General features: G+C 69.4%; 30 protein-coding genes. 19 read left to right on the forward strand and 11 right to left on the reverse strand.

The annotated features are described in order from the left end of the window. Positions 1-110: 110 nt before the first annotated feature. Complete coding sequence (locus FBZ90_RS26055) at positions 111-1832, reverse strand: ABC transporter substrate-binding protein (protein WP_246130886.1); 1722 nt, start codon at positions 1830-1832, stop codon at positions 111-113. Between the two features lie 361 nt (positions 1833-2193). Here FBZ90_RS26055 and FBZ90_RS28735 point away from each other — a divergent pair, with 361 nt between their 5' ends. From FBZ90_RS28735 to FBZ90_RS26090, 7 genes are all read left to right on the forward strand, one after another. Next, positions 2194-3747, forward strand: a complete 1554-nt coding sequence (locus tag FBZ90_RS28735; RefSeq protein WP_145736347.1) for a hypothetical protein — start codon at positions 2194-2196, stop codon at positions 3745-3747. A 273-nt stretch (positions 3748-4020) separates the two neighbouring features. Then, positions 4021-6666 carry a TonB-dependent receptor gene (locus tag FBZ90_RS26065; protein WP_211102336.1) on the forward strand — a complete coding sequence of 882 codons (2646 nt, stop codon included), beginning with the start codon at positions 4021-4023 and terminating at the stop codon, positions 6664-6666. A gap of 285 nt (positions 6667-6951) precedes the next feature. Next, complete coding sequence (gene ptsP, locus FBZ90_RS26070) at positions 6952-9612, forward strand: phosphoenolpyruvate--protein phosphotransferase (protein ID WP_145736349.1); 2661 nt, start codon at positions 6952-6954, stop codon at positions 9610-9612. Next, the gene (gene nagE / locus FBZ90_RS26075) at positions 9612-11342 is read left to right on the forward strand and encodes an N-acetylglucosamine-specific PTS transporter subunit IIBC (protein ID WP_145736351.1); all 1731 of its coding nucleotides are present in this window, start codon (positions 9612-9614) and stop codon (positions 11340-11342) included. The genes ptsP and nagE overlap by 1 nt, the downstream gene beginning before the upstream one ends. Before the next feature lie 52 nt (positions 11343-11394). Beyond that, a complete protein-coding gene (locus FBZ90_RS26080) occupies positions 11395-13452 on the forward strand; it encodes a beta-N-acetylhexosaminidase (RefSeq protein ID WP_145736353.1) in 2058 nt (685 codons plus the stop codon). Positions 13453-13728: 276 nt separating this feature from the next. Further along, positions 13729-14994 carry an ABC transporter substrate-binding protein gene (locus FBZ90_RS26085; RefSeq protein WP_246130887.1) on the forward strand — a complete coding sequence of 422 codons (1266 nt, stop codon included), beginning with the start codon at positions 13729-13731 and terminating at the stop codon, positions 14992-14994. Positions 14995-15132: 138 nt separating this feature from the next. After that, entirely contained in the window at positions 15133-17115 is a 1983-nt protein-coding gene (locus FBZ90_RS26090) for a potassium transporter Kup (RefSeq protein WP_211102338.1), read from the forward strand. A 129-nt stretch (positions 17116-17244) separates the two neighbouring features. Here FBZ90_RS26090 and FBZ90_RS26095 read toward each other — a convergent pair whose 3' ends face one another. After that, complete coding sequence (locus FBZ90_RS26095; RefSeq protein WP_145736355.1) at positions 17245-18150, reverse strand: LysR family transcriptional regulator; 906 nt, start codon at positions 18148-18150, stop codon at positions 17245-17247. A 128-nt stretch (positions 18151-18278) separates the two neighbouring features. On the opposite strand from FBZ90_RS26095, the gene FBZ90_RS26100 reads away from it, so the two are divergent. The 5 genes from FBZ90_RS26100 to FBZ90_RS26120 all read left to right on the forward strand — a co-directional run bounded on the left by FBZ90_RS26100 (position 18279) and on the right by FBZ90_RS26120 (position 24261). Next, entirely contained in the window at positions 18279-19739 is a 1461-nt protein-coding gene (locus tag FBZ90_RS26100; RefSeq protein WP_145736358.1) for an MFS transporter, read from the forward strand. 349 nt (positions 19740-20088) lie between these two features. After that, the gene (locus tag FBZ90_RS26105; RefSeq protein ID WP_145736362.1) at positions 20089-21537 is read left to right on the forward strand and encodes a methyl-accepting chemotaxis protein; all 1449 of its coding nucleotides are present in this window, start codon (positions 20089-20091) and stop codon (positions 21535-21537) included. A 129-nt stretch (positions 21538-21666) separates the two neighbouring features. Beyond that, on the forward strand, positions 21667-21945 hold the full coding sequence (locus tag FBZ90_RS26110; protein ID WP_145736364.1) for a hypothetical protein: 279 nt from the start codon (positions 21667-21669) through the stop codon (positions 21943-21945). Next, entirely contained in the window at positions 21942-22595 is a 654-nt protein-coding gene (locus FBZ90_RS26115) for a DUF1826 domain-containing protein (protein ID WP_145736366.1), read from the forward strand. The genes FBZ90_RS26110 and FBZ90_RS26115 overlap by 4 nt, the downstream gene beginning before the upstream one ends. Before the next feature lie 181 nt (positions 22596-22776). Continuing rightward, positions 22777-24261 carry a methyl-accepting chemotaxis protein gene (locus tag FBZ90_RS26120; protein ID WP_145736368.1) on the forward strand — a complete coding sequence of 495 codons (1485 nt, stop codon included), beginning with the start codon at positions 22777-22779 and terminating at the stop codon, positions 24259-24261. Between the two features lie 21 nt (positions 24262-24282). On the opposite strand, the gene FBZ90_RS26125 is transcribed toward FBZ90_RS26120, so the two are convergent. From FBZ90_RS26125 to FBZ90_RS26150, 6 genes are all read right to left on the reverse strand, one after another. Next, positions 24283-25593 (reverse strand): DUF1501 domain-containing protein, encoded by a 1311-nt coding sequence (locus FBZ90_RS26125; protein WP_145736370.1) that lies wholly within the window; start codon positions 25591-25593, stop codon positions 24283-24285. Positions 25594-25613: 20 nt separating this feature from the next. Further along, a complete protein-coding gene (locus tag FBZ90_RS26130) occupies positions 25614-27206 on the reverse strand; it encodes a DUF1800 domain-containing protein (RefSeq protein WP_145736372.1) in 1593 nt (530 codons plus the stop codon). A 171-nt stretch (positions 27207-27377) separates the two neighbouring features. After that, the gene (locus tag FBZ90_RS26135; RefSeq protein ID WP_145736374.1) at positions 27378-29405 is read right to left on the reverse strand and encodes an OPT family oligopeptide transporter; all 2028 of its coding nucleotides are present in this window, start codon (positions 29403-29405) and stop codon (positions 27378-27380) included. A gap of 387 nt (positions 29406-29792) precedes the next feature. Further along, positions 29793-31031, reverse strand: coding sequence for a tetratricopeptide repeat protein (locus tag FBZ90_RS26140; RefSeq protein ID WP_145736376.1), 1239 nt, complete (start codon positions 31029-31031; stop codon positions 29793-29795). 276 nt (positions 31032-31307) lie between these two features. Then, a complete protein-coding gene (locus FBZ90_RS26145; RefSeq protein WP_186456054.1) occupies positions 31308-32597 on the reverse strand; it encodes a DUF445 domain-containing protein in 1290 nt (429 codons plus the stop codon). A 176-nt stretch (positions 32598-32773) separates the two neighbouring features. Then, the gene (locus FBZ90_RS26150) at positions 32774-33232 is read right to left on the reverse strand and encodes a hypothetical protein (protein WP_145736379.1); all 459 of its coding nucleotides are present in this window, start codon (positions 33230-33232) and stop codon (positions 32774-32776) included. 260 nt (positions 33233-33492) lie between these two features. Between FBZ90_RS26150 and FBZ90_RS26155 the strand changes: the two genes are divergently transcribed. Then, on the forward strand, positions 33493-34107 hold the full coding sequence (locus FBZ90_RS26155) for a carbonic anhydrase (protein ID WP_145736381.1): 615 nt from the start codon (positions 33493-33495) through the stop codon (positions 34105-34107). Positions 34108-34171: 64 nt separating this feature from the next. Here the strand turns inward: FBZ90_RS26155 and FBZ90_RS26160 are convergent, their stop codons facing one another. Then, positions 34172-38113, reverse strand: coding sequence for a Pls/PosA family non-ribosomal peptide synthetase (locus FBZ90_RS26160; protein ID WP_145736383.1), 3942 nt, complete (start codon positions 38111-38113; stop codon positions 34172-34174). Positions 38114-38742: 629 nt separating this feature from the next. On the opposite strand from FBZ90_RS26160, the gene FBZ90_RS26165 reads away from it, so the two are divergent. Both FBZ90_RS26165 and FBZ90_RS26170 read left to right on the forward strand, forming a co-directional pair. Continuing rightward, positions 38743-39990: an efflux RND transporter periplasmic adaptor subunit gene (locus tag FBZ90_RS26165; RefSeq protein ID WP_145736385.1), complete on the forward strand. Its 1248-nt coding sequence runs from the start codon at positions 38743-38745 to the stop codon at positions 39988-39990. A 21-nt stretch (positions 39991-40011) separates the two neighbouring features. Then, positions 40012-43137, forward strand: a complete 3126-nt coding sequence (locus tag FBZ90_RS26170; RefSeq protein WP_246130888.1) for an efflux RND transporter permease subunit — start codon at positions 40012-40014, stop codon at positions 43135-43137. Positions 43138-43210: 73 nt separating this feature from the next. On the opposite strand, the gene FBZ90_RS26175 is transcribed toward FBZ90_RS26170, so the two are convergent. Further along, the gene (locus FBZ90_RS26175; protein WP_145736387.1) at positions 43211-43855 is read right to left on the reverse strand and encodes a DUF1345 domain-containing protein; all 645 of its coding nucleotides are present in this window, start codon (positions 43853-43855) and stop codon (positions 43211-43213) included. A gap of 381 nt (positions 43856-44236) precedes the next feature. On the opposite strand from FBZ90_RS26175, the gene FBZ90_RS26180 reads away from it, so the two are divergent. After that, positions 44237-49273 carry an alpha-2-macroglobulin family protein gene (locus tag FBZ90_RS26180; protein WP_145736389.1) on the forward strand — a complete coding sequence of 1679 codons (5037 nt, stop codon included), beginning with the start codon at positions 44237-44239 and terminating at the stop codon, positions 49271-49273. Between the two features lie 78 nt (positions 49274-49351). On the opposite strand, the gene FBZ90_RS28740 is transcribed toward FBZ90_RS26180, so the two are convergent. Then, on the reverse strand, positions 49352-49879 hold the full coding sequence (locus FBZ90_RS28740) for a cold-shock protein (protein ID WP_145736391.1): 528 nt from the start codon (positions 49877-49879) through the stop codon (positions 49352-49354). A gap of 586 nt (positions 49880-50465) precedes the next feature. Here FBZ90_RS28740 and FBZ90_RS26190 point away from each other — a divergent pair. The 3 genes from FBZ90_RS26190 to FBZ90_RS26200 all read left to right on the forward strand — a co-directional run bounded on the left by FBZ90_RS26190 (position 50466) and on the right by FBZ90_RS26200 (position 55018). Then, positions 50466-52184, forward strand: a complete 1719-nt coding sequence (locus tag FBZ90_RS26190; protein WP_145736393.1) for a long-chain-fatty-acid--CoA ligase — start codon at positions 50466-50468, stop codon at positions 52182-52184. A gap of 93 nt (positions 52185-52277) precedes the next feature. Further along, complete coding sequence (locus tag FBZ90_RS26195; RefSeq protein WP_145736395.1) at positions 52278-53204, forward strand: ribokinase; 927 nt, start codon at positions 52278-52280, stop codon at positions 53202-53204. A 191-nt stretch (positions 53205-53395) separates the two neighbouring features. Continuing rightward, positions 53396-55018 carry a tetratricopeptide repeat protein gene (locus FBZ90_RS26200; RefSeq protein ID WP_186456055.1) on the forward strand — a complete coding sequence of 541 codons (1623 nt, stop codon included), beginning with the start codon at positions 53396-53398 and terminating at the stop codon, positions 55016-55018. Positions 55019-55229: the final 211 nt, after the last annotated feature.

Here is a 55229-nt window from a genome sequence, read left to right on the forward strand (position 1 = left end):
GCGGAACAGCGGTGCCGTGCGGGCGATCTGCCGGGCCGCGGCGGCGCCGGACTCGGCCGCCTCCAGGGCCATCAGCGGAACCGTCGGGGACGCGGGGGGCGATGCGGGGATCATGGTGTTCCTGTGTCGTGGGGCGGGGATGACGCCGCCTTGCCCTTCACCGGCGCCAGCGCCAGCAGGTGCAACAGGCGTTCGGGCGTGCCGTCGAAGACGTCGGGCCGGGCCACCGGGTTGTCGGCGTTGAACCAGCCCGTGAAGCGGCGGGTGTTGTATTCGTACCAGGTGGGGTTGCTGAACAGCGGCACGTAGGGCGTGTTGGCCGCCACGATCATCTGCACCTTGTCCATGGCGCGGCGCTGTTCCGTGGGGTCGATGGTGGCGACGAAGGCGTCCAGGGCGCCGTCCAGATCCGGTTCGGTGAAGCGGGTGGGGGCGAAGCGTGTCTTGCCGCTGTAGCGGGAATGGAAGCCGGTGTCGAAACTGCGATAGGGCGTTTCGCCCGGGAACAGGCCGTTGATGGCCATGTCATAATCGCCGCTGATCAGCCGCTGCGCCCAGGACGCCGGGTCCACGGTGGAAACACGCACGTTGAGGCCCAGCGCGTTCAAGCTCTCCGCCACCAACTGGGTGGCATTGACCCAGTCGGTCCAGCCGGCGGGTGCCAGGATGTCGAAGGCGATGGGGCTGCCGTCGGCGTTGTCGACATAGCCGTCGCCGTTCACGTCGCGGAAGCCGCTTTCGGCCAGCAGGGCCTGGGCTCCGCCCTTGTCGAAATGGGCGTAGCGGCCATACTGGCGCTCCGCTTCCGCGTTCACCCAGTCCTGATAGGCGCGGCCGATGCCGCTGGCATACTCGTTGACCTCGGGATAGCCATAGCCCGCGATATCGACGATGGCCCGCCGGTCCACCGCCATGCTGACGGCGCGGCGGAAATTGACGTTGCGGAAGGCGGCGCGGTTGCCCCGGCTGGGGCTGGTCAGGTTGATGTCGATGGCGACGGTGCCGCCCGGCGGGAACCAATAGCGGTGATGCCGGGGATCGGCCGCGACATAGGTGCGCTCGATATCCGGCAGGAAGGCGCCGAACCAGTCCAGCCGCCCCTCCGCCGCCGCCGCCAGCAGCTGTTCGTTGGTGCTGACCTGGGGGAAGCGCAGGCAGTCGACCTTGAGGTCGGCGGCGTCCCAGTAGTCGGGGTTGCGGCACTGGACATAGACCTGGGGGGTGAAACGCGCCACCTCCGTCATCGGGCCGGTGCCCACCGGCGTGTCGTTGGTGAAGGCCACCGGGTCCGCGACCTTGGACCAGACATGGCGCGGCACGATGGGCACGCGCACGATCTCGAACACGATGCTGGTGTTCACCTTCTTCAGGGTGAACACCACGGTATGGGCGTCCACCGCCGTCACGCCGGCGACGCGGTTGGCCATGTCCAGGGTGTCCAGCGCCTTGAAGCGGCGCAGCAGGTCGAAGGTGTAGGCGACGTCGGCCGCGCTGAAGGGCTGGCCGTCCGACCACAGCACCCCGTCGCGCAGCTTGAAGGTCAGCTTCAAGAGGTCGGGCGAAAAGGCGTAGTCGGTGGCCAGGCGGTATTCCGGCCGGCCGCCGTACATGGAGTTGAAGACCACCAGCGGCTCGTAAATGAACTCGCGCACGCTGGGCAGCCGGCTGGTCTCGTTGAACGGGTTGAAGTTGCGGACCCAGCCGTTGGACATGGCGGCCACCACCGTCAGCGTCGCCGGCTCGGGCTGGCCGTCGACGGACGCGCGCGCGCCCGCTGCCGTGGTGGCGATGGCCAGGACGAGGATCACGATGGAAACGACGCGCCGGATCAAGAACATCCCCCGCTGTTGAAGGCCCCGTGACGGGCGGGTTGGGGACTCTAACCGCTATCGGCGGCATCCCACATCCCCCGGCCCAACCCCGCCGGCCCACTCCCACTGTCGCCAGCCTCGGGTGCCGAGGCCAGGGCGCAAACTCGTCACTTTCGTCATGGGCGCGGACCCGTCCGGGGTGGCGAGACCCCAGGAAATCCAAGCCGCGCCGCGCCCAGAGGACGACGGCGGCAGTCAAGGGCCGCTTTGCGGATTGACGAAATTGACGGTATGCTTGCGGTCCTGCGCCGGTAAAGCCGATTTAAAAACAGGGATCTCCGCACATTTGGATGTATTCCTGTCCGCATCAAGAAGACGGGGGGTGATCGGGGTGGTCGGGTTCAAGGGGTGGGCTATCAGGGCGCCGGCCGGCCTCGCCACGATCGCGGTGCTGCTTTGCCTGTCGCTGCTGACGGCGCTGTACGCCGTCATGGATAGGGCGGACACGGCCGTCGCCACCGCCCGCGACATGGCGGCCCACGACCTGGGCATCCTCTACGACTCCGCGCGTGACCAGAGCGCCGCCTTTTCCAGCACCAGCTTCATCGGCTACAGCGTCGGCCGCTATTACGGCTTCGCCTCCGCCTTCGCGCAGATCTCGCCCAATCCCGAGCGGGCCGCCGCCCTGCTGCGCACGGCGTTCGCGGGCGGCGACGCGCCGCAGCCGGGCGCCTCCTCGGCGCTGGCCCCCTATATGGCGGTGCATGACCGTTTCCACGCCAGCTTCGTGGACATGATCGGCGCCTCGGTCTTCGACGACCTTTACCTCATCGACCGCCTGGGGCGCGTGGTCTACAGCCTGCGCAAGGATGGCGCGTTCGGCCTGGATTTGAACGACGCCCGTGCCCGCGACACGCCCCTGGGCCAGGCGTTCCGTGAGATCATGGCCCGGTTGCAACAGGTGGACGACCCCAATCAGGTCCTGGTGGTGACGCGCCCGCAGGCCCTGGACGGCGCCACCACCCCCGATCACCCGGACGGGGTGGGGATGCTGGTGGCCCGGCCGGTGGTGCGCCACGGCGCGGTCGAGGGCGTGGTGGCCTTCCGCCTGCCCCTGGCCACGGTCGACCGGCGCCTGGGCGCGCTGGCGCGGCCCCTGGCGCGGCGCGGCATCGGTTTCGCCCTGATCGATGCCGGCGGGCGCCCGGCCGATGCGCCGGCCGCGGCCCGGGGGCTGGCGCCGTCGGGCATCTATCCGGTGCCGGGCACGCCGTGGGAATTCCAGGTGCTGGCCAGCCGCTGGGCCTTATCGGGGTGGCTGGGCTGGTGGACCTGGTGCTTGGCGCTGGCCAGCGTCACCGGCGGCGCCTGGGGCTGGCGCCAGGCGCGCCGGTCCTGCGCAGGCCTGGCGGCGGAGACCGATACGCCGCATGCCGCCCCTGCGCCCCTGGCCGCGATCATGCCGGCGTCGCCACCCGAAGCGGTGCCGTCCCAAGGAGCGCCGCCCCCGCCGGTGCCGGCCGAATCTTCGCCGCCGCCTGTCCCGGTTTCCGCCCTTGGGCCCGCCCCGGGGGGCGTGGCGGAGAGGGAGCCGGCCAACGACCTGGACGCCAACGAGGAATTCCGCCGCTGCATCGTCGATGTCATGACCCTGGCGCTGGACTTCTGGCACCACGCCAAGCGCAAGGGGAAGATCGAGCTGGCGGAGGAAAGCGGGCTGTGGCGCGTCTATATGGACCGCAGTTCCCTGCAGACGCGCACCCTGGACAAGTACCTGCTGGTCGAAACCCTGCCCCGCAATCCCCGCTGGCGCGACGTGGTGCGCACAGCGGAATTCGTGCTGCGGCACTGCCCCGACGCCGGCGCGGAGCGGGAAGGGGTGCGCGAGGCCCTGGGCCGCCTGAAACAGCACCTGCGCCATGCGGAGCGCATTTAGCACCTCAACGCTGGCGCCCCAGGGTGAAAGCCGCGGCCGGCGCAGTCAAAATCCCCGGTTTTGCCGTCATTTTCGACATTCTGCCGGAACCAGCCTTTCGCCATCCCGCCCCCCTCGGCTCTCCTCTGCCGGAACGCAAGGGCACGCCCCGCTCGCCCCCCGGCTGAGATGAGGGCGGTGTCCGGTTCAGGCGCGGGGCCGCCAGGTTGGGTCCGGCGGACCGCCAAACACAAAAGATGGGCACAGGAGGGTTTGATGGGTTTTGGGAGAACGATGCTGCGCGGTTCCGCCAGCGTGGCGGTGATGCTGGCCATGATGGCCACGGCGCACGCGGCCGACGCGCCGGCGGCGGACGACAGCCTGAACGAAATCGTGGTGACGGGCTTCCGCAAGTCCATCCAGGACAGCATCGACGTCAAGCGGGCGCAGAACGCGGTGGTCGATGTCGTCAGCGCCGAGGATATTGGCAAGCTGCCCGACAAGAACGTGGCCGATGCGCTGCAGCGCCTGCCCGGCGTCATGATCCAGTCCGCCGCGTCCGGCGAGGGCGGCTTCGATGAGGCTGACCGCGTCAGCATCCGGGGCTCCAGCCCGTCGCTGACCCAGACCACCATCAACGGCCACGGCGTCGCCACCGGCGACTGGTTCCTGCTGGACCAGTTCCAGACCGTGGGCCGTTCGGTCAGCTTCTCGCTGCTGCCGTCGGAAATCGTGTCCAAGACCCTGGTGTACAAAAGCCAGCAGGCGGACCTGGTGGAGGGCGGCGTCGCCGGCTCCATCGACATCCAGACCCGCAAGCCGCTGGAGTTCAAGGACAGCCTGACGCTGCAGGCCTCGGCGGAGGCGGCCTACGGCGACCTGTCCGGCAAGACGGCGCCGCAGTTCAACGGCCTGGCCGCCTGGAAGAACCCGGCCAACACCTTCGGCGTCGTGGCCCAGGCGTTTTATGAGGAACGCAACGTCCGCCGCGACGGCCAGGAGGTGCTGGGCTATTCGCAGTTCGCCCCCACCGACCAGGCGGTCGTCGCCCACCCCGACCTGAACGGCGTCTATTATCCCACCTTGATCGGTTCCGCCCTGTTCCAGCAAAAGCGCAAGCGCATGGGCGGGGACGTGGATGTGGAGTTCACGCCGACCGACAAGCTGACGATCGACGTCAACGGCTTCTACTCCCACATGGACGCGGACAATTCGAACCGCAACTTCATGCTGTGGGGGGCCAAGATTTTCGGCGGTACCGCCGGCGGCAACGACGGCATCGTGCCCACCAGCTACACCGTCCGCAACGGCACGCTGGTGTCGGCCACGGCGCCGCTGGCCACCAACGCCATCGTCTATGACCAGATCAGCCGCCCGGGTGCGGCGGCCGAAACCTCGTACATCGACACCGACATCAAATACCAGGCGACCGACCGGCTGAGCGTCAGCGCCAAGGCCGGCTACACCTACGGCCTGGGCGACACCCCCAGCCAGCCGGCGTACGAGGCGGTGGCCAACGCCGGCACCAGCTTCGCCCTGAACGGCCTGTCCGCCCCGGCCAGCGCCGCCTTCACCATCCCCACCGGCGCCCAGAACGGCAACTATTCCACCGGCTGGGCCTGGACCGACGTCGTCACCGCCCAGGACCAGGAATATTACGGCCAACTGGATACCCAGTACGACATCAAATCCGGCATCTGGGATTCGGTGAAGGCCGGCGTCCGCTATGCCGCGCACCAGCGCAACACCCAGTTCAAGGTCAACGGCGGCTGCTGCCTGAACGGCGGGTGGGGGGCGGCCACCCCGACGGCGTCGGGCACCTATCCCAGCGACTTCGGCGCCAACCTGGGCGGCCCCATCCTGAAGGACATCTGGACCCTGTCGGAGCCCCAGATCGCCGCCTTCTTCGCCGCCTACGGTAACGCCGATCCGGTCAGCCGCTATTACTGGCCCGGCTCCTTCAAGGTGACGGAGGACGACAGCGCCGCCTATGTCATGGCCAATGTCGGCGGGGCCGGCTGGTCGGGCAATTTCGGCGTGCGGTTCGTCGACACCAATGTCCACAGCCTGGTCTATGTCGGCGCCACCGCCACGACGCCGGGCGCCATCACCAGCTCGGCCTTCGGCCCCTATGTGCCGACGACGATCAGCCACGATTACGTGAACGTGCTGCCCAGCGCCAACCTGAAGGTCGAGGTCACCGACGACCTGATCGGCCACCTGGCGGTCGCCAAGACCATGGCGCGGCCGGATTACAGCGCGCTGGGCGGGTCGGTCAGCCTGAACGACGTGGCCTCCTCCGGCTCGGGCGGCAACCCCAACCTGAAGCCCATCGAGTCCACCAACTACGACGCGTCCATCGAGTGGTACTACGGCCCGCAGTCGCTGCTGTCGTTCGCCGTGTTCTACAACGACATGAATTCCTACGTGACCTTCGGCACGGCGCCGCAGACCTACTACTCCGACTATTACAAGGCCAACCACACCTACATCGTCACCACGCCCACCAACACCTCGGCCCGGAACCGGGGCTTCGAGCTGGCGGTGCAGCAGCCGATCTACGCTGGCTTCGGCGTGCAGGCCAACTACACCTACGCCTACGGCACCGAGGAAAACGGCAGCCCCATGATCGGCAATTCCCGTCACACCTACAACCTGACGGGCTATTACGAGAACGCGTGGATCAGCGCCCACCTGTCCTACACCTTCCGCTCCCACTTCCTGGTGGGGCTGGATCGCAGCTCGGCGGAGAACCAGGACGACTATGGAACCCTGGACGCCTCGGTCAACGTGCCGGTGGGTGATTACGTGACGTTGTCCTTCTCCGCGCTGAACATCACCGACAGCCAGCTGAAGTACTACGCCAACAACACCGACCAGCCGCGCGCCATCTACGACAACGGCCGCCAGTTCTATTTCGGCGCCCGGTTCAAGTACTGACGCGCCCTGCGGGTGTGTGGTGGCCCGGGGCTGTGTCGCACCGGGCCATCGCCAGTGCCCCGCCGGCCGCTTCCGTGACGGTCGGCGGGTTCTTTCCTGAAGGCGACGTCCTTGGACGGGCGCTTTCGGTCTCCCCAAACTGGACAGGGGCCCGGCACCGTCCGGGCCCCCTTTTCCCGGGTGGGTGCAAGATGATGGCGGCGATTTCAGGCATCGCGGCCGGGTCTATGGGATATGGCGGCGCGTCGGCGCCGGGAAAAATGAGGGTCAGGCGTGGGCGGTTCGATGGTGGGAAATGATCCCGGTAAGGGCACGGTCACCGGCGGCGTGACGCGGCTCAGCCTGCTGGCGCCGCTGGATGGGTGGGCCGCCCCGCTGGAAGAGGTGCCGGACCCCGTCTTCGCCCAGCGCATGATGGGGGACGGCTTGGCCATCGATCCCACCGGCGGCACGCTGCGCGCGCCCTGCGACGGCGTCGTCATCGCCATCCACCGCGCCCGCCATGCCGTCACCCTGCGCGCCGAGTGCGGCGTGGAAATCCTGATGCACATCGGGCTGGAAACCGTGGCCCTGGGCGGCCGTGGCTTCACGATCCACACCACCGAAGGGGCGGCCGTGCGCGCCGGCGACGCCCTGATCGAGTTCGACATGGACCTGCTGGCGCGGGAGGCCAAAAGCCTGCTGACGCCCCTGGTCATCGCCGGGGGTCCATCCGCGACCGTGGTGGAGGCCAAGACGGGTGTCGCGGTGCGCGCGGGCGCGGTGCTGCTGACCCTGTTGGTCCAGGGGAATGGGTCAGCCCCTGCCGAGGGCGCTGGGGTGGCCGGGGGGACGGCCGCCAGTGGGTCAGCGGCAGGGGCCGAGCGCTCGCTGGTGCTGCCCCTGGTGCATGGGCTGCACGCCCGCCCGGCCGCCATGCTGGCCACCGCCGCCAAGCCCTTCGCCGCCACCGTCCATCTGGTTGCCCAGGGGCGCCGCGCCAACGCCAAGAGCGCGGTGGCCGCCATGTCGATGGGCCTGCGCCACGGCGATGCTCTGACCGTGGTGGGCGAGGGGGCTGACGCTGCCGCCGCCGTGGCCGCCGTCGCCGACGCCATCGCCGCCGGCCTGGGGGAGACGCCGGTGCCGCCCCCGGCGGCGCTGCCTGTGCCGTCGCTGCCCACCGCCGCCGTGCCCCCCCCGGACGAGCCGCCCGCGCTGGAGGTCCAGCCACCCTTCGCGCCGGGGGAGACGGCGGTCATCCGCGCTGTCACCGCCGCCCCCGGGCTGGCCCTGGGCCGCGCCTTCCGCCTGGAGGATGAGGAGGTGGAGGTGCCGGCCAGCGGTCGGGGTGCGGAGGCGGAACGGACTTTGCTGGCCGCCGCGTTGAAGCGGGTGCGTGCCCGCCTGGGCGCCGCCGTCGCGCAGGCGGAGACCGCCGGCCAGGCCCAGCGCCGCGACATCTTCCGGGCGCACCTGGCCATCCTGGACGATCCCGAGCTGTTGGACGAAGCGCTGGCCGCGATCAGCGGCGGCGAGGCCGCGGGCGTCGCGTGGCGCGCCGCCACCGACCGCCGCGCCACCGCCTTGCGCGCCCTGGGCAATCCCCGCATGGCCGAGCGCGCGGCCGACCTGATCGACCTGCGCCGCCAAGTCATGCTGGCGCTGGCCGGCCGGGAGCCTCAGCCGGTGATCCTGCCCCAGGGCGCCATCCTGGTGGCGGAGGAGCTGATGCCCAGCCAGCTCAGCAACCTGGATGCCGGACGCCTGGCCGGCTTCTGCACGGCGCGCGGCGGCCCCACCAGCCATGTCGCCATCCTCGCCGCCTCCATGGGCGTGCCGGCGCTGGTGGCGGGGGGCGCCGCCGTGCTGCGCATCCCCGACGACGCGCCGCTGATCCTGGATGCCGACCGGGGCCTGCTGCATGTCCAGCCGCCGGCCGAGGATCTGGCCAGGCTGGAACGGGAGACGGGGCAGCGCCAGGCGCGGATGGAGGCCAACCTCCGGGCCGCGACCGCCGATTGCGTCATGGCCGACGGCACCCGCATCGAGGTCTACGCCAATGTCGGCAAGGTGGCCGACGCGGTGAAGGGGGTGGCCAAGGGGGCGGAGGGCTGCGGCCTCTTGCGCACCGAATTCCTGTTCCTGGACCGCCAGACGGCCCCGGACGAGGATGAGCAGGCGGCTCAATACCAGGCGGTGGCGACGGCCTTGGCCGGACGGCCGCTGATCATCCGCACCCTGGACGTGGGCGGGGACAAGCCCTTGCCCTACCTGCCCCTGCCACGGGAGGAAAACCCCATCCTGGGTCTGCGCGGGGTGCGCATCGGCCTGCGCCGCCCGGAGATCCTGCGCACCCAGTTGCGCGCCATCCTGCGCGTCCGCCCGGTGGGCCAGTGCCGCATCATGGTGCCCATGGTGGCGACCCTGGATGAGGTGCGGGCCGTGCGCGACATGCTGGACCAGGAGCGCGAGGCCCTGGGCCACGCCCCGCCGGTGCAGCTGGGCGTCATGGTGGAAACGCCGGCGGCGGCGGTGACGGCCGACCAGTTGGCGACCGAGGCCGATTTCCTGTCCATCGGCACCAATGACCTGACCCAGTATGTGCTGGCCATGGACCGGGGCAATCCCGATCTGGCCGCGCGCCTGGACGCCCTGCACCCCGCCGTGCTGCGCCTCATCCGCCAGACGGCGGAGGGGGCGGCCCGGCATGGGCGCTGGGTGGGGGTGTGCGGCGCGCTGGCGTCCGATCCCGCGGCGGCCCCCCTGCTGGTGGGCCTGGGCGTGACGGAGCTTTCGGCCACGCCGCCGGCCATCCCCGACATCAAGGCGGCGCTGCGCCCGCTGGACAAGGCGGCCTGCGCCGCCCTGGCGCGTGAGGCGCTGGCCCAGGAATCCGCCGCCGCCGTCCGCAGCCTGCTGGCCCGGGCCGGCATGGCGGCGTCTGTCATGGAAGGAGCCGCCTGATGCGCGACCGTTTCAGCCTGTTCGAGCGACTGGGCGTGCAGCAGCTGGGCCGCGCCCTGATGTTGCCCATCGCCGTCCTGCCGGTGGCCGGCCTGTTGCTGCGCCTGGGCCAGCCCGACCTGCTGGGCGTCCCGTTCATCGCGGCCGCCGGCGAGGCCATTTTCACCAACTTGGGGCTGATCTTCGCCATCGGCGTCGCCGTGGGCCTGGCGCGGGAAAACAACGGTGCCGCCGGCCTGGCCGGCGTCGTCGGTTTCCTGGTGGCCACGCAAGGGGCGCAGGCGCTGGTGCGGGTTCCGCCCGAGGTGATCGCCGGCCTGACCGGCAGCGCGCTGGAGGCGGCGTCCACCAGCTACAAGATCAAGGCGGTGGCCAAGATCGGCGTGCCGGCCGGCATCCTGTCCGGCCTGCTGTCCGGCGGACTCTATAACCGCTACAGCGACCTGAAGCTGCCGGAATTCCTGTCCTTCTTCGGCGGCCGGCGCTTCGTGCCCATCGCCGCCGGCATCGCGGGGCTGGGCCTGGCGCTGATCTTCGGCCTGGGCTGGCCCGTGCTGGAGGCTGGCCTGGACGGGCTCAGCCGCGCCGTGCTGTCCTCGGGCGAGGCGGGGCTGTTCCTGTACGGCCTGTTGAACCGGGTGCTGATCATCACTGGCCTGCACCACATCCTGAACAACGTGGCCTGGTTCATCCTGGGCGACTATCACGGCGCCACCGGCGACCTGAAGCGCTTCTTCGCCGGCGATCCCACGGCCGGCGGTTTCATGGCGGGCTATTTCCCGGTCATGATGTTCGGCCTGCCGGCCGCCTGCCTGGCCCTGTACCGCGCGGCCCGACCGGACCGGCGGGCCGCCGTGGGCGGCATGCTGCTGTCCATGGCGCTGACCGCCTTCCTCACCGGCGTGACCGAGCCCATCGAGTTCACCTTCATGTTCGCGGCGCCGGCGCTTTACGCCCTGCACGCCGTGCTGACCGGCCTGGCCATGGTGGTCATGGACCTGCTGGGGGTGAAGCTGGGCTTCACCTTCTCCGCCGGCCTGGTCGACTATATCGTCAATTTCGGCAAGGCGACGCGGCCGCTGCTGCTGCTACCGGTGGGGGCGGCCTATTTCGCCCTTTATTACACCGTCTTCGTCGTGGTCATCCGGCGCTTCGACCTGAGCATCCTGGGGCGGGAGGCGGTGCCGGTGGCGGTCGTCTCCGCCCAGGCGGTGGCGGCCGGCGGCCGGGGCGGCGGCTTCGTCGCGGCCCTGGGCGGCGCCGGCAACATCCGTACGGTGGACGCCTGCACCACCCGCCTTCGCATGGTGCTGGCCGACAATCGCGCGGTGGATGAGGCGGCGCTGACCGGCCTGGGGTCACGCGGCGTGGTACGCCCCAATGCCACGGCTCTGCAGGTGGTATTGGGTCCGGTGGCCGACCAGGTGGCGGGCGAGATCCGCCAGGCCCTGAGCCGCCCGGCAGCGGCCCAGCCCATGGCTGCCGCCGGGCCCGATGCCGGCGCCGTGCTGGCTGCCCTGGGCGGTGCCGGCAACCTTCAGGCGGTGGAGGCGCGGGCCAATCGCCTGCTGCTGGGGGTCACCGACCCGGCCCGCGTGGACGATGGCACCCTGCTGGCCCTGGGCCTGCGCGGTGTCGCCCGGCCGGCGGCCGGCCGCCTTCACCTGCTGCTGGGCGGGCCCGCCGCGCCGCTGGGCGACGCCCTGACCCTCGCCCGTGCCGGCGGCTAATTACCGTCGTCCCCCGTCCCCACGGTTCCGCTTTTTCCAAGGGTGCCTTCCCATGCGTCTGTCGACCTTGCTTGTCTGCGGTGTGGCCGTGCTGGCCGCCGGCCTCGCCCAGGCCCAATCGGTTCCCGCCCCCGCTCCCGGGATGCCGTCGCCGGCCCTGATGCCCCTGCCGGCGTCGATGACGGCGGGGCAGGGCCGGTTGGCGGTGGATGGCGGGTTCACCGTGGCGCTGGCGGGGCCGGCGGACCCGCACCTGGAGGCCGCGGCCCGCACGCTGATCCAGCGCCTGTCAGCCAAGACCGGGCAGTTCCTGGCCGGCGCGCCGGTGATGACGGGAAGCGCGCCAGGGAAGGGGGCCACCCTGACCCTGATGGTGACGGGCGTCAGCGCTGATATCCCGGCGCCTAAGGAGGATGAGTCCTACACCCTGACGGTGACGCCCGGCGGCGCCAGCATCACGGCCGCCACATCCATCGGTATCAACCGGGGTGTCGCCACCTTCGCCCAACTGGTGGCCAACGGCCCGCAGGGATGGGCGGTGCCGGCGGTGACCATCCATGACCAGCCGCGCTTCCCCTGGCGCGGCCTGCTGCTGGACGTGTCGCGCCACTTCATGCCCATCGCCACGGTGGAGCGCACCATCGACCTGATGCAGGCGGTGAAACTGAACGTCCTGCACTGGCATCTCAGCGACAACCAGGGCTTCCGCGTGGAAAGCAAGGTCTTCCCCAGGCTGCACCAGTTGGGGTCGGACGGCGATTTCTACACCCAGGATCAGGTGCGCCAGGTCATCCGCTACGCCGCCGACCGCGGCATCCGCGTGGTGCCCGAATTCGACATGCCGGGCCACACCACCGCCTGGCTGGTGGGCTATCCGGACCTGGCCAGCGCGCCTGGCCCCTATGCCATCGAGCGCCACTGGGGCGTGTTCGACCCGGCGCTGGACCCGACGCGCGACAGCACATACCAATTCCTGGATCGTCTCGTTGGCGAAATGACCGCGCTGTTCCCTGACCCGTATTTCCACATCGGCGGGGATGAGGTGAACGGCGAACAGTGGAAGGCCAGCCCCGCCGTCCAGGCCTATATGAAGGCCCATGGCCTGAAGGACACCGCCGCCTTGCAGGCCCTGTTCACCACCCGGGTCCAGGCCATCGTCGCGGCCCATGGCAAGCATGCCATCGGCTGGGATGAGATCATGGACGGCGACATGCCCAAGGATGTGGTGGTGCAATCCTGGCGGGATGCGGAGTCTTTGAAGAAGGCGGCCCTGGCTGGCCACGCCGGCATCCTGTCCGCCCCCTATTACCTGGACCTGAACTGGCCGGCGGGCCGCCACTACGCCGCCGATCCCCTGCCGGAGAACCTGCCGGCGGGCCTGGAAAGCCTGATCCTGGGGGGCGAGGCCTGCGCGTGGAGCGAGCGGCTGTCGCCGGAGAACCTGGACGTCCGCCTGTGGCCCCGCGCCGCCGTGGTGGCGGAAAAGCTGTGGTCGCCGCGGGACATGACCCGGGATGTGTCCGCGATGTACGCGCGCCTGGAAACGGTGGCCCAGGATCTGGTGTCGGCCGGCTCTCGGCATGAGGCGGCGCGGACCCTCCTGCTGACCCGCGTGGCCGGCCCCGCCGGGCTGGAGGCCCTGCTGCCCTTGGCCCAGACGGTGCAGCCGCTGCAGGATTACCGGCGCTCGGCCCGCCGGCCGGACGCGGTGCAGTCCACGCCGCTGAACCGCCTGGTGGATGCGGTGCCGGCGGAAAGTGCCGAGGCCCGCGCCTTCAGCCTGGCGGTGGACCGCTTCCTGGCGAACCCGAAGGATGTCGAGGCGCGGGCCGCGGTGTTGCGGCCCCTGATGGCCTGGCAGCAGGGCAATGCCCTGTTGGCCCCCCACGTCGCCGCCACGCCGCTGCTGGCCGAACTGGCGGGGCCGTCGGCCAAGCTGGCGGCGCTGGCCGATGCCGGTATCGCGGCGGCGGAGGCGCTGCACACCGGCAAGCCGATGTTCGACCGCGCCGGCGGAGAAAAGGCGGTGGCGGATGCGGCGGATGCCGGGGCGGAGCTGGACTTCGCCATCCTGCCGACGGTGACCCGGCTGGTGAAGGCGGCGCCTTAACGGTCCACCCCGGGAATGCCGGCCACGGCATCCACCAGGAAATGTGCCATGCAGCACCGGCCCGACCTGGGGCCCGCCCTGCCGCGCGTCCCGGCCGGCTTGGGCGCCGGCCCCTGGTCCTCCCGCGTTCCTTAAGCCCGCGTCCATCAGGCCCAGCACATCAAGATATTTCAAGGTGTTGCATTTCCGGATCGCCTGGGATGGGGCATAGTGATGCCCTGCGGCGTCCGGATCGGCAGGACGGGCGCCGGCCATAACGATATCGGGAGGAAGCGGATGAGCGGAACTCTGACGCGGCGCGGTTCCTTGCTGCGCGGTGCGATGGTGGGGGGCGCTTTGCTGGGGGCGGCGGCGTTCAGCCTGCTGGCACCGGGCCCGGCCCGGGCGGCACCGGAGGCGGACGCGGCAAAGCCGGTGCGCATCGGCATCCTGAACGACCAGTCCGGCATCTACGCCGACTTCGGTGGCCGGGGCTCGGTCGTGGCGGCGCAGATGGCAATCGATGATTTCGGCGGCAGTGTCCTGGGGCGCAGGATCGTGCTGCTCAGCGCCGACCACCAGAACAAGCCGGACACCGGTGTCGCCATCGCCCGTCAATGGTTCGACGCCGACGCGGTGGATATGATCGGCGAACTCACCACCTCCTCCGTGGCCCTGGCGGTGCAGGACTTGGCCAAGCAGCGGGGCAAGATCGACATCGTGGTGGGGGCGGCCACCTCCAAGCTGACCAATGAGGCCTGTTCGCCCACCGGCTTCCACTGGGCGTACGACACCTATGCGCTGGCGCGCGGCATCGGCGGGGCGCTGGTGGAATCGGGCGGCAAGTCCTGGTTCTTCATCACCGCCGATTACGCCTTCGGCCACCAGCTGGAAAAGGACACGACCGACTTCGTGACGGCAAAGGGCGGCACGGTGGTGGGGGCGGTCAACGCCCCCTTCAACAACCGCGACTTCTCTTCCTTCCTGTCGCAGGCGCAGGCGTCCAAGGCCCAGGTCATCGGCCTGGCCAACGCCGGCACCGACACCACCAACGCCATCAAGCAGGCGGCGGAGCTTGGCATCACCAAGGGCGGGCAGCGTCTGGCCGGCCTGCTATTCACCCTCAGCGACGTGCATGCCCTGGGCCTGAAGACGGCGCAGGGCCTGGTGCTGACCGAGGCCTTCTACTGGGACCGCGACGACGCCAGCCGGCAGTGGGCCGAGCGCTATTTCCAGAAGGTTAAGCGCATGCCCAACATGGTGCAGGCCGGCACCTATTCCGCCGTGCTGCATTACCTGAAGGCGGTGAAGGCGGCGGGGACGACCGAGGCCAAGGCGGTGGCCGCCAAGATGCGCGAGCTGCCGGTGGATGACATGTTCGCCAAGGGCACGGTGCGCCAGGACGGCACCATGGTGCATGACATGTACCTGTTCGAGGTGAAGAAGCCGGAGGAGAGCAAGAAGCCCTGGGACTATTACAAGTTGCTGCGCACCATCCCGGGGGAGGAGGCCTACCAGTCCCAGGACAAGGGCAGCTGCCCGCTGACCAAGGCCCCCCGCTAAGGCCTGTTGATCGCCGGTGACGCCCACCCGATCCGTTGGGGGGCTTTTGAAGCCCCTTTCGCCGCATTGCCGCCCCGCCCGTCCCAACGGTAGAAGGTCCGCCGGGGCTGCCCTATCTTGGGTAGGGATTTCAGGGCCATGCGTTCACAGCAGGATGGCGGGGCGGGGATGACTCAGGCGGAACCGGTGGTGAAGGACGAGGGCGGGCCCGATAGCCTGCAGGATCACAGCCCGCAGGAGCATGGCCACGGCCATGTGCATGGCAGCCGGGCTGCCCTGATGCTGGGCGCGTTGGGCGTCGTCTTCGGCGATATCGGCACCTCTCCCCTCTATGCCATGCAGACGGCCCTGGGCGCCGTCACCCATCATGGCCGGCTGCCCAGCGAGGGCGACGTGCTGGGGGTGGTCAGCCTGATCATCTGGGCGCTGATCCTGATCGTGGCGGTCAAGTATGTCGCCCTGGTGCTGCGTGCCGACAATGATGGCGAGGGCGGCATCCTCTCGCTCCTGTCCCTGGTGCATCCGCCCAACGCCCGGGAAATGGTGCCCATGGTGGTGTTCCTGGGCATCTGCGGCGCCGCCCTGCTGTTCGGCGACGGCGCCATCACGCCCGCCATTTCCGTCCTGTCGGCCATGGAGGGCCTGGTGGTGGCGGATAGCCACCTGGGCGCTTTCGTCCTGCCCCTGACCATTGCCGTCCTGGTGGCGCTGTTCGCCATCCAGCACCGGGGCACCGGCGCCATCGGCCGCCTGTTCGGCCCCATCATGGCGCTGTGGTTCGCCATGCTGGCCGCCGTCGGCCTGTTCCATGTCGTCCAGCGTCCGGACATCCTGATGGCCTTCAACCCGCTGTCGGCGGAGCATCTGCTGGTGCATGCCCCCGGCGTGGCTTTCGCCGTGTTCGGCGCCGTCTTCCTGGCGCTGACGGGGGCGGAGGCGCTGTACGCCGACATGGGCCATTTCGGCGCCGGCGCCATCCGCCGCGCCTGGTTCGTGGTCGTCTTCCCGGCGCTGATCCTGAACTATCTGGGCCAGGGCGCCCTGCTGCTGGACCGGCCCGAGGCGGTGGACAACCCCTTCTATCGCCTGGCGCCGGACTGGGCGCTGGTGCCCCTGGTCATCCTGGCCACGATGGCCACGGTCATCGCCAGCCAGGCGCTGATCTCCGGCGTGTTTTCCATGACGCGCCAGGCCATCACCCTGCGCCTGCTGCCGCGCATGTCCATCTCCCCCACCTCGCGCAAGTCCTACGGCCAGATCTATGTGGGCGTGGTCAACTGGCTGCTGATGCTGGCGACGCTGATGATCGTGCTGGGCTTCCGCCATTCCGAGGCGCTGGCGGCGGCCTACGGCATCGCCGTGTCGGCCACCATGCTGATCACCACCATCCTGCTGCGCCGGGTGATGCGGGAGCTTTGGGACTGGCCGGCCATTCCCACCAACCTGATGATGGGCTTCTTCGCCGCCGTCGATCTCGCCTTCCTGGTGGCCAACAGCACCAAGCTGCTGGAGGGCGGCTGGCTGCCGCTCGCCATCGGCGGCTTCATCGCCTTCCTGATGGTGGCCTGGCGCAAGGGCAGCGCCATCGTGCAGATCAAGTTGAGTGAGGGCGGCACCAGCTTCACGGAGTTCATGGAGCGGGTGGAGGAAACGGTGGTCCACCGCCTGCCGGGCACGGCGGTGTTCGTGACCCGCACGGCCGACCGCGTGTCGCCTATGCTGGTCCACCACGTCACCCATAACCGAGTGCTGCACGAGCACGTCATCCTGCTGACCCTGGTGCCGACCAAGCGGCCGCGCGTGCCGGCGGCTGAGCGCCTGGCGGTGGAGCAGCTGGGCAACGGCTTCTGGCGGGTCACGGTGCGCATCGGCTTCATGCAGAAGCCGGACGTGCCCACGGTCATGCGCGGGCTGGCCCGCCTGGGCCTGGCCTTCTGCCGGGAGGAGGTGACCTATTACATCTCCCACGAGCGCCTGATCCGGGCGGAGCGGAACCCGGCGCTGTCCGGCCCGGTCTGGACCGCCTATCACCTGATGCAGCGCCTGGGCCTGCGGGCGTCGGATTACTTCCACCTGCCGCCCGATCAGGTGATGGAGGTTGGGTTCAGGCTGGAGGTTTAGGGTTGTTGAAGGTTCCCTCAGTCGCCGGGCGCCAGCATCCGCTGGCTTGGCTCATCCTCGATTTCCAGTCCGCCTTCGGCTCCCCGTAAATCTCCGGGGGACGCGGTCGCGTCGTAGCGGCCTGAGGGCTCATGCCGCGCAGATCTGGCGCACGCAGGCGCGCAGCCAGCGGTGGGCGGGGTCGGCATCCAGGCGGGGGTGCCACAGCAGCGACACGGTGATCTCCGGCACCTCGACCGGCAGGGCGAAGGTGAACAGGCCCTCACGCAGGGTCAGGGTGTGCCGTTCCGGCACGGTGGCCACCAGGTCGGTGGCGCGTGCCAGGGTCAAGGCCGCGGAGAAGTCGCCGACGATGACGGCGACGTCGCGCGTCAGGCCCAGCGGTTCCAGCGCCGCGTCCACCGGGGCCTGGCGACGGTCCGCATCATGCTCCCGGCGGGCCACGGCGATATGCCGGGCGGCGGCGAAGCGTGCCGGGGTGATGGCGCCTTGACTTAAAGGGTGCCCTGCCCGCGCCACGCCGACGAAGCGGTCGCGGAACAGGGCCTGGGCGCGAATCTCCGGCCCCATGCTGTCACCCACCACCCCGGTTTCCAGGTCGACGGCGCCATCGCGCAGCGGCGTGCTGCCCTTGTCCGGCTTGGGGGCGAAGCGCAAACGCACGCCCGGCGCCTCCCGCGCCAGCCGGGTGACGAGGGCGACGCCGAAGCTTTCCACGAAACCCTCGCGCGTGCGCAGGGTGAAGGTGCGGGTGAGGCGCGCCAGGTCCAGCCCCTCCGCCGGGCGCAGCACGGCCTCCGCCTCCCGCACCAGGGGGGCCACCCGTTCGCGCAACTCCAGCGCGCGGGGGGTGGGCACCAGGCCCCGACCGGCCCGCACCAGCAGCGGATCGCCCGTCACCTCCCGCAGGCGGCCCAGCGCCCGGCTCATGGCGGAGGGGCTGAGCCGCAGGCGGCGCGCGGCCTTGGCCACGCTGCCCTCGCTCAGCAGCACGTCCAGGGTGATCAGCAGATTCAGGTCGGGCAGGGTGGCCATGGTCGATCCTAGCATGCGATGCGGCCCAATATGGCGCGTCGTATGCACGAATATGCTGCAGACCGTGCGCGTTCCGCCATATCACGGCGCCGGCTACCGTCCGCCTGAACCGATGAGCGGAGGGTGACATGACCTCGATACCTGTGGATCAACGACTGACGGTGGCGGCGATGGGGACGCGGTGGGCGCTGCCGGCGCTGTCCTTGTGCGTGCTGCTGTCCTCCCTGGGCACCAGCGTCGCCAATGTGGCCCTGCCCACCTTGGCCTCGGCCTTGGCGGCGCCCTTCCAGCAGGTGCAATGGGTGGTGCTGGCCTATCTGCTGGCCATGACCACCCTGATCGTCAGCGTCGGGCGACTGGGTGATCTGGTCGGGCGCCGTCGAACGCTGCTGGCGGGCCTGGCCTTGTTCACCGGCGCCTCGGCGCTGTGCGGCCTGGCGCCTGGGCTGGGCGTCCTGGTCGCCGCGCGGGCGGCGCAGGGGCTGGGCGCCTCGGCCATGATGGTCCTGGCCCTGGCCTTCGTGAGCGGATCGGTGCCCGGGGACCGCGTCGGCCGCGCCATGGGTTTGATGGGCACCATGTCGGCCGTGGGCACGGCGTTGGGGCCTTCCCTTGGCGGGGTGCTGATTGCCGTCCTGGGCTGGAGGGCGATCTTCCTTGTCAATCTGCCGCTGGGCGGTCTGGCCCTGTTCCTGGCGTGGCGCGCACTGCCGGTGGACAGCGGCGGTGGCGAGGGCGGGTGGTCCGGCTTTGATGGCGCCGGCACGGTGTTGCTGGGGGGGACGTTGGCGCTGTACGCCCTGGCCATGACCCTGGGGCGGGGGCAGTGGGGGCCCTTGAACCTGGCGCTGCTGGCGGGGACGGTCGTGGGGGCCGGGCTGTTCGCGGTGGTGGAGGCGCGGGTGCGGTCGCCGCTGGTGCGTTTGCGCCTGTTGCGCGATCCGGCGGTGGGGCCGGGCCTGGCGGGCAGTGCTGCCGTGGCGACGGTGATGGCGACCACCTTTGTCGTGGGCCCCTTCTACCTGGCCCGGGCCCTGGGCTTGAGCCCGGCCGGCGTGGGGCTGGTGATGTCCGCCGGACCGTTGATGTCGGCCCTGGCCGGGGTGCCGGCCGGCCGCCTGGTCGACCGCTTTGGGGCGGTGCGCATCAGCATCATCGGCCTGGGCGCCATGGTGGCCGGCACCGTGTTGATGGCATCGGCGGGGTTGGTTCTGGAGGGGGCTGTCCTGGGCGTTGCCGGCTATGTCGGGCCCATCGCCGTGTTGACCGTCGGCTACGCCCTGTTCCAGGCGGCCAACAACACCGCCGTGATGTCTGGCGTTCCGGCGGACCGGCGGGGTGTCGTCTCCGGCATCCTGAACCTGTCGCGCAACCTGGGTCTGATCACCGGCGCCTCCGCCATGGGAGCGGTCTTCACCCTGGCCGCCGGCGTGCCGGACATCACCGCCGCCCCGGCGGCCGCGGTCGCCAGTGGCATGTACATCACCTTCCTGGTGGCTGGTGGCCTGGTCACCCTGGCCCTGCTGCTGATGGGCGTCAGCGGCGGCCGAATGCGGAAGGAAGAAGGGGCGTCTGGGCGCGGTTCCTGATTCCCGGCCGGGCGGCGCGTTCGTCATCCGCGCCGTCCGGGCCCGGCCATGGACTTCGCGCGCGGCATGTTCCAACGGCGCAGGAAAACCCTACCCCCCGTGCAGAAGCCGATTAGGGAATTACAGGCTTAAGTCGTTTTAATTAAATGAATAGAAATGCCGCCGTTCGGCAGGGCGACTCGTCACGGAACGGGGCGATCAGAGACGGATTTTCTCGATAATTATCGGGCATAACGTTTCCGATTGTGTTGATCGGCTCGATATTCCGATGATTTGACGGGGATGTAATTCAGAGTATTGGTTTCCGGAGGTTGTTTTGTTCACTGGACTCTCCCAGAGGTCCCGAAAGATGGCCTCTACTTTGAAGGCCCTGGACCGCTCGCAGGCGGTGATTGAGTTTTCCCTGGATGGCAGGGTGCTGACCGCCAACAGGAACTTCCTCGCGGCCATGGGTTACACCCTGGCGGAAATCCAGGGCCATCCGCACAGCCTGTTCGTGGACGAGGCGGAACGGAACAGCGCCGCCTACAAGGCGTTCTGGGACGCGCTGCGGCGCGGGGAATACCAAGCGGCGCAGGTCAAGCGCGTCGGCAAGGGCGGGCGCACGGTGTGGTTCGAAGCCAGCTATAATCCCGTCCTCGACGGGGCCGGCCGGCCGGTGACGGTGGTGGCGTACGCCACCGACATCACGGCGCAGAAGTTGGAATACGTGGACATGCGGGGTCAGATGGCGGCCATCCGCAAGTCGCAAGCGGTGATCGAGTTCGCCCTGGATGGCACGGTGCTGACCGCCAACGACCTGTTCCTGAACACCCTGGGCTATACCCTGGACGAGGTGCGGGGTCAGCCGCACGCCACGTTCGTGGAACCGGCCGAGCGTGACAGCGCCGAATACCGAACCTTCTGGGACACGCTGCGGCGTGGGGAATACCGGGCGGCGCAGTTCAAGCGCATCGGCAAGGGCGGGCGCGTGGTGTGGATCGAGGCGTCCTACAACCCCATTTTCGATTTGAACGGCCAGCCGTTCAAGGTGGTGAAGTACGCGACCGACATCACCCGCCAGATTCAGATGCTGGCGGACCTCAAGCAGTTGATCGACAAGAACTTCGGCGAGGTCGACCAGGCCATGGCGCGCGCCACCGGCCAATCGGGCGAGGCCCTGCACGCGGCCGAGGATACCTCGGGTGCCGTGCAGATGATGGCGTCCAGCGTGGAAGAGCTGGCGGCCTCCATCCGCGAAATCTCGCAAAGCATGGCGCAGTCGCGGGCGGCGGCGGAAAGCGCCGCCCAACTGGCGGACATGGCCGACGCCTCGACCCAGCAATTGGCCGGGGTCGCCCGCTCCATGGAAAGCGTGGTGGAGGTCATCCGCGGCATCGCGGGGCAGATCAACCTGCTGGCGCTGAACGCCACCATCGAGGCGGCGCGGGCGGGCGAGGCGGGCAAGGGCTTCGCCGTCGTGGCGACGGAGGTGAAGAACCTGGCCATGCAGTCCGCCAACGCGACCCAGCAAATCTCCAACGAGATCGAGGGGATGCAGGCCGTCTCGGGTGAGGTGGTGGGGGCGCTGTCCACCATCCGACAATCCATCGGCACGGTGCGGGAATATGTGACCAGCACCGCCAGTGCGGTGGAGGAGCAGAGTGCCGTGACCCGCGACATGTCCTCCAACATGCAAGGCACAGCCGTGGCGGTGGAAACCGTGACTGCCAACCTTGGCGCCATCGCCGCCGCCATCGGCCAAGTCGGCCAGGCGGTCGCCACCACCAAGCAGGCCGCGCACATCCTGGCACGATAGCCGCCGGGCCCGTCCATACTGGGCGCGGCGTGAGGGATAGGGGCCCCACGCCGCCGCCATTCTTTTCTTGATATGTTATGTTATAACGTTACAGTCACGGGCTTTCCTCATTGAGCGGAGTCCTTGTCGATGACGACCTTCACCGCCGCGCTCGGCCTGTCGCCCGGGATGGTGCCGCCCCGCTTCGCCGAAGCCCTTTTCACATTCCAGGGCGCTTTGGAGCGCTGCGAAGCCGCCGGTATTCCCGGCCACAGCGTCCTGGCCGCTGCCCTGGTGGAACTGATGCCGCGTCTGGTCACCGCGTACGGTGCTGATGGGGTTGCGGACATGCTGGCCACGCTGGCGGTCCACATCCGCAGCGACATGGCGGACGGCGGCCTCATGGCCGGGGAGACGACGCGGCAATGAGCGTCGCCGGTATTGTCGAGGACGATACGCCCGCCGTGCTGGATCGGGTGATGGAACCCACGGTGGGTTTGGCCTTGTGGCGGCGGAAGGGGCATCCCGGCGCGGCCCTTGATCCTTGGCTGGACACGCTGCCGGCGGAGCGCCTGCCCCACGGCCGGTTTCTGGCGCGTCTGGGCGACGTGGGCGCGGCCTTGGCGCCGCTGCTGCACGGAACGGAGGCGCCGGCGGCCTTGACGGCCGACATCACCGACCTTTGCCACCGCTTCCTGGCGGTCGCCGGTGGGGAGTGGATCGACGTGCGGCTGGAGGCCGTGGGCGGCGACGCCTGCTGGAAGTTCCACCGCGATCATGTGCGGCTGCGCCTGATCACCACCTACCGGGGACCGGGCACCCAGATCGTGGCGCCCGCCGACGCCGCCCGGGCGCTGGCGGATCAGCGGCGCTACCGCGGGCCGCTGCACGAAATGCCGCGCCATGCCGTGGCCCTGTTCAAGGGCTGTGGCGCAACCGGCTGTGGCGGCGGCCCAGCGGGGGAGGAGGACGGCGTGGTCCACCGCTCACCCTCCGTCGCCGGCACCGGCCAAGTGCGCCTGGTGCTGTGCCTGAACCTACCCTCCGCCGCGTCGCCGGAGGCGTGGGAACCGGCCTGACCTTAAGGTTAGAATTGGTCGCGCAACGTTAACAGCGTGCGAACGGCAAGGATTTGGTAATCACTCAAGGGGCACCTTGGGGGCCTAGACGTCCCAGGGTCAGGGCCAATGGGTTTGGCCCTCTCAGGGATCGTCGGCTTCATCCGCTCATCCGGGCGCGATCTTTACCTTGGAGTGATGAATGTTCTTTGCCGGCTACCTGCGCAAAATCCGCGTGGTTTTGTCCACCCTGAAGGCCCTGGACCGGTCACAGGCGGTGATCGAATTTTCGCCGGACGGCAGGGTGCTGACCGCCAACAAGAACTTTCTGTCTGCCATGGGCTATACCCTGGCGGAGATTCAGGGCAAGCCGCACGCCATGTTCGTCGAAGAGGCGGAACGGAACAGCGCCGCCTACAAGGCGTTCTGGGACGCGCTGCGGCGCGGGGAATACCAGGCGGCGCAGTTCAAGCGCATCGGCAAGGGCGGGCGCGAGGTGTGGATCGAGGCCAGCTACAACCCCGTGCTCGACGATGCCGGCCGGCCGGTGAAGGTGGTGAAGTACGCCACCGACGTCACGGCCCAGAAGCTGGAATACGCCGACATGCGGGGCCAGATGGACGCCATCCGCCGGTCGCAGGCGGTGATCGAGTTCGCCCTGGACGGCACGGTGTTGACCGCCAACGACCTGTTCCTGAACACCCTGGGCTATACCCTGGCCGAGGTGAAGGGCAAGCCGCATGCCATGTTCGTGGAGCCGGCCCAGCGCGACAGCGCCGAGTACCGCGCGTTCTGGGACGCGCTGCGGCGCGGGGAATACCGGGCGGAGCAGTTCAAGCGCATCGGCAAGGGCGGGCGGGCGGTGTGGATCGAGGCATCCTACAACCCCATCTTCGATTTGAATGGCCGGCCGTTCAAGGTGGTGAAGTACGCCACCGACATCACCCGCCAGGTTCAGATGCTGGCGGACCTCAAGCAGTTGATCGACAATAACTTCGGAGAGATCGACCAGGCCATGGCGCGGGCCACCGGACAGTCGGGCGAGGCGCTGCATGCCGCCGGGGAGACATCGGGGGCCGTGCAGATGATGGCGTCCAGCGCCGAGGAACTGGCGGCCTCCATCCGCGAAATCTCGCAGAGCATGGCGCAGTCGCGGGCGGCGGCGGAGAGTGCCGCCGAGCTGGCGGAACGGGCCGATGCCTCCACCCAGCGGCTGGCTACCGTCGCCCGCTCCATGGAAGGGGTGGTGGAGGCCATCCGTGGCATCGCGGGGCAGATCAACCTGCTGGCGCTGAACGCCACCATCGAGGCGGCGCGGGCGGGCGAGGCGGGCAAGGGCTTCGCCGTCGTGGCGACGGAGGTGAAGAACCTGGCCACACAATCCGCCAACGCGACCCAGCAAATCTCCGATGAGATCGAAGGGATGCAGGCCGTCTCGGGCGAGGTGGTGGGGGCGCTATCCACCATCCGCCAGTCGATCGGCACGGTGCGGGAATATGTGACCAGCACCGCCAGTGCGGTGGAGGAGCAGAGTGCCGTGACCCGCGACATGTCCTCCAACATGCAGCGCACGGCTGTCGCGGTGGAGACGGTGACCACCAACCTCGGCGGCATCGCCGCCGCCGTCGGTCAGGTGGGCACCGCCGTGGCCACCACCAAGCAGGCTGCCCACGTCCTGGCGCGCTAGGAAATCCCGGGCGCCGGCGGCTTACGCCTTGAACAAGGCCGGGTCGCCGCTGCCGGGGTGGAAGCCGGGGAAGACACCATCGACCTGGCCCACGCCCATGCGATGTTTCAGCACGGTGGTCAGCACGTCGCGGTAGTCGGTGGTGACGGCCAGGTCCACCCGCTCGTCCAGGTCCTGGGGCTGCAGGCCGGGCCAGCGTCCCAGCAGGCGCCCGCCCGCCACGCCGCCCCCCATCACCATCATGAGCGAACCGTGCCCGTGATCGGTGCCCCCGCTGCGGTTGGCGCGCAGGCGGCGGCCGAATTCACTGATCGTCACCAGGGTGATGCGGTCGTGATAGGCGGACAGGTCGTTCCAGAAGGTGGAAAGCGAGCCGGAGAGCTGGTGGACCAGGCTCTTGAACCGGCCGGACTGGCCCTCATGCGTGTCCCAGCCGCCCATGTCGACACAGGCCACCTTCAGGCCCGCATCCATGCGGATCAGGCGGGCGACCGTTTCCAGCGACCGGCCGACATCGCCGTCAAAGGCGCCGCCATGCTCCGGCTGGTAGGGTAGGACCTTACCGTCCGGTCCCTTGGGCAGGGCGGCGTTCAGCCGCAAGGCGGCGTCCAGGGCGACGCGGCCACCTCTGGCCACGTTGGGATTGAACCCTGTGGCCTGGCCGGCGGGATACAGCCGTTCCAGCACCGCCTGGGTACTGGGGCCGCCCGGCAGGCCGAAGCCGCCGCGCAGATCGGGAATGGACAACGCCTCGGGATAGCCCTGCAGCAGCTTGGGCACGCCGCCCGCCGTGCTGATGGCCACCAGTTCCCCGTCCCCGCCCATCTGGCGCAGCAGCCGGGCGACCCAGCCGCCCTCCGTGCCCAGGGCGCCGTTGCCCTTGGGCTCATCCGCCAGCCCGCGCTCCATCAGTTCCTGCGCCTCGAAATGGCTGCGGGTGGCGTTGGCCAGGCCGGTCGCGTGGACGATGGCCAGGTCGCCATGGCGGTACAGCTCATGCAGCGCGGCCGCCTCGGGATGCAGCCGGAAGTCCACGCCATGGGCCAGGTCGCTGTCCAAGGGGATGCCGGCCTTGTCGCCGCTATCCAGCAGCCGCAGATCGGCCGGCCGGGCGTCGATGTAGACGGCGTCGTTGGACGGGCCGATGAAGTTCAGCACGTCCATGCCGCCCCGGAAGAACAGCACGACCAGGATCTTGCCATTCGCGTCCTGCGCGCCGCCGGGGGCGGCGAAGGCCAACTGGCCCAGGCCGGGCACGGTGGTCAGCGCGCCGGCGGCGGCCAGGGTCTTCAGGATGCCACGGCGGCTGATATCGACTGTATTGAACGCCATGATGCGTCTCCTTCTCCGGCTCAGCGCAGCTGGAAAGCCGGGCTCATGGCCACATAGGCGGCCAGGCGGCGGTTGGCGAATTCACCGGTCTTGTTGTCCACCGTGGGCGGCGCGTCGGCCGCCAGGGACAGGCCGCCCAGCAGGGCCCTGGCGTCTATGGCGCTGGGGCTGCCCAACAGCCGTTCGGACCAGAAGGCGACGGCCTGGCCGCTGTGCGCAGCCGCCGGGCCCATCTGGGCGCCGGCCGACAGGCCGGGCGGCATCCACCACCCCTCCGCCAGGCCCAGCGCCAGGTTCCAGCGCGCCCGCATGTTCTGCGCGCCCAGCCAATAATCGTCGGCGATGGGGTGGCCGTCCGGCGTGGGCCAGGCGTACAGCTTCTGCCCGGCGCTATCCATGGTGTTCACCAGCCCCTCGCTGGCGGTGACGGGCAGGCCGGTGGCCCGCGCGAAGCTAGCCACCAGCTCCAGCGGCCGCTTGGGCCGGGCGCCCCAGTTGGCCGTGGCCTGGGGCGACAGGGCGATCAGCCGCACCACGCGGGCGATCTGGTCGGGGCGCTGGCGGTTGTCCAGCCAGGCGGCGGCGGCGGCCTTCACCAGATCCGGCGACGGCTCCCCGCCCAGCAGGGAACGCACCATCTTGGTGCAGATGAACTGCGCGGTGGCGGGATGGTTGGCGACCAGGTCCAGCACGCGGTGGCCGTCGCTCTGCGGCGGCTGGTAGCTGTCGAACTCCGCCGCCAGCACGCGCTTCTGGTAATTGTCGTGCCAGGATTCGATGTAGGTGAAGCGGCCGTCATTGGCGGCCTTGTAGCCGCCCAGATCCTGGCCGCTTTGGATGCTCCACCCGGTGAAGGCGCGGCTGGCCTCGTAGACATCCTGGTCGATATAGCCCTCGGGCGCGCCCTTCAGGGCGCCGGGCACGTCGCGCCAGCGGTCGTACTGGGTGTTGAGGTAGGCGTCGCGGCCCAGGGTGTGCAGCTCGAACAGTTCCCGGGCGTAGTTCTCGTTGGCGGCCCCGCCCCGGGAAGAGCGGTTGTTCAGGTAGATCAGCATGGCGGGGCTGGTGGCCACCGCCTCCAGCAGGTCGCGGAAATTGCCCAGGGCGTGGGTGCGCAAGGCGGCGTCGTAAGCAGGCAGGGCGGGGGCCGTGTAGCTGTCCGCCGCGTTGACGGAGAAGTGGTCGTGCCAGAACAGGGTCATGACCTGGCGCAACTGGGCCGGATCATACACGGCCCGGATGATGGTGGCCGCCGCCAGGTCCAGGCGCGGGCGCACCCGTTCCTGATAGGGCAGCTTGCGGTCGGGCTGGTTCAGGGCCCAGAGCGCGTCCACCGGTTGGTCCAGCGTGCGTAAGGGGCGCATTTCATCCAGCGCCGCCCAGCCCTCGCCGGCATCGTACTTGATGCGCATGGTGGCGCTTTCCAGCTTTTGCTGGCATTCCGGTCCTGGGGCGGTGCTGGCCGCCGCCAGGCGCAACTGCTCATCCAGCCAATGGGCGATGCCCTGCTGCCGCAAGGCTTGTGCCTCGCCGGGGCGGGGGCCGTAGGCGAAGCGGTTCAGGAAAATCCATTCCTGTGATGGAGTAGGGGACGCGGGGGTGGGGACGACCATGTCGGGCCCTCATCTATCGATCCGATGCCCATGGTACGCCCTTTTCAGGACAAACCCGACATACGCCGGTAGCGGTAGGGACTAAGGATAGAAAAAGGGGGCCCCGTGGAGCCCCCTTTGTAACCCTTTCGGGCCTGGGGCTTTTCGCCCCACTTGCCGATCCGTTGGACGTTACTTCCGCTGGGCCAGAACCCAGCGCACGCTCCACAGGCAGGCCAGCAGGAAGACCACGCCGCCCAGCCATTCGGCCGCCCCGGCGAAGCCGTCGCCCATGACCGCCAGCGGTTCCTGGTTGCCGGTGAGGGAGATGATGGCCGCCTGGGCGACGCCGAACAGGCTTTCACCCACGATCATGCCCGATGCCAGCAGCATGGCGCGGCGCTGGGGCACGTCGGCGAAGGTGGCGAAGGGCACGCCGGCGGCCTTGGCCCGCTTGGCCAGCACCCGGTCGACGATGTAGGCCAGCAGGGCGCCCAGGCTGACCGGCACGGTGACGGTCATGGGCAGGTAGATGCCCAGGGCGACGGCCAGCGGCGGCAGGCGGAAGCGGCGGGTGGTGGCCTTCAGCACCTCGTCCACCACCACCAGGCAGATGCCGACGACGGCGCCGATGCCCAGCATGGACCAGTCCAGCTTGCCGCTCAGGATGCCGGTGGCCAGGGTGGCCATCAGCGTCGCCTGCGGGGCGCCCAGGGTCTTGGCCGGGTCCATGCCCGGGTCCAGCGGCGCGCCGGCGAAGCCGTAGGCGTGCTGCAGCAGGTTCAGCACCGGCGGGATCACGGCGGCGCCGACGACGCAGCCCATGATCAAGGCCACCTGCTGGCGCCAGGGCGTGGCGCCCACCAACTGGCCGGTCTTCAGGTCCTGCAGGTTGTCGTTGGCGATGGTGGCGATGGTCAGCACCACAGAGGTGGTGAACAGCGCCAGCGCCACGGCGGCGCCGCGGATGACCGGATCGGCCACCGCGTCCTTGCCCAGCAGCGCCACCAGCAGCAGGGACGAGGCGATGGCCGCCAGGATGCCGATGCTGGAGATGGGGCTGTTGGAACTGCCGATCAGGCCGGCCATGTAGCCCGAGGCCGCCGCGACGATGAAGCCCATGACGGCGGCGAAGACCACGCCCGCCAGAACCAGCACCACAAGGTGGGTCGACAGGGGCGTGCCCAGGATGAAGGAGATGAACAGGCCGGCCAGCGGCACCAGCAGCACGGCGGCGAAGGCCATGACGTAGTGGAAGGGGATGTCCTGCTCCACCCGGGGGACGGAGTGGCCGTTGCCCGCGCGCACGTTCTTCATGGCGTTCAGCGAGGCGCGGATGCCCTCCACCATGGGCTTGGCCAGGACGATCAGGGTCCAGATGGCGGCGGCGGCGATGGCGCCGGCGCCGATCAGGCGGACCTGCTGGCGCCACACGACGCTGTTGGCGTACTGGATCAGGTCCATGCCGTCGGCCGGCGGGTGCAGTGCCGTCAGGATGGGGACGGCGCCGAACCAGGCGATGGCCACGCCCACGAACATGGCGAAACCGACGGTGGCGCCCACCAGATAGCCCGCGCCGAGCAGGGCCATGGACAGGCCCGTGCCCAGGCCGGTCACGCCGCCGCCGATGCGGATGAAGCCCTGAAACTGCTCGGTGAAGAAGCGCATCGCCGTCATCAGGAAGAACCCGACGGAGACGACGGCGCCGGCGACCACATCGCGCAGGCCCGCCCCCTTGGCCGCCTCGTCCGCGCCGGCCTCACCGGCCGTGTCGGGCGATCCGACCTTCAGCACCTCGGCCGCGGCCACGCCCTCGGGATAGGGCAGGTTGCCCTGCACCACCATGGCCCGGCGCAGCGGCACCGTGTACATGACGCCCAGGATGCCGCCCACGGCGCAGATGCCCGCCGACTGCCAGAAGGGGAAGCCAGTCCAGTAGCCGACGATGACCAGGCCGGGCAGCACGAAGATGACCGATGACAGCGTGCCGGCACTGGAGGCCAGCGTCTGCACGAAGTTGTTTTCCTGGATGGTGCTGTCCTTGGCCAGGCGCAGCACCGCCATGGAGATGACCGCCGCCGGGATGGAGGAGGCGAATGTCAGGCCCACCTTCAGGCCGAGGTAGACGTTGGCGGCGGTGAACACCACGGTGATCAAGGCACCCAGGATGATGCCGCGCAGGGTCAGTTCCCTAATCGAGCCGCGCGCGAACCGGGTCATCGGATGAAATCCGTCATATGTGGAGTATCCCCATCTGCGTCGTAATCGACGTCGTCGTGTAGGCGCCGGCCGCTTTTGTGAGCCCCTTCAAGCGGGCGCCGGACTGGATGGGCGGGGAGTTTAGCGGGCGCCCCCCGCCCCGTCGAGGCCAGCCAGGGCGGACAAGGCCAGAATCCGGGACTTTGCCGCCAAAAAGAAACGGGGCCGGCACCGTGCCGACCCCGTTCCTCAGATTATTGCGTCGTTGACGCGGTTCCCTCAGGCGCCGGGCGCCGCCATCCGGCGGCTTGGCTATCCGCGCTCCGCCCTCCGGTGCTCGCTGCGGGGCCAGCGGTCGCTGGCCTTGTCGGCATCAGAGGCGTGGCCAGGGGCGCCGTAGAAACGGCATCACGCCGGCTGATTGAGATACAGCAGCCAGGCCTTGGCCAGCTCGCCCACGCCTTCCGGCGCGCTGGACAGTTCCTGGAACAGCTTTTCGGCCTGGTCCTTCTGTCCGGCGTTGAGATAGGCGACGGCCAGGTGCAGCTTGGCATCGGCGGGGTTCTTGAGGCCGCCCTTGTCGATGCCCTTCTGGATCAGCTCGATGGCCTTGGCGTAGTTGCCATAGCTGGCATAGGCCTCGCCCAGCTTTTCCAGCGGCAGGCCCGTGGGGGCCTTGGACACTTCGGCGACCTGCTTGTCGATGCCCTTCTGGTCCTCGGCGGCGGCCTTTGTCGCCTCGGCCAGCATCTGCTTGGCGGTCGGGTTGCCGGCCAGCTGGCTCTGGCCCTTTTCCAGGGCGGCCTTGGCCTCGCCCGGCAGGGTGGCGCGGGTGGCGAGGTCGGCGTACTCCAGATACTCGTTGCCGCCCCTCATGGCGCCGACGCGCGACATCAGGCGGTAGAGGTCCAGCGACAGCCGGTCGTTGAAGCCGGCCTTGCGCGGCAGGAACGCCAGGTAGTCGGTCCAATAGTCCGGCTTCTGGTAGTGCTGCAACAGCTTGGCCATGTAATCGACGTAAGAGCTGTAGTCCTTACGCTGGATCGCGCTGTCCACCAGCATCTGGTAGACCTGCTCCTGCGCCGCCTTGCCGGCCTTCTCCTCGGTGTCGATGGCCTGCTTGCAGTTCGTGTCCGTGGCGGCCCAGTCCTTCAGCGACCAGGAAGCCTGGCAGCGCAGCGTGTACACGTCCGGCGAGGCGGTGCCCTTCTGGATCAGCGCGTCCGACTTCGCCAGGAACTTCGGGTAATCCTTGTTCTGGTAGTACAGCTGCGTCAGCGTGCGCTCGCGCTTGGCGGCCTCGGCCTCCGGCAGCTGGCCCGTGGCCAGTTCGGATTCCAGCGCGTCGATCAGGTGCGGTGTGTCGTTCAGCCCGACATAGGCCTGCACGCGCATCTCGGCGATGAAGAAGTTCTCATACGGCGTCCGGTCGGCCTTGGCGGCCTCGGCCTGCGTGGTGGCGTCGAGGATGGCCTGGTAGTTCTTCTCCTCCAGCGCCTTCTGGGCGGCCTGCAGCGACGGCGTCAGCTCCTTGCTGATCTGCTTTTCCGGCGGCGTGGCGTCCTTGTCCTTGTCCTTGGCGTGGGCGGTCCCGATACCGGCGGCCACCAGGGCACCCAGCATGAAGGGATAGAATTTGGCGCGCATTCGGTCCTCGTCGATGACAATCACGTGGTGGCCCGGTCCGGCGTCGCGTCGAAGGGGCCAAGGTCGAATTCGGGGCCAACCGCTCCCGCCGCCGCCGCGCCGTCCCTCCCGGCGCAAAACACCTCGGGGACACCGCTGCCACGGAAGGATAGGGTTAATCCCTGGCGGGGGGACCCTGCGGGATGGAACGGGTCCTCGTCAACCCCTACACCCGTCATCTGTCGAAAGCGGGGCAACGCCCGTCGCCCCCTCGCCCCCCCTCGTCCCCGGGGCGCTTCAGCCGAAGGTGAGGTCCAGCAGATAGAGGCCGGCGCCGATCAAGGCGCCCAGCACCGTGCCGTTGATCCGGATGAATTGCAGGTCCTTGCCCACCCCCTCCTCCAGCCGGCGTGAAAAGTCGGCTGCGTCCTGGGCCTTAAGGGTGTCGGTGACGAAGCTGCGGATGGCTTGGCGCCAGCCCGGGATGGCCGCCAGGAAGGCCCCCTCCACCGCCGCGTCCAGGCGGGCGCGCGTGGCCGGCTGCTCCAATTCCCGCGCCAGTGACACCAGCATGGCGTCCAGGGCGTCGCGCAGCACACCGTCGGGATTCGCCGCGTCTTCCAGCGCCGCCGTCTTCAGGCGGCCTATGAGGTGATGGGCCAGCAGCCGCAGGGTCCTGATGTCCACGGCGTTGCGCAACACCGACGCCAGCCGGTCGCCCAGCGGGTCGCCCTCCTGGATGCGGTCGGGGATTTCCCTCAGCCACTGCCTCAGACCGCGTCCCGCCTCGCTGTGCGGGCTGCGCAGGTCGAACAGGTGGCCGGCCAGGGCGTCCGTCACCTGGTCGGCCAGGCTGCGGTCCAGTGTGCGGGGCATCCACCACTTCGACCGGTTGGCCACCGCGTCGCGGATGTGGGGCCGGCTGCCATGGATCAGCACCACGCCATGGTCCGACATCTCCTGGATCAAGGCTTCGAACAGGGGGCTGTCCATGGCGTCGCGCAGCAGCCGGGCCACCATGGGCCGCAGGTCCATGGCCCGCAAGCCCTCCATGGCCGCCCGCGCCAGGGCCTCGCGCAGCGCGGCCTCCCGCCCCCGGGACAGCAGGCGGGGCAGCGAGGCGAGCGCCAGGTCCGCCATCTGGGCGCGGTTCGCCGGGGCGGCCAGCAGGCCGGCCACCTGGTCGGCGGCGTTCAGCCGCTGCACCTGACCGCGCAGGCGGTCCGGCGCCAGGAACTCACTATCGATGTAGGTTGCGATGCCGTCGGCGATACGGTCGCGGTTTTGCGGCACCAGGGCCGTGTGGGGCACCGGCACGCCCAGTGGGTGGCGGAACAGGGCGGTGACCGCGAACCAGTCGGCCAGGCCGCCCACCAGCCCGGCCTCACCCACGGCGCGCAACAGGCTCCAGAACCCCGGCCAAGGCCAGCCGATGGCGTCGGGCAGCAAGCGTGGCACCAGGCGGGCCGCCAGCCACAGGCCGGCGACGACCGCCAGGTAGAACCCGGCCACCCGTCGCCAGCGGCGCAAGGCCGCGGCGCGGTCGCCGGCGGTGGCGGGATCGAAGGGCAGGGGCTGCTGAGGCATGGGCTTCCAGGAAGGGGGGCAAGGGAGGGACACGGGGAAAGGGGGAAGGCGTGCCCCATCATGACGGGGGCCGGGGCGCGCGTCCCGGGCCATGTTGCGGGGACGGGGACAGGTCCACCCCGGTACCGAACCGTCGCGGCCGATTTCCGGTTCCCGTCGTCACGCCACCGGCGCCGTCAATCGCCGGTGGCGTCTTCCTCGTGGAAGGGGAAGCCGCGCAGGGGGCGGTCGATGGCGCCGTCGCCAGAGCGGAAGCTGTACGTCCGGTCGGCGGGCGCCTGATAGCGGCCGGATTGGAGCCCGTCCAGGATGCGGGCGGATATCCAGCCGGACAGCAGGGTGGCGGGCCGGGCCAGCGCCCGGTCCGGGCTCTTGAGATAGGAGCGGTCATACAGCGCGGCGCCGATGGCCGCGCCATGGCGGTCCAGGAAATCCGCCAGCATGTCCACGAACTCCACGGGGTCCAGCATGGGCTCCACCGTGCCAGCGGCGCGCGCCAGGACGGGGTAGAGCAGGTGGGTGCGGTCGGCGAAGCGGCTGTCGCGTTCCACGCCGTCGGCCACCAGGTTCAGGTAGCGGCTGCGGTGGGCGGGCTGGTTGCGCAGGGCGGCGTCCAGGATTTGGCGATGGTTCATGCGTCTTGTCGGCTTGTGCGTCCAGGGTAACTATACAACTTTTCATGGCGCCGCCGAAGGTCCTTATCCAGCGGTGCCCGCTTCCTCATATAGCTCCGCCTCAGCCTTCAGCCAGGGCTGCCGACCTTGGGGCCGCTCCAAAGCCAAGCCGCGCGGGGGCGCCGAGAGGCTGGATTTTGCGCCCGCCAGTCAGTAGACCAGAGGCCGGGCGCCGCGTTCGGCTGCCCGGTGTTCCGGCAAAGGCTTCAGGAGAGACGTTCATGCGGAAGCTCATCGAGGGGTTCCTGAATTTCCGCGCCAACGCCTTTCCGGAATATGCCCGTCGTTTCCAATGGCTGGCCGAGGTCGGTCAGAACCCGCGCGCCGCCGTGGTCGCCTGCTGCGACAGCCGCGTCGACCCGCAGATGATCTTTTCCGCCGGCCCCGGCGACCTGTTCATCATCCGCAACGTCGCCAACCTGATCCCGCCCTATCATCCCAACAGCGACTTCCACGGCACCAGCGCCGCCCTGGAGTTCGCCGTGCGCCAGCTGCGCGTGGGCGACATCATCGTCATGGGGCATACCCATTGCGGTGGCGTAAAGGCCCTGATGGCGGAGGGGGAGGCCGACGGCGACTTCATCGGCAATTGGATGGCCATCGCCAAGAGCGTGCGCGGCAAGGCCAAGGACGTCTCTGACGCGGAGCGCGAGGTCATCCGCCTGACCATCGCCAACCTGCTGACCTTCCCCTGGATCAAGGCGGCGGTCGAGGGCGGCGGCCTGCGTCTGCACGGTTGTCTATTCGACGTCGCCGATGCCGACCTGCTGTTGCTGAACCACACCACGGGGGAGTTCAAGTCGGTCCAGGACGGCATCGAGGGCGTTCCGCTCTGACCGTGCGCGGCCTTTGAACGTGACCGTTCAAAGGCCTCTTAACGCGCCAGGTGCTTCGGGTCCCTTAAACCGGCTGCGCCGGGCAGCCGATGAACCGGCTGCCGGCGGGCAGGTGCTCCCCCTTCATGGCCAGGGACAGGGGGCCCAGCTCCGACCCGCGACCCAGCACCGAATCGTACAGCACCACCGACCCGGCGCCGACATGGGCGCCGGCCTCGATGGTCACGGGGCCCAGCTTCATGACCCGGTCCTCGAACAGGTGGGTCTGTAGCGTGACTCCCGGGCCCATGGCGGCGTCGTCGCCGATGTCGACCATGTCCAGCTCGCACAGATAGGCCGTTTCCAGGTAGACGCGACGCCCCACCTTGGCCCCCAGCAGGCGCATGTACTGCGGCAGGAAGGGGGTGCCCAGGAACGGGCCCAGCACCCATCCGGCCAGCGCGTCATAGAGCGAGGTCACGAACTCGATGCGCCACACCGCCGTGCTCCACAGCGGATGGATGCCGGGTCGGAAGCGGCCGACCACCGCCCACTTCACACCCGCCAGCAGCAGGGCGGCGCTGACGCAGATGACCAGCGGCCCGAGGCCTAGCCATAGCAGGCCCAGCCACAGGCTGGCCATCGCCAGGGCATGGGCGACCAGCCACAGGGCGCCCACGGTGGCGGTGCCGGTGATGGCGCCCTGGACCAGCACGCGGGCCGCCTCGATGGCGGCGCGGGTGGCGACCAGACGGGACGTGGGCGCCACGGTGAACGCCTCGGAAATCCCCTCCACCTTCTGGCGGCGGGGCAGGCGCACGGGGGGCAGGCCCAGCCAATCGGTCTGGCGGTCGGCGTCGGACGGCGCGGTGGACAGGACGCCCACCAGGCAATTGTCCGGCAGATCGGTCCCCGCCGGCAGGAAGGCGGAGTTGCCGATGAAGGTGTCGTGGCCGACGCGGGTGGGGGCGAAGCGCACCAGGCCGCCGTGGATGGCCGGGCTGCCCACCAGCGAGGCGTCCGCCAGGAAGGCGCGGTCGCCCACCTCCAATTGTTCGGGCACGATGTGCGCCACGGTCGACACTTCGCAGGCGTGGCCGATTTTGGCGCCCCACAGCCTCAGCCAGGTGGCGGAATAGAGGGAGCCATAGACGGTGTACAGCTGCTCCACCGCCATGCGATGCACGCGGTCGGCGAACCAGCGGTGGCATTCCACCATGCTGTCCAGGCGCACGCTGGCGCGCCCCACCACCGGGGGCACCAGGCGGCGCGCGGCCAGCAGCACCAGCGCCGTCCAGGGCATGCACACGGCGCCGCCCACCACGCCGGCCAGCAGCAGGCGCGATCCCAGCTGGGCCAGGGGCAGGTCGGTATTCAGCGCCAGGGCGAAGGCCACCGCCAGGGGGAGCAGCGTCAGGAAACGCACCAGGCTCAGGGCCGCCAGCCCCAGCAGATAGCGGGGGGCACGGGGCCGCAGGGCGCCGTCCGCCCGGCCCATCATCCAGTCGGGTCGTGTGGACGGCCCGGCGGGGGAACCCGCCCAAACGGCGTCGGCCGGCACCACGGCGCCGTCGATCAGGCAACTGCGGGCCTCCAGCCCGGCGCCCGCCTCCAGCCCGCTGTTCAGCCCGACGATGGACGCGGCGCCCACGGTTGCGCCCGGCCCGATGGACACGGTGCCGACCTCGATATGGCCGCCCCGGACATGGTGGGTCAGCAGCAGGGTATCCTCGCCCACCGTGGCCTGGTCGCCGACGCTGATCAGATCCCACAGCATGCCGCCATGGCAGCCCAGGAAGGCGCCGTGGCCGATGCGCCCACCCATGGCGCGGGCGTACAGCCGCATCAGGGGCGTGCTCGCGATCCAAGACATGGGCAGGGCGGCCTCGATATGGCTGACCGTCCACCAGCGCCAGTGCCACAGGCCCCACAGGCGGTGGCGTCCGGGCTTGACCCGGCCCAGCAACAGCCACTTGGCCGCGATGGCCAGGGCGAAGGACACGGGCAGCGCGGCGATGGACAGCGCCGCCATGATGACGAAGGACTGGACGCTCAACTGGCCGGACATGCCGTGCTGCGCCAACACGCCCAGCATGGCCAGCATGGGCAGTCCGCCCAACGCCGTCACCAGGGGCAGGGTCAGCACCTGGGCCAGGCCGAACGCCAGGTGGCGCCGGGTGCTGGCGCGGCGCATCTCGTTGGCCACCTTGGGCGCTGCCGGCGCCGCCAGCACCTGGGCCAGGCCGCGCACCGTGGGGTTGAGGTACAGCGCCCGCACGGTGGCCTCGGGATGGCGCAGGCGCAGGCGGGAAATGGCGGAGGCGGCGGCCAGGGAATGGCCGCCCAGATCCATGAAGAAATCGGCGTCGCGGGCCCGGATGGGCCGGCCCAGCGCGTGGGCGAAGGCTTCCGCCACCTCTTCCTCCGCCTCGCCCTGGGGCGGTTCGCCGATGTCCTCGGGCACGTCGCGGGGGGTCGGCTCCGGCAATTCGCGCCGGTCGATCTTGCCGCCCACGGTGCGGGTCATGGCCGGCACCTTCACCAGGAAGCTGGGGCGCATGTAGGCGGGGACGGCGGCGGCGACATGGGCCGCCAGGGCATTGCGGTCGGCCGTGCCCACGTACCAGATGACGATGCTGTCCACGCTGGCCACCGGGCGCACGGCGGCGGCGGCCAGTTGCACGCCGGGGCAGCCGCCGGCGATGGCCTCGATCTCGCCCAGCTCGATGCGGAAACCGCGCAGCTTCACCTGGTTGTCGACCCGGCCCAGGAAGTCGACGCGGCCATCGATCAACGGGCGGCCCACGTCCCCGGTGGCGTACAGGCGCTGCCCCGCCGCGTCCATCTTGAAGCGCTTGGCCGTCTCTTCCGGCCGGTTCAAATAGCCGTCGGCCAGCGCCGGCCCGCCGATGTGGATTTCCCCTGTCTCGCCCACCGGCACGGGCAGGCCATCCGGCCCCAGCACCAGGACGCGATAACCCGGCAGGGCCCGGCCGATGGTGACCGGCTGGCCGGCCCGCGCCTCATCCGCCGTCGCCACCACCGACGCCTCGGTGGGGCCGTAGGTGTTCAGCATGCGCCGGCCGGGCGCCCAGCGGTCCACCAGGGCGGCCGGGCAGGTTTCCCCGCCCACCACCAGCAGGCGGACGTCGGGCAGATCCTCGTCGATCAGCCCCAGCAGCGTGGGCACGGTCGAGAAAAAGGTGGCGCGGCGGCAGCGCAGCTCGCTGGCCAGCAACTGCGGGTCGCGCATCACCAGGCCCGACGCCGGCAGCAGGCAGGCACCCGAGGCCACCGCCAGCCACACCTCCTCGACCGAGGCGTCGAAGGCCAGGGAGAAGCCCTGCCACACCCGGTCGGTCTCGGCCAACTGGTAGACCTGCGAGGCGCCGCGCACATACGTCATGACGGCGCCGTGCGACAGCACCACGCCCTTGGGCAGGCCGGTCGTGCCCGAGGTGAAGATGAGGTAGCAGGTGTCGGAGGGGGTGGCCGGCAACAGGGCGTCCGGCAGCCCGTGGGGCGACACCAGGGGGTCGTTCAGCAGGGCGGTGCCGATCAGATCCTCCGGCGCCACCGAGGCGACGCCGGGCACGGCGAAGTCGCCGGCGGCGTCGACCATCAACACCGACTCCGATTGCTCGGCGATGCTGGCGACACGCGCGGCCGGCCAACTGGCGTCGATGGGAATATAAGCGGCGCGGCGCAACAGGATGCCGAACAGACAGGCGTATAACTCGGCGGTACCACGGCCCCGCAGCATGACGCGGGCGCCCGGTCCCACCCCCCGGGCGGCCAGGGTGGCGGCGACGTGGCGGGCGCGCTCGCCCATGTCGCCCCAGGTCAGCATAAACCCGTCGCCGGTCTCCACCGCCGGCAGCGACGGCGTGGCGGCCACGCGGGCCAGGAACAAGGCCGCCAGCGTTTGCGCGCCGGCCAGGCCGGCCTGCGGGCCGGAGGGTTGCTGCCCTCCCGGGTTTTGGCCCCCCGCGTCCATCCGTTCGGCGATCAACGAACCGCTGAGCATCAACGTCCCACCCTCGATCCCCGGTGGCCCTATCCCCGGTGGCGAGGAGCCGCCCGCGGGGGAACCCGGTATACCCCGGTAAAGGTCCACATTCCCATGCCCGTTTCATCCCCTACGGAGGGATGGGCACCCCGTATTCCAGGGGTGGCGACACCGGCGCGGACCTATCCGACACACACCTGTTGTAGATGGCCGATTGCCCCCCCATGTCAAGCGGTTGGCCTTGGGACCCAGGGTCGCATACAAAATAAGGGGCCGCGAGGGCGAAAGCTTACTTCGCTGGTGGTAGCGCCCTTCCGTGGCTGGCGCCCCGGCGCATCGCTCCGTTACAAAACGATACAAAGAGCGGCTTTTCCCGTAACACAACCCTCTGTAGCTTCAGCCTCGAAACCGGCGGACCGGCGTGGATCGCGTCATGGGTGTGATCTCACGTTGTAAATCAGGCGTTGTCCGCCACCACGGTCGCGGGGGCCGTGGGTTCGCCGGCGGACGCGGCACTTTTGGGTCTTTCCCAAAAGCCCCTGTCGCTCGCCCTCACGAACCCTTGCTTCCCATCGTCCGTGCCATAGCCAATCCCGGTATCCCGACGGCAGCTGTCGGATGCCGGCTGGACAGAAGGCTTAAAGACGATGAGCATCCATTCCGCTGAACTGCCCGCTGACCGGTCCGACCTCGATGCCTATGCGCCGGCGGGTTCGCCGGGCCGCATTCGCGGACGATCGGGGGTGAAGCGCTACCGCTGGTGGTTGCTGGCCGGGGGTGTCGTCGTCCTGGGCGCCATCGCGGCGTCGGTCCTCATGCGCTCGGGCGCCAAGCCGGCGGCCCCCGCCGCGGCCCCCGCCAAGGTGTCCGCCCTGCCGGTGACGGTGGCGCCCGTGATCGTGGCGCCCGTCACCCGCACCCTGCTGGTCACCGGCTCGCTGGCCGCCTTCGACGACCTGCCCATCGGGACGGAGACGTCGGGCCTGGCCCTGGCCGAGGTGCTGGTGGATATCGGCGACGCGGTGAAGAAGGGCCAACTGCTGGCCCGCTTCAACGACAGCGTGCTGCGTGCCGACCTGGCGGAGAAAGAGGCGCTGCTGACCGAGGCCAAGGGCAATGTGGTCGAGGCCGACGCCAATTACACCCGCGCCCAGGATCTGGTGCGCACTGGCGCCATGAGCGCCCGTGACCTGGACAACCGCCGCGCCCTGGCCGTCAGCATGCGCGCCCGTGTCGGCGTGGCCGAGGCCAACCGCGACCTGGCCATCGCCAAGCTGAAGCAGTCGGAGGTGCGGGCCCCCGCCGACGGCACCATAACCGCCCGCACCGCCCGCATCGGCGCCGTGCTGTCCGCCGGCGGGACGGAGCTGTTCCGCATGATCCGCGACAACCGGGTGGAACTGGTTGCCGAGGTGCCCGAGAACGACATGATGGTGGCCAAGGCCGGCCAGACGGTGAACATCACCGTTGACGGCGACAACATGGCCCATCATTACACCGGCACCATCCGCGTGGTGGAGCCCACCGTGGACAGCAAGACCCGCCTGGGGCACCTGCGCATCGACCTGGAACGGAACCCCGACCTGCGCCCCGGCATGTTCGTCACCGGCCGCGTGGCCGTGGGGCAGGCCAACGGCCTGGTGCTGCCTGAGGCCGCCATCGTCTACCGCGAGGTGCGGCCCGTCGTCTTCGTGGTTGACCAGGAGAATAAGGTCACCGCGCGCGCCGTCACCACCGGCGCCCGGCAGGACGGCAACATCGCCATCGTGTCCGGCGTGAAGGCGGGCGAGAAGGTGGTTCTGTCGGGGGCCGGCTACCTGAAGGACGGCGATCTGGTGACCGTGGTCGACAAGCCGGTCGAAGGCACGGTCAAGCCGCTGCCGGTGCAGCAGTAACTCGGGTAAGGGGGCCCCATCATGAGCAGCGGCAACATCTCCGCGGTCGCCATCCGCCATCCCATCCCGCCCATCGTCCTGTTCATCGTCCTGATCATCTCGGGCATCATCGCCTATTTCAAGCTGGACGTGGCCGGCAGCCCGGACCTCGACTTCCCGGTGGTCACCGTGACGGTCAGCCGTCCGGGCGCCGCGCCGTCGGAAATGGAAGTCCAGGTGACCAAGCTGGTCGAGGACGCGGTGTCCAGTATCGTCGGCCTGGATCACGTGTCGTCCGACATCACCGATGGCCTGTCCAACACGGTGCTTGAATTCAAGATCGGTTACGACACCGACCGCGCCGTGAACGACGTGCGCAACGCCATTTCCCGCATCCGGGCCAACCTGCCCTCGGACATCTATGAGCCGCAGGTGGAGCGCCAGGACGTCACGGGCGACGAAATCCTGACCTACGCCGTCTCCTCCGACACCCGGTCGGTGGAGGAACTGTCCTGGCTGATCGACAATGAGATCAGCCGCGCCATCACCCATGTGCCTGGCGTGGGCGCCACCGATCGCTTCGGCGGCCTGGACCGGGAAATCCGCATCAACCTCGATCCCAACCGCCTGATGGCGCGGGGCATCACCGCCGACGAGGTCAATTCCCAGCTGCGCGCCCTGAACGTGGATCTGCCCGGCGGGCGGGGTGCCGTGGGGACCAAGGAACAGTCCATCCGCACCCTGGGTTCCGCCCGCACGGTGGAGGACCTGGCGAACACCGAGATCACCATCCCCGTCTACTTCGGCACCTTCGCCGGTTCCGCCGCCAAGGTTCGGCTCAGCGACCTGGGCACCGTGACCGATGGCACGTCGGAGATGCGCTACATCTCCCGCTATGACGGCCAGCCCACGGTGGGTTTCAGCATCCGCCGCGCCCCCCATTCCTCGGAAGTGACCATCGCCAAGGGCGTGGATGAGGAAATCGAGAAGCTGAGCAAGCAGTATCCCGACGTCCACTTCAACCTGATCTTCGACGAAGTCAAACACACCAAGCAGAGCTTCGCCGGCTCGGTGGAGGCATTGCTGCTGGGCTCCATCCTGGCGGTGATCGTAGTGTGGTGGTTCCTGCGGGACGGCCGCGCCACCTTCATCTCGGCCCTGGCCATGCCGCTGTCCACCATTCCCACCTTCCTGGTCATCCAGTGGATGGGCTTCTCGTTGAACTTCATCACCCTGCTGGCCCTGTCGCTGGTGGTGGGCATCCTGGTCGACGACGCGATCGTGGAAATCGAGAACATCGTCCGCCACATCCGCATGGGTAAGCGCCCGTTCCAGGCGGCGCTGGAGGCGGCGGACGAGATCGGCCTGGCGGTGGTTGCCACCACCATGACCATCGTCGTCGTCTTCCTGCCGGTGTCCTTCATGTCCGGCATCGTCGGGCAGTACTTCAAGTCCTTCGGCGTGACGGTGGCCGTGGCCGTCCTGTTCTCGCTGCTGGTGGCGCGCCTGATCACGCCGCTGATGGCGGCCTACATGCTGAAGCCGGCGCAGCCGGACCACCATGACGCGGAAAGCCGCTGGTTGCGGCAGTACGGCCGGCTGCTGGGATGGAGCATGAACCACCGCTGGCTGACCGTGCTGGCCGGTGTCGGCATCTTCGCCGTGTCGCTGGTCATGGCCGCCATGTTGCCTTCTGGCTTCGTGCCGCCCAGCGACAACGGCCTGTCCACCGTGCAGGTCATCCTGCCGCCAGGCGCCACCTTGGCCGAAACCGACGCGACCACTCAGATGGTGGGCAACATCCTGGCCAAGCGGCCCGAGGTGTTGCACGTCTGGACCCGCGCTGGCCGCAACAACCAGCTGCGCAACGGTGCCGTCACCGCTATCCTGAAGCCCAAGTCCGAGCGCATGAGCAAGCAGGACTTCGAGGCAGCAGTGACGCCGGAACTGAACCGCGTGCCAGGCGCCCATATCGGCTTCAACTCGTCCATCGGCTGGGGCGCCAAGGACATCAGCGTCCTGCTGACCAGCAACGACGGCCCGGCGTTGGAACGCTTCTCCAACCAAGTGCTGGACGAGATGCGGCAGCAGCCCTTCCTGGCCAACGTCACCTCCACCGCGGCCTTGCTGCGTCCTGAAATCCAGATCCGTCCTTTCTTCGACCGGGCGGCGGAGCAGGGCGTGTCGGTGGCCGCCATCGGCCAGGTGGCCAAGATCGCCACCCTGGGCGACCTGGACACCAGCGTGGCCAAGTTCAACCTGGGGGATCGCCAGGTGCCCATCCGGGTGCAGATCGACCCCAAGTACCGGTCGGACATGGACGTGGTGGAGAACCTGCGCGTCCGCACCTCCGCCGGCGACCTGCTGCCGCTGCGCGCCGTCGCCAGCATCGGCATGGGCGCGGGTGCCGTGGAGATCGAGCGCTTCGACCGGGCCCGCAAGATCGCGGTCGAGGCCGACCTGCGCGGCATAGAGGTGGGCGAGGCGATGAAGCGGATCAATGAGCTTCCCTCCATGGCCCATATGCCGCCCGGCATCTCCAAGCCCGCCTATGGGCAGACGCAGGAGATGCAGAACATGATGATCGGTTTCGCCATCGCCCTGGCCACCGCCTTCCTGCTGATCCTGGCGGTGCTGATCCTGCTGTTCCGCAATTTCTTCCAGCCGGTGACCATCATGACCGCGTTGCCGCTCAGCTTCGGCGGCGCCTTCGCGGCCCTGTTGATCGGGCACATGTCCCTGTCGCTGCCCGCCCTCATCGGCATCCTGATGCTGATGGGCATCGTGACCAAGAACTCCATCCTGCTGGTGGAGTACGCCATCGTCTCGATGCGCGACCGGGGCATGAACCGGCGCGAGGCCCTGCTGGACGCCGGCGCCAAGCGCGCGCGCCCCATCATCATGACCACCATCGCCATGGTGGCGGGCATGGTTCCCATCGCCATCGGCGTGGGCAACGACAGCTCGTTCCAGCAGCCGATGGCGACGGCGGTCATTGGCGGCCTGATCACCTCCACCCTGCTGTCCCTGGTGTTCGTCCCCGCCGTCTTCACCATCGTGGACGACATCAACAAGTGGCTGTCGCCCAAGTTCGGGCGTTTCATCACCCCCAAGGAGGGGCCGAGCCACCCCGCCGCCCTGCACCCGGTGGTGAAAAGCGCGGAGTGAGCGCCGCGGCAGAGGGCCGGCAGAGGATTGAAATAGGGCGGGCGCCGCAAGGGCCCGCCCTATCTTCTTGGTGTCAGTTCCCCAGAAGGCCGGCCCCCATGTTGACACCCAGCGCCAGGATGGCGGTGTTGAACAGGAAGGACAGCAGGCTGTGGGCCAGCACCGGCCGGCGGATGGTGGGCCCTTGCGTCGTCACGTCCGACACCTGGGCCGTCATGCCGATGGTGAAGGCGAAGTATAGGAATTCCCAATAATCGGGCTGCGTGCAGCCGGGGAAGTCGATGCCCTTGCCCTCCAGCCAGTAGGAATGGGCGTAGTGCTGGGCGAAGATGACGTGGACGAAGCTCCACGAGCACAGCACGGTGGCGGCCCCCAGGGCGGCGCTGGCGCCGACATGGGCCGTGCCCTTGGCGTCCGCCACCTCCAGCACGATGGCGACCAGGGAGGCCAGGGCCGCCGTGCTGGCGACCATGAGGATGATCCACTTGCCCGATTCCAGGTCGCGCGCGCGGGACCGCATGCTGTCCAGGTTGGCGCGGCCGAATTGGATCAGCACCAGGGTGATGTAGAGGGCGACGCCGGCGCACCAGCCGATCAGCACGGCGCTGACCGTGTGGACGGCGCGCGACGCGGCTAGGCCCACGCCGCCGCCGAATGCCAGCCCGATGAACAGGCTGGGATGGTGCCGAAATGGTCGCAATGGATTGACGATGGCCATGAGGTCGGCCCCGGAGGCGGTGGGGAAGGAACGATCCCAGCGTTAGGCGGACAGCCGGGCCGGGGCAAGGAAACAAGTGGAAAGGCCGGGCCGGCGTTTCGACCGAGGAGGGGTCCCTGAGGCTAAGCCTGGGGATATGCCAGGTGTAAAAGGGGGCGATGGGGCAGGGCAAAGCGTCCGCCACAGCCCCGCTCACGCCCCGCTATCCCCTTTGGCCTAGGGATGTGAGGCCGAACGGCGTGCCGTATCGACAACGCGCCTGTTGCAATAGCGTCCAAAACATCGTCCTCTGGCGCCCTGACTGGCTGGATGCCCCTTCAATACGGGTGCCGGCTTTCCTGGTTTCTTGCCGTCATTATCGGGGTGGAGGCCCCGTCGCCCATGGTGCGTAGCTTCGCCGCGGCCCTCGCTTTGGCTGTCTTCCTGCCCGCCGCCGCCACAGCTTCCCCGCAAGAGCGCGCGCCAGCACCCCAGCCGGCGGCCGCCCAGCCTTCATCCCCCCCGGCCCCATCTCTCCAGGCCCCATCTCCCAAGAACGGGCCTGGCGATCCTCCGAAGGCCCCCCCCGTTGGGGCGACTCAGGCGCCGGCCGATACCGGCCCCTTCGCCCTGACCGGGCTGGAGGTGAACGCCGAGCGTGATGACCCGGAGGCCTGCTTCACCTTCAACCGGCCCCTGGCCAAGGCCCGGCCCGGCCTTCAGGACCCCTATGCCGGCAAGGTCGAGGTGCTGGCCAGGAACACCGCCCCCGCCAGTGCCGCCCCCGCCGGTGCCGCCCCAGCCGGTGCCGACGCCGCCGGGACCCCCGTGCAGAAGCCGGTGGTGGCGCGGGATCGCACCCTGTGCGTCCAGAAGCTGGAGCACGGCCACCGCTACACCGTCACCCTGAAGGCCGGCCTGCCCGCCGCCGGCGGCGCCGAGACCTTGGCCGCGCCGCAGTCGCGCGAGATCGAGGTGTTGAACCGCCGTCCGGTCCTGTCCTTTCGCGGCGGCGGCTACATCCTGCCGCGCATCGGCCGCGAGGGCCTGCCCCTGCGCACCATCAATGTGGAGCGCGCGCGCCTGCAGGTGCTGCACATCAAGGACCGCTCCCTGGTGGAGCAGATTTATTACGGCCGCCTGAACCAGACCTTGAATGATCTGGATGTGGGCTCGCTGGTGGAAAAGAACGGCGAGCTGGTGTGGCGCGGTGAAATGGCCGTGGGCGCCAAGCGCAACCAGCCGCAGGTGACACCCTTCCCCATCGATGCCGTCCTGGGCCAGCTGAAGCCCGGCGTGTATGTCGCGGTGGCGGAGGATGCCGTCGCCAAGACCGCCGGCTGGGAAGGCCGCGCCACCCAGTGGTTCATCGTTTCCGACCTGGGCCTGACCACGCTGTCGGGCACCAACGGCTTGCAGGTCTACGTCCATTCCCTGCGCACGGCCACGCCGCTGGCGGGGGTTGAGGTGCGGGTGGCCGCCCGCGACAACAAGGAACTGGGCAAGGCGCTGACCGGGTCCGATGGCGCCGCCCGCTTCGACCCGGCCTCCGGCGCGGCCAAGGGCCAGGCCCTGTTCGCCAGCACCAAGGATGGCGATTTCAGCTTCCTGGATCTGTCGGCCCCCGGCCTGGACCTGGCCGCGCGCGGCGCTGCCGGCCGTCCCGCCCCGGGCGCCCTGGACGCCTATGTCTTCGCCGAGCGCGGCATCTATCGCCCGGGTGGGGTGGTGCATGTCACCGCCCTGCTGCGCGATGCCGCCGGCCAGGCGGTGGCCGGCCGTCCCCTGACCCTGAAGGTCCAGCGCCCCGATGGGCTGGAGATCGAGCGCTATAGCCTCACCGACCGGGGCATGGGGGGCTTCGCCGCCACCGTGGATCTGCCCGGCAACGCCGCCACCGGCACCTGGACCGTCACGGCCCATGCCGACGCGGATGGCCCCGCCGTGGGCACCCTGCGCTTCCAGGTGGCGGATTTCGTGCCGCCGCGCGTGAACCTGGACCTGTCCGCCGACCAGGCGCGGGTGGGGCCGGACGGCACCCTGACGCTGTCGATCAACGGCCGCACGCCCAGCGGCGCCCCGGCCGCCAACCTGGCCGGCACCCTGTCAGTCACGCTGCGCGCCGCCGCCGATCCCTTCCCCGAGCTTCAGGGGCCGCAATTCCAAGGCTACCGCTTCGGCCTGGCGCAGGAGGACGGCGCCCCCCGGCAGGAAACTCTGCCCGGCTTCGCCACCGATGCCAATGGCGTCGCCACCGTGCCTGTGTCGCTGAAGGGCAAGCTGGACGGGTCCCGCCCGCTGGAGGCGGTGTTCCATGCCGCCCTGTTCGACGTGGGCGGTGGCACCACCGGCCATGATCTGGTGGTCCCGGTGGAGCGGCACCCCTACACCATCGGCATTCGTCCGCGGTTCAACGATGACGCCGTGCCCGAAGGGGCCACGGCGGCCTTCGACGTCATCGCCGTGTCGCCGGACGGCAAGCCGCTGGACAAGGGACAGTTGTCCTATGACCTGTACGAGGAACGCCTGGACTATGTCTGGTTCGAGGCCAACGGCAGCTGGGACTACAAGCCCCAGATTCACGACCAGAAGGTGACGGGCGGTACGCTGGCGACCACGGCCAAGGCGCCGGCGGGCGTCGAGGTGCCCGTGTCGTCCGGCCGCTACCGGCTGGAAGTGTACGATCCCGCCACCGGCGTGTCGGGCAGCGTGCGCTTCGCCGCCGGCTCCTGGGTCAGCGCCCGGCTGGGTGAGACGCCGGACGCCGTGGAGGTGACGGTGAAGGGCGCCGTGGGCGGCGGTCCGGTGGTGCCGGGGGCCAAGGCGGCCGTCTTCGTGCGTCCGCCCTACCGCAGCACCGTGCTGATCACCCTGGCCGACCGGGCGGTACGCCAGACCCTGACCCGGGAGATCGGGGCCGAGGGCGCCCTGGTGGAAATCCCGGTGGATGCCGACATCGGCGGCGGCGCCTATGTCATCGCCAACGCCTTCGCGCCTGTGGAGGCTGGCCGCCGCTCCCTGCCGCGGCGGGCCGTCGGGGTGGATTTCCTACCCGTGACCCTGGTCAGCCGCACGCTGACGCCCAAGGTGGAAGGTCCGGCGGAGGCCAAGCCGCACCAGACGGTGCACATCCCCGTCGTGGTGCCGGGCGTTGCCGCCGGCCAGGGCGTCCACCTGGTGCTGGCCGCCGTGGACCAGGGTGTGCTGGACCTCACCGGCTACAAGACTCCGGACCCGGAGGCCTGGTTCTTCGGCCAGCGCCAACTGGGCGTGGAGATCCACGACGTTTACGGCCGCCTGACCGCGCCGCACGGCGCCCCGCTCGCCGCCGCGCCCGCGCCCGTCCCCACCTCAGACACGGTGCCGCCCCGGGGCGCGCCCGTCGTGGCGCTCTATTCGGGCATCCTGCCCGTGGGGAATGATGGCAAGGTGCAGGTGCCCCTGACCCTGCCGGACTTCCAGGGCCGCCTGCGTCTGATGGCGACCGTGTGGTCGGCCGGCGCCCTGGGCCATGCCGACCGGGTCCTGTCGGTGCGCGACCCGGTGCGCGCCGATATGGCGCTGCCCCGCTTCCTTGCGCCGGACGATACCGTCCGTCTGGCCTTGACCCTGAACAACGTCAGCGGCACGCGGGGCACCTACACGGTGACCCTGCAGGCCGAGGGGCCGCTCGCCTTCCCGGTGGATACGGCCAACCGCGGCGTGGGCGCCAAGAAGCGCAAGGGCAAGGATGTGCAGCGGCCGGAGCCGCGGGAGATCGTGGCCGTCTTTCATGGCCTGGCCAAGGGCGGCAAGGTCACCCTGAATCGCGTGATGAAGGGCCTGGCCGTTGGATCGGGCCGCCTGCTCATGACGGTCAAGGGGCCCGAGGGTGTGGTGCTGTCCCGTGAGTTCACCGTGCCGGTGCGGGGCAATCTGCCCGTCGTCACCCGGCATGAGACGGCGGACATCCGGCCCGGTGCCAGCGTCCAGGTCCCGGCCGAATCGGCCCAGGGCCTGCGTCCGGAGACGGCGGTGTCGGGGCTGGCGCTCAGCCCCCTGCCGGAGCTGGACGTGCCCGGCCTGCTCATGACCCTGGACCGCAACCCCTATGGGTCGTCGGAACAGATCGCCAGCCGCGCCCTGCCGCTGCTCTATCTGGGTGACGCGGGCAAGGCGCTGGGCCTCTATACCGACGCCACCCTGCGGGAGCGCATCGACCGCGCCATCGACAAGCTGCTGACACTGGAGCGGGCGGACGGCGGTTTCGCCTTGTGGTCGGCGGATGGCCCGGCGGAGCCTTGGCTGTCGGCTTACGTCATGGACTTCCTGACCCGGGCGCGCGACACCGGCCACGCCGTGCCCGACGCGCCCTACCGCAAGGGCCTGGACTGGCTGGTGCGCAGCATCGGCAACAGCTGGGTGGAACCGGCGGACCTGCCCGCCCGCGCCTATGGCCTGGCCGTCGTGGCCAAGGCCAAGGCGGTGGACGCCACGCCGGTGCGCTACTTCTATGAAACCTTCTGGGACAAGCTGCCGACCCGTCTGGCGCGGGCGCACGTCGCGGCGGCGCTGGCCGCGGTGGGCTTGCCCCAGGCTCAGGACGCCTACAACAGGGTCGACGGCCTGCGCATCACCCTGCCGGGCATGCGCGACTTCGGCTCCGACCTGCGCGACCGGGCGGCCAGCCTGGCCTTGCTGGCCGAGGGCAACGCGCCCCTGGACCGGGTGACCGCCCAGGCACGCGAGGTGCAGGGCCTGCTGCGCGAACCGGCGCTGATCAGCAGCCAGGAACGCGCCTGGCTGCTGGTGGCCAGCCGGGGCCTGATGCAGCGCGCCGGCTCCATGACCTTGGGGCTGGCGGGGCAGGCGCCAGCGGAAACCCGGCCCCTGGTGCGCCGTCTGGAGATCGGCGGCCGCGCCTTGACCGTCACCAACGGCGGCCAAGCCGCCATCCAGCGCACGGTGGCCGTCGCCGGCATCCCCCTGGCCGCTCCCATGGGCACCCCCGGCGCCACGGCGCAGGGATATTCCATCGACCGCCGCCTGCTGGACCTGAAGGGCCGGCCGGTGGACCCGGCCCGCATCCACCAGAACGACCTGCTGGCCGTCGTGCTGTCGGGCAAGGTGGAGGGGACGGCCCCGACCCAGGTGCTGGTCAGCGACCCCGTGGCGGCGGGCCTGACCATCGAGACGGTGCGAATCGCCCGGGGCGGCCTGCCGCCGGAGCTGGCGGGCGCCGTGGGCGACCTCAGTGACGCCACCCATGTGGAAGCGCGCGAGGATCGCTACGTCGCCGCGGTGGATCTGCCGGCGGACCGCCGCGAGTTCCGGCTGGTCTACCTGGTGCGGGCGGTGCTGCCCGGCACCTATTCCCTGGCGCCATCGCAGGTGGAGGAATGGACCTCACCCAACCACCAGGCCACCGGCGCCGCCGGCAGCCTCACCATCCTTCCCTGAACCGACCCCACATGAAAACAGCCCCGGAAGCGTCGCTTCCGGGGCTGCTTTTTAAAGCTGGTCAAGCCGGCGGTGACCTCAGGCCAGGGCCACCCACACCGCTTCGCGGCCCTTGGGGGCGTCGGCGATGCGCATCTGCACCCGCTGTCCCTCATCCAGATGATCCATGCCGCACCGGCGCAGGACGCTCTTGTGCACGAAGACGTCCTTGCCGCCGTCATCGGCCAGGACGAAGCCGAATCCCTTGTCGGCCTTGAACCATTTGACGGTGCCGTCGATCTCGATCTCCGAACCCGTGGGCACCCGGTCCCGGGTGCGCGGGGCGGCTGCGCGTTCCGGCGGGGCCGCCGTTCCGGTGACCTCCACGATGCGCAGCACCTGGGGGCCCTTGGGCCCGGCGCCGATGGTGCACAGCAGTTCCGTTCCCTCGGAGATGTCCGCCAAACCCGCCCGGCTGATCACCGAAATGTGCAGGAAAGCGTCGGGCGTTCCGTCCTCAAGGGCGACGAAGCCGAATCCTTTGGAGGTGTTGAACCATTTAACCTGGGCCTTGGCCGGGAGACCCTCGTCCTGGCTGAAGGCGTCATACGATCCGAAGCGTGGCACGAGGCAGTACCTTCCCGATTGCGCCGGGTTCGCCCAGACGGGCGCCGGCCCGATGATCTCACCTCCCAATAACCACCGCGCCGGTGCGTCCGGTGTCCCGGAACTGTCCCTGATTTACTGTCAATGCGGCGGCTTAACCCGTCTTAATGGTAAACATAAACTCCCCGGGACCGCTACTGTAATGTGTGGCGAAATGTTGCGCTGCGGCAGGGACTTCCGTCTCGTCATCCACAGGCGGCAGCAGGGACATCTCACCTTCCGCGCCGGCGCTGTTCCACGGGGGCGATCGGTCACGGGTGGCAATTTCTGGTTGCTGTCACATGGGAAGGTTGCCGGTGGCGATGTGACCGCCCCAGCTGCCTAACGCCGGCCTAACAGTCCCCTGTTCAGGAAACGCTTGAGTAGCGTCCACGATCCAGGCACGTTACCGCCCTAGACCGGGGACCAACGCCCCGGCATGTCGGTTGCCGATACGACCGCCGGGTATGCGTCCCTCGTCGCCAGGTCGGCACCCTGAGCTTCAAAACACAATTGGAGCGGTGGCACCCCATACCTGAGTGGCGGGCCGCCCCTGGGGAGAAAACGTATGATGGCCGACCCGGCCGTGAGTGCGGCGCACATTTGGGAACATAGCTATCCGACGGGCGTGGACTGGAACGCGCCCATACCGGTGAAGCCCTTGACGGACTTGTTCGACAGCTCCGCCGCGCGCTTCGCCGACCGCCCCTTCATCGACTTCCTCGGCAAGCGCTACACCTATCGCCAGGGCGCCGACATGGTGGACCGGGTGGCGAAGGGTTTGCAGGCGCTGGGCGTGGGCCGGGGCAGCAATGTCGGCCTGTTCCTGCCCAACACGCCGTATTCCGTCTTCTGCTACTACGGCATCCTGAAAACCGGCGCCACGGTGGTGAACTTCAACCCGCTGTATGCGGAGCGCGAGCTCGTCAAGCAGATCAATGACTCCGAGGTGGAGATCATGATCACGGTCGACGTGCCCCAGTGCTATGGCAAGCTGGTGCCGATGCTGGCCCAGACCTGCCTGAAGAAGATCGTCACCGGCCGCATGGCCGACATCCTGCCGTTCCCCAAGAACCTGCTGTATCCGCTGGCCAAGCGGAAGGACATCGCCCGTCCGCCGGCCGACGCCCACAACATCGGCTTCCGCGCCCTGACGGCCAACGACGGCCGCTACACCCCGGTCACCATCGACCCGGTGCAGGACGTGGCGGTGCTGCAGTACACCGGCGGCACCACGGGCATCCCCAAGGGCGCCATGCTGACCCACGCCAACCTGACCGCCAACACCGTGCAGTCGGCGCTGTGGTTCTACCAGGGCCGGCCGGGGCAGGAGCGCATGCTGGGCGTGCTGCCGCTGTTCCATGTCTTCGCCATGACCGGCGTCATGAACCTGTCGATCTACCTGGGGGCGGAGATGATCCTGCTGCCCCGGTTCGAGATCGAGCAGGTGCTGGACACCATCGACAAGAAGAAGCCGACCCAGTTCCCGGCGGTGCCCACCATCTACACCGCCATCAACAACTACAAGGACCGGGCCAAGTACGACCTGTCCTCGCTGGCCTTCAGCATCTCCGGCGGCGCGCCGCTGCCGCTGGATGTCTGCCAGACCTTCGAGGGCCACACCGGCTGCAAGCTGGTGGAGGGCTACGGCCTGTCCGAGTCGTCGCCCGTGGCCACGGTCAATCCCATCGACGGCCCCGTGGGCGGCAAGGTGAAGGTCGGCTCCATCGGACTACCGGTGCCCGGCACCATCATCGAGATCATCGATGTCGAGGATGGCAAGACCCCCGTGGCCCAGGGCCAGCGGGGCGAGGTCTGCATCCGCGGGCCGCAGGTCATGAAGGGCTATTGGAAGCGCCCCGATGAAACCGCCATCACCCTGCGCGACGGCCGCCTGCACACCGGCGACGTCGGCTACATGGATGAGGACGGCTACATCTACATCGTCGACCGCATCAAGGACATGATCCTGGCCGGCGGCTACAACGTCTATCCGCGCAATGTGGAGGAGGCGATCTACCTGCACCCCGCCGTCAACGAGTGCATCGTGCTGGGCGTGCCGGACCCCTACCGCGGCCAGACGGTGAAGGCCTACATCAAGCTGACCGAGGGCCAGACCCTGACCCAGGCCGAGCTGTGCGACTTCCTGCGCGACAAGCTGTCGGCCATCGAGCTGCCCAAGCAGGTGGAGTTCCGCGCCGAATTGCCGAAGACCATGATCGGCAAGCTGTCGCGCAAGGCCCTGTTGGACGAGCTGGAGGCGGAGAAGGCCGCCAAGGTCTCCTGACGCAGCCACGTTTGGTTTTGTAGACTGGATCGGCGGCGGTGCTCCGGCATCGCCGCCGTCCTCATTTTTCCACTCCGTTGATCAGGTTCTCCCATGCCCAAAGTCGTCGTCGCCGGCAGCATCAACACCGATGTCCTCACCACCATGCGCCGCGCCCCCCGCCCGGGGGAGACCGTCAGCGGTGAAACCGTCGCCTTCGGCCGTGGCGGCAAGGGCCTGAACCAGGCGGTGGCCGCGGCGCGGCAGGGCCAGGGGCGGGGTGTGGACGTGGCCTTCATCGGCCGCGTGGGCCGTGACACGTTCGGCGACCAGGCGCTGGCCTTCCTCCAGACCAACGGTGTGGACACCCGGGGCGTCGCCCGCACCGACACGGCCACCGGCACCGCCATCGTCATGGTGGACGCCCAGGCGGAGAACAGCATCGTTGTCATCCCCGCCGCCAATGGCGAGGTGGCGCCGGCCGACCTGGACGCCGTTACCCTCCAGGCGGGCGACATCCTGGTCAGCCAGTTCGAAATCCCCCGGGCCACCATCGCCGATTTCTTCCGCCGGGGCCGCGCGGTCGGCGCCACCACCATCCTCAACGCCGCCCCGGCGCTGGACGACGCGCCCGACAGCCTGTGGGCCGACATCGATATCCTGGTGGTGAATGAGACGGAGCTGGGCCATTTCGCCGGCGTGGACCTGGCCGGCGACGCGCCGGTGGACGCCGTCGCCGCGGCGGCCCGCCGGTTGATGCGGCGCCCCGGGCAGACCGTGGTGGCCACCCTGGGCGTGCGCGGCGCGCTGGCGGTCACGGCCGATGATCAGGTCATCGTGTCCGGCCGCACGGTCAAGGCGGTGGACACCACCGGCGCCGGTGACTGCTTCGTCGGCTCCGTGGCCGCCCGCCTGGCCCTGGGTGACACGCTGCCCCAGGCCATGCGCCATGCCAACGTCGCCGCCAGCATCGCGGTGACCCGGGTGGGGGCGGGCGACGCCATGCCCACGGGGGATGAGGTGCTGGCCGTTCTCGCTTGATCCGCCTGGCCTAACCTGCCCGGCAAGCTTTGCCCGGCGACGCTTCCCGGCTGGGCGCGGGGCGTCCAGCACCGCCGATGGTTCATTGCAATCCTGTAGGGAATCCAAGCCCTTCGGCAAGGGGTGCGTCTGGCACACCCCTTGCTCTCCTTCCGGCGCAAAGACGCGACCTTGCCCCCGAGGAGGAGTGGATGTCCTTCGTCCAGGATTGTGTGGACCTGTCCCGCCAACACTTGATGGCCGGCTTCCTGGCGGAAGCGGAGATGAGCTGCCGCACCGCGCTGGCGACCGATCCGGCCCATGCGGAGGCGACCCACCTGCTGGGCGTGATCGCGCTGAAGGCCAACCGGCCCATCGAGGCCAACGACCTGTTCGAACAGGCCATCGCCCTGGACGGCGAGAACTTCCAGTACCACAACAGCCGGGGCGTCCTGCTGTATGGCTGCCGGCAGTTCGAGATGGCGGAGGCCTGCTTCCGCACCGCCGTCGCCCTCAATCCCGAGGACGCGGTCAGCCAGAACAACCTGGGCAACGCCCTGCGCGCCCTGGGTCGCCTGGCCGAGGCCGAGGCCCGCTTCCGCGAGGCGGTGGAGATCAATCCCCGCTATGCCGAGGCGCACAACAACCTGGGCAACACCCTGCGTGAGCTGGGCAGCCTGGAGGAGGCGGAGTTCTGCTTCCGCCACTCCCTGGGCCTGCTGCCCGACAATCTGGACGCCCTCTACAACCTGGGCACCCTGCTGCTCTACACCGGCCGGCTGGACGAGGCGGGCGGCCTGTTCGCCCAGGTGCTGGCCGCCGACAGCAGCCGGTATGAGGCGGCGATCTGCCTGGCCCAGGTGTTCCAGGGCCAGGATCGCACCGACGATGCCGTGGCGCTGCTGACGGGCGTGCAGGCGCGCCTGCCGGATAACCAGGCGGTGCAGTACGCGCTGCAACTGCTGCGCAGCACCCAGGTGCCGGCCTGGCACATCCCCCGCCTGAACGATCACGAACGCAACGACGCCTATGAGGCCGCGCTGCTGCGGGCCATCCGCCCGGGCGACCTGGTGCTGGAACTGGGCGCTGGTTCCGCCCTGGTCAGCATGATGGCCGCCCGCGCCGGCGCCGCCCGGGTGGTGGCGTCGGAGCCGCTGGCCGCCCTGGCCACCGTGGCGCGCGAGACGGTGGCGCTGAACGGCTACGCCGACCGCGTGACCATCCTGGCCAAGAAGCCGCAGGACCTGAAGCTGGGCGTGGATTTGCCGCGCCCGGCGGACGTGCTGGTGTCCGACATCGTCAATGTCGGCATGCTGGCGCCCGACATGCTGGCCATCCTGGACCACGCCCGGCGTAACCTGGCCCGCCCCGGCGCCCGCGTCATTCCCGCCGCCGCCACCGTCTGGGCCCAGTTGATCCAGGCGGACGACCTGCGGCGCGTCAGCCCCATCCGCAGCGTCAGCGGCTTCGACATGAGCCGATTCGACCAGTTCCGCGCGCCCGGCTATCAGCAGATCGACCTGGTCGCCGATGACCACCAGATGCTGTCGGACCCGTTTCCGGCCTGGTTCTTCGACTTCCGCGTCAGCATGCCGGACAGTGACCTGAAAAGCCTGACCGTCCAGGCCACCCGCCCCGGCCTGGTGCAGGGGGTCGCCTTCTGGTTCGACCTGCACATGGACGAGGAGGTGGTCTACAGCTCCCGCTCCGCCGCCCGCACCAACCATTGGAAGCAGGCGGTCTACTTCTTCGGCCACGATTTCCCGGTGCACCAGGGCCAGCCCATGCTGCTGGGCACCGGCTATGACCGCACGCAGATACATTTCTTCATCTGAGTTCCCTCAAACGCCGGGTGCCAGCATCCGCTGGCTTGGCTTATCCTCCCTTTCCAGTCCACTTCGTTTCCCGGAAAGGTCCGGCGGACGCGGTCGCGTCCTAGGGCATGAGTTGGGCTTGTATGAGTTCCACTCATCGGGCCGCCTCCTGGTAGGATGGTTGGCCTGATGGCCGGGAGAGGGTCGCCGCAGAACGCTCGAAGTTATGTCT

The organism is Nitrospirillum pindoramense (assembly GCF_007827955.1).
In the GTDB taxonomy this organism is placed as follows: Bacteria; Pseudomonadota; Alphaproteobacteria; order Azospirillales; family Azospirillaceae; genus Nitrospirillum; species Nitrospirillum amazonense_B.

Bases quoted from the DNA above. Each gene is read 5' to 3' on its own strand.
- FBZ90_RS26065 (WP_211102336.1), top strand. From the start codon at position 4,021: ATGCTGCGCGGTTCCGCCAGCGTGGCGGTGATGCTGGCCATGATGGCC.
- ptsP (WP_145736349.1), top strand. From the start codon at position 6,952: ATGGTGGGAAATGATCCCGGTAAGGGCACGGTCACCGGCGGCGTGACG.
- nagE (WP_145736351.1), top strand. From the start codon at position 9,612: ATGCGCGACCGTTTCAGCCTGTTCGAGCGACTGGGCGTGCAGCAGCTG.
- FBZ90_RS26080 (WP_145736353.1), top strand. From the start codon at position 11,395: ATGCGTCTGTCGACCTTGCTTGTCTGCGGTGTGGCCGTGCTGGCCGCC.
- FBZ90_RS26085 (WP_246130887.1), top strand. From the start codon at position 13,729: ATGAGCGGAACTCTGACGCGGCGCGGTTCCTTGCTGCGCGGTGCGATG.
- FBZ90_RS26090 (WP_211102338.1), top strand. From the start codon at position 15,133: ATGCGTTCACAGCAGGATGGCGGGGCGGGGATGACTCAGGCGGAACCG.
- FBZ90_RS26095 (WP_145736355.1), bottom strand. From the start codon at position 18,150: ATGGCCACCCTGCCCGACCTGAATCTGCTGATCACCCTGGACGTGCTG.
- FBZ90_RS26100 (WP_145736358.1), top strand. From the start codon at position 18,279: ATGACCTCGATACCTGTGGATCAACGACTGACGGTGGCGGCGATGGGG.
- FBZ90_RS26105 (WP_145736362.1), top strand. From the start codon at position 20,089: ATGGCCTCTACTTTGAAGGCCCTGGACCGCTCGCAGGCGGTGATTGAG.
- FBZ90_RS26110 (WP_145736364.1), top strand. From the start codon at position 21,667: ATGACGACCTTCACCGCCGCGCTCGGCCTGTCGCCCGGGATGGTGCCG.
- FBZ90_RS26115 (WP_145736366.1), top strand. From the start codon at position 21,942: ATGAGCGTCGCCGGTATTGTCGAGGACGATACGCCCGCCGTGCTGGAT.
- FBZ90_RS26120 (WP_145736368.1), top strand. From the start codon at position 22,777: ATGTTCTTTGCCGGCTACCTGCGCAAAATCCGCGTGGTTTTGTCCACC.
- FBZ90_RS26125 (WP_145736370.1), bottom strand. From the start codon at position 25,593: ATGGCGTTCAATACAGTCGATATCAGCCGCCGTGGCATCCTGAAGACC.
- FBZ90_RS26130 (WP_145736372.1), bottom strand. From the start codon at position 27,206: ATGGTCGTCCCCACCCCCGCGTCCCCTACTCCATCACAGGAATGGATT.
- FBZ90_RS26135 (WP_145736374.1), bottom strand. From the start codon at position 29,405: ATGACCCGGTTCGCGCGCGGCTCGATTAGGGAACTGACCCTGCGCGGC.
- FBZ90_RS26140 (WP_145736376.1), bottom strand. From the start codon at position 31,031: ATGCGCGCCAAATTCTATCCCTTCATGCTGGGTGCCCTGGTGGCCGCC.
- FBZ90_RS26145 (WP_186456054.1), bottom strand. From the start codon at position 32,597: ATGCCTCAGCAGCCCCTGCCCTTCGATCCCGCCACCGCCGGCGACCGC.
- FBZ90_RS26150 (WP_145736379.1), bottom strand. From the start codon at position 33,232: ATGAACCATCGCCAAATCCTGGACGCCGCCCTGCGCAACCAGCCCGCC.
- FBZ90_RS26155 (WP_145736381.1), top strand. From the start codon at position 33,493: ATGCGGAAGCTCATCGAGGGGTTCCTGAATTTCCGCGCCAACGCCTTT.
- FBZ90_RS26160 (WP_145736383.1), bottom strand. From the start codon at position 38,113: ATGCTCAGCGGTTCGTTGATCGCCGAACGGATGGACGCGGGGGGCCAA.
- FBZ90_RS26165 (WP_145736385.1), top strand. From the start codon at position 38,743: ATGAGCATCCATTCCGCTGAACTGCCCGCTGACCGGTCCGACCTCGAT.
- FBZ90_RS26170 (WP_246130888.1), top strand. From the start codon at position 40,012: ATGAGCAGCGGCAACATCTCCGCGGTCGCCATCCGCCATCCCATCCCG.
- FBZ90_RS26175 (WP_145736387.1), bottom strand. From the start codon at position 43,855: ATGGCCATCGTCAATCCATTGCGACCATTTCGGCACCATCCCAGCCTG.
- FBZ90_RS26180 (WP_145736389.1), top strand. From the start codon at position 44,237: ATGGTGCGTAGCTTCGCCGCGGCCCTCGCTTTGGCTGTCTTCCTGCCC.
- FBZ90_RS26190 (WP_145736393.1), top strand. From the start codon at position 50,466: ATGATGGCCGACCCGGCCGTGAGTGCGGCGCACATTTGGGAACATAGC.
- FBZ90_RS26195 (WP_145736395.1), top strand. From the start codon at position 52,278: ATGCCCAAAGTCGTCGTCGCCGGCAGCATCAACACCGATGTCCTCACC.
- FBZ90_RS26200 (WP_186456055.1), top strand. From the start codon at position 53,396: ATGTCCTTCGTCCAGGATTGTGTGGACCTGTCCCGCCAACACTTGATG.